Raw genomic sequence first — 57,214 nt, 5'->3', positions numbered from 1 at the left:
CCCAGGTCGAAAGGCGGTGACAAGCGCAATGGCGCCCCCGGACGCGTCCTGCCGACAGGACGTTTTGCCTCGGTGGGGTGAAAATGCGCTGCCACACACCGGCGCTCGGGCGCGCCTCGGCGACCGGGGTGCGAGCCCCATCCAGGCAGGTCGCTCCGTTGGCCGATGCTTCCCGGTGCTCCCCGGCGCCTCCGGGGGCGCTCACGTGGGATCACGGCCGCTGGCCGCGCGGGCCGCCCACCGGGCGCCGGGCACGCAGCGCGCGCCGCGACGAAGACGAACGATGTCAGTCAGCCCACACCCCGGCCACGGTCGCGCCCGCCGGGGCACCGCCGCGCCCGGCCGCTGTGGGCGTAGTCGTCGCTGGCGATCGGGGCCGGTTTCGTTTACTCCGTTGTAAGCAGGCTCATGCGGGGTCTCAGGTAAGACGGGGAGCCGGGATGCGCGTGGGAGACGTCATCGACCGTCGCTTCCGGATCGAGCGCCTCGCCAGCTCCGGCGGGATGGGGGACGTCTACCGCGCCTGCGACCTGGTCACGAACGAGCCGGTGGCGCTGAAGGTCCTGCAGCGACGGGGGCTCCAGGAGGCGATCCGGTTCGCGCGCGAGGTCGAGGCGCTCGAGGCGCTCACCGCGCTGCGGCACCCGGGCATCGTGCGCTACATCGCGCACGGCGCGACCGACGCGGGGCAGCCCTACCTCGCGATGGAATGGCTCGCCGGCGAGACGCTGACCGAGCGGCTCGCCCGGAGCTCGCTCACGATCGCCGAGAGCATCGCGCTCGCGTCGCGCATCGCGTCGACGCTCGGCGTCGTGCACCGCGCCGGCATCGTCCACCGCGACCTCAAGCCGAGCAACCTGCTCCTCGTGGGCGGCGCCGTCGAGGGGGTCACCCTCATCGACTTCGGCGTGGTGCGCCTCGGCGCCATGGACCGGCACCTCACCATGCCCGGCACGATGCTCGGTACCCCGGGCTACATGGCGCCGGAGCAGGCCCGCAGCGAGCCGAACATCGACCCCCGCGCCGACGTCTTCTCGCTCGGCTGCGTGCTCTTCAAGTGCCTCACCGGGCGCTCGGCGTTCCAGGGCGCCGACGGGCTCTCGGTGCTCATCAAGGTCATCCTCGAGGATCCGCCCCGGCTCCGGGAGCTGCGCGGGGACATCCCCGAGGCGCTCGACGATCTCGTCGCGCGCATGCTCGCGAAGCCGCCGAAGGACCGGCCCAGCGACGGCGACGCGGTCGCGGCGGAGCTCGTCGCGCTCGACGACGCGGGCGTCGGCGCGGTGAGCAGCCGGCCGTCGAACACCCTGCGCGGGGGCGAGATCACCACGAACGAGCGCAAGATGATGTGCCTCGTGCTCGCGCGCGACGTGACCGGCGACGCCGAGGCGACGCGCTCGCAGGAGGAAGACCTGGAGCGCAGCAAGGCGCTCATCGCCGTCGCGGAGCGCTACCAGGGCGAGCTCGAGATCCTGGAGTCCCGCTCCCCGCTCATCGTGCTCACCGCCGGCGGCGCCCCGACCGACCTCGCGGCGCAGTCCGCTCGCTGCGCGCTCGCGCTGAACGCGCTGCTCGGCTGCGTGCCGGTCGCGCTCGTCACGGGCCGCGCGGAGATGTCCGCGCGGCTGCCGATCGGCGAGCTCATCGACCGCGCGGTCCACCTGCTGCCGCCTTCGCACGCGCCGGTCGGCGTGGACGCCGTCCGGATGGACGAGGTGACCGCGGGGCTGCTCGGCGCCCGGTTCGACGTGACCCGCGACGCGGGCGCCCTCCGCCTGCACGGCGAGCGCGAGGAGCTCGCCTCCACGCCGCCCCTGCTCGGCAAGCCGACGCCGTGCGTCGGGCGCGACCGCGAGCTCGCGCTCCTGGAGGCGGCGTTCTCGCACTGCGTCGATGAGTCCACGCCGAGCGCCGTGCTCGTGACCGCGCCCGCGGGCGCGGGGAAATCCCGCCTGCGCTCCGAGCTGATCCGGCGGCTCCGCGACCGCGGCGAGGAGGTCGAGGTGTGGATCGGGCGCGGCGACCCGATGAGCGCCGGCTCGGCCTTCGCGCTGCTCGCCCCGGCGCTCCGGCGCGCGATCGGCCTCTTCGAGGGCGAGCCCATCGAGGCGCGGCAGCGCAGGCTCCGCGCGCGCGTCGCGCGGTACGGGCAGGGCGACTCCGCGCGCACCGCGGCGTTCCTCGGGGAGCTCATCGGGGTGCCGTTCCCCGACGGGGACAGCGTGCAGCTGATGGCGGCGCGGCGCAGCCCCGTGCTGATGAGCGACCAGATCCGCGTCGCCTGGGAGGAGCTCCTCAGGGGCGAGTGCTCGGCGAGGCCCGTGCTGCTCGTGCTCGAGGACCTGCACTGGGGCGACCTGCCGAGCGTGATGCTCGTCGACTCGGCGCTCCGCAACCTCGGCGATCAGCGGCTGATGGTGCTCGCGCTCGGCCGGCCGGAGGTGCGCGAGCTCTTCCCGAAGCTCTGGGCGGGGCGCGGCGTCCACGAGGTGCAGCTCTCGGGGCTGCCGCGCCGCGCGAGCGAGCGGCTGGTGCGCCAGGTGCTCGGCGAGGACGTCGCGCCGGAGCTCCTCGCGATGATCGTCGACCGCGCCGACGGCAACGCGTTCTACCTCGAAGAGCAGCTCCGCGCGGTGGCCGACGGCAAGGGCGCCGACCTGCCCGAGACGGTGGTGGCGATGGTGCAGGCGCGCATCGAGGCGCTCGACGTGGAGGCGCGGCGCGCGCTCCGGGCGGCGAGCATCTTCGGGCAGACGTTCTGGCAGGGCGGGGTGTCGGCGCTCGTGGGCGGGGCGCAGGTGGCGCCGAAGCTGATCGAGCTGGAGCAGCGCGAGGTGATCTCCCGGCGCGGCGAGGGCAGCCTCCCCGGCGAGGTGGAGTACAGCTTCCAGCACGCGATCGTGCGGGAGGCGGCCTACGGGATGCTGACGGACGGCGACCGGCGGCTCGGGCACCGGCTCGCCGGCGAGTGGCTGTCGCGCGCGGGCGCGGGCGCCGCGGACGCGATGGCGCTCGGCGAGCACTTCGAGCGCGGCGGGGAGCTCTCGCGGGCCGCGGCCGCGTACTGCCGCGCGGCCGAGCAGGCGCTCCGGGCGCAGGACCTCGCCGCCGCGATCGAGCGCGCCGAGCGCGGCGTCGCGTGCGGCCCGAGCGCCCAGGCGCTGGGGGCGCTGCGCCTCGTGGAGGCCGAGGCGCACATGTGGCGCGGGGAGCTCGCGCTCGCGGAGCAGCGCGGGACGGAGGCCGTGGACCGGCTTCCCCCCGGCTCCGCGGCGTGGTTCTCGGCGATAAAGCAGGTCGCGGTCGCCGCGGGCAAGCTGGGCGGCATCGAGCGGCTGGAGCGCTGGCTGGGCGTGGCGCAGGCCGCCGAGCCGGAGGCGGAGGGCGCGCTCGTGGCGAAGCACATGTGCCTCGGCGAGGGCGCGCTGCTGCTCGTGTTCGGGGGGCGCTACGCGTTCGCGGACGCGCTGATCGAGGCGATCGAGGGCGACGGGACGGACCTGGCGGAGCGGGAGGCCGAGGTGGTGGCGCGGCTGCACGAGGCGCGGTCGGTCCGGGCGCTCGTGAACGGCGACCCCGCCGCGTGCCTCGCGGGGCTCTCGGCGGCGCTCGTCGCGTTCGAGCGCGCGGGCGATCGCGGCAACGCGTGCGCGGTGCGCATGAACGTGGGCTACATGCACGCGGAGCTCGGCGATTTCGCGGGCGCGGAGGACGTGCTGCGCAGCGCGCTCTCGGGCGCGGAGCGGATGGGGCTGCACGAGCTGGCGGCGGCGACGCTGAGCAACCTGGGGCACGTCCTCGGCTACCGGGGGAGGATCGAGGAGGCGGAGCGGACCGAGCGGGAGGCGATCGCGCTGCTGCAGCGGCTCGGCGATCCGCGCACGGAGGGGAGCGCGCGGACGTACCTCGCGCGGATCGCGCTGCTCGCGCGGGATTTCGAGGGGGCGGAGCGGGAGGCGACGGCGGCGGCGGAGATCCTGCAGAGCGCGCCGCCGCTGCGCGCGGCGGCGGTGGCGGCGAGGGCGAGGGCGCTGCTCGGGCTGGGGAGGCTCGACGAGGCGCTGTCGGCGGCCGGGGAGGCGTTCTCGATGCTGAACGCGATCGGGGCGATCGAGGAGGGGGAGTCCACGGTCAGGAACGTCTACGCCGAGGCGCTGGCCGCGAACGGGATGGAGGCGGACTGCGCGGCGGCGATCGCGGCGGCGAGGGAGCGGCTGATGGAGAGGGCGGGGAAGATCAGCGACCCGGTGTGGAGGGAGCGGTTCCTCACGATGCCGGAGCACCAGAGGACGCTGGAGATGGCGGCGAGGTGGGGCGGGTAGGGGGCGGTGCGGAGCACCGCGAGAGAGGTGATGCTTACTATGAAGACGACGTTCGCCAAGTCGGCCCGCCCTCGCCACCTCGTGGCGAGGCTGCTCGAGCAGCCGGATCTCGTGCGCCTCGTGCGGGGGCTGGGGGGCCCGGTCCTCCTCCGGCTGATCCGCCACATCGGCCTGGAGGACGCCGGAGAGATCGTCGCGCTCGCGACGACCGAGCAGCTCAAGGGGATCTTCGACGAGGATCTGTGGCGCAGCGAGCGTCCGGGCAAGGACGAGGCGTTCGACCCGGAGCGGTTTGCCCTCTGGCTCGAGGTGATGCTCGAGGCCGGCGAGGCGTTCGCTGCGCAGAAGATCGCCGAGCTCGACGAGGATTTCGTCACGATGGCCCTGTGCAAGCAGGTCCTGGTGATCGACGTCGACGGGCTCAGCGTGCAGATGTCGAGCGGGGAGCACTCGGACGACGACGATCTCCTGGAGAAGGCGCTCGAGGGCTGCCAGTACCAAGAGTTCGAGGAGTTCCGCGTCATCGCGAAGGACCCGCGGAGCTGGGACGCGATCCTCCTGGTCCTGGTCGAGCTCGACAGGGAGCACCACGCGCTCCTGCGAGCGCTGCTCGAGCGCTGCTGCGCCATCTCCACCGAGTACATCGAGGAGTCCGGCGGCCTCTACGACGTCCTCACCTCCGAGGAGATGCTGGAGTCCGACGTGGCCGCGGAGCGGGAAGAGCGGCGCGAGCGAGAGGGGTTCGTCGCCCCGTCCGCGGCCCTGAGCTTCCTTGAGCTGTCGAGGGTCACGCCGCTGGAAGAGACCCTGAGATCCCGGACGTACGATGCCGTCACGCGCGCGCATTTCCGGGCGGAGGCGAGGGCACGACCCGCCGCCGCGCCGACCCGGCGGCCGGCCTCCCGCGAGGACGAGGACGCGCCGGCCGCGGAGGACCTTGAGAGCTTCCTCGAGGTGCTGCGCGAGGCGGACGTCCTGCCGCCCGCCACCGAGCAGCGGCTCCTCGCGGCCGGCGCGGAGCGCGGGGAAGATCTGCTGTTCACGCAGGCGATCCGCGAGGTGATGGCCCGCGACGCGGCGCTCTACGGGAAGCGGCTGATGGAGCTGAGCTACCTCGTGAACGTGCTCATCTCCGGGTGCAGCCACGACGGCCGCGCGCTCCGACCGTTCGAGGCGGTCGAGGCCGCGCTCTGCACCTGCAATCTCGGGCTCGAGCGCCTCCTCGGCGCGGGCGCGGAGCGCAGGAGGCCGAGCACGGACGAGCTCGTCTCGTCGGTGGCCGAGCACGACGCGGTGAAGGCGTTCATGGCCGGGTGGAACATCCTGCACCACGAGGTGGTGCTCTTCGCTGCAGGCGCGCTGCGGAAGGCGCTGGCTGCGCTGGTCGCGAGCCAGCCCGACGCGCAGGCGGCCCGTGAGATCGATCGCGTGGCTGCAGGGCTCGGGTCGGACGCCGGCGCGGGCAAGCCGTGGCGCTCGCGGGGCAAGCTCGATCGGATCGAGCGCGCGCTCGGGGCGGAGGCGACGTCGGCCTATCGAGCGCTCCTGGACGAGCTCCCGGCGCTGCCCCCCGGCCTGGGCGACGGGGCGCGGGCGCGGGGGGCGCGCTTCTTCTCGAGCGCCGCGCAGGTCCGGGCCCTCCAGGCGATGCTGGCGCGACCGGAGAGGAGCGGGGCGAAGGGCGCAGCGGCGCAGGCCGCGCCCTCTGCGCCCGCCAAGCCTCGGGGCAAGCGCCCTCCGCCTGGAGCCGGCCGCCGGAAGTAGCAGCTCGGCCCGCGGCGCCGGCGTCGCCTCCCGGGAGGCGGCGCGGCGCGCGCTCAGCCCTCGCGCGGCGGCGCCTCGGGCAAGCCGGCGTTCTTGCGGAGGGTCGCGATCAGACGATCCATCGCCTCGCGGTAGCTCTTCTGCGCCGCGGCGATGCGCTCCTCCATGGTCTCGTCGATCTGCTTCGCCTGCGTCGCGGATGCGTCGAGCATCGCCTTGCTGCGCCCGAGCTCCTCGATGCGCGCTTCCGACGCCTTCTTCTCCTCGTCGGTGCGCTTGCCCGAGGACTGGAACGCGCGCTCCGCTGCGACGGCCTCGTCGATCGACTTCTTGATCGTCTCGATCTCCTCGAGCATCCGGCGGAGCCGGAGCTTGTGCTCGACCATGTCGATGTGGACGACGTAGCTCACGAAGCTCACGGCGTCGGCCTGCTTCTCGAGCGCCGCGGCGTTCTCCTTGCCGAGCGAGGCGCGGTAGCGATCGAGGCGACGGTGCGCCTCGCTGCGCTCGCGGACGTACTTCTCGAGCTGGCGCTCGACGCCCTCCTCGAGCGCGTGCGCCGTGGCTCCCGTGACGTCGACGTCGCACCCCTTCTGCTTGACGACGTACTGCGCGGCTCCGCTCACCTTGCGGGTGAGGTCCTCCTTGTTGTCGTTGAAGAACGCCACCGCGCCGTCCACGGCGCGCACGCGCTCCACGTAGTCGTAGCTCCGGCCGGCCGCGTCCGCCTGCTCGATGACGTCGAGGACCTCCTTCCAGTCCGGCTTCTTGAGCTGGTCCGGGTAGCCCGCGAACTGGCCGGCGGCGCGCTTCGCGAGGTCCTCGCGCTCGCCGAACGACGTGGCCGTCGCCTGCAGCTCGGCCGGGTAGCGCTCCGCGTAGCCGCTCTGCGCGGCCGAGGACGCGATCTCGGGCTCCGGCTTGGGGGCGCTGCAGCCGAGCGCGAAGAGCTGGCCGGCCAGAAAGAGCGCGCCGGCGACAAGGTAGGGGCGGTTCATGGACGCTGGCCTATAGCCCAACTCCGCGCCGGCCGCGCGCGCTCCGCGCGGGCTCCGCCCGGGGCAGGTGCGAGCCAGGAGGCTTGTCCCGCCCTCCTGCCAGGTGACGGGGCGAAAAGCAGAGGTCGCAGGGGTCGAGGGGACCGAGGTCACGCGACCCACCTCCGTGCAGCCGGCGCGAGCAGCGCGACGCGGCGAGTGGAGAACGGCGAACGGTGAACGGGGAGTGGAGAACGGCGAACGGCGCTGCGCGTCGAGCGGCGGAGGACGTCGGAATCGCTTCCTTTTCGCTCCCGCCCTTGGCATCGTCATGGCTCCGTTCTGCGCGCCTGGCTCGCGATCCAGGCGGCCGAAGACGGTTGTTCCTTACTCGGCATTTCACATGCGCCGGCGCCGGTCACGGAGGCGTCGGCCACCTTTGCGAGGATGTGAAGCATGGGAGCTCTGAAAGACAAGGTCGTCATCGTCACGGGCGCGAGCTCGGGCATCGGCAGGGCGACGGCCGTCGCGCTGGCCCGCGACGGCGCCAGGGTCGTCGCGAGCGCGCGGCGCGAGGCGCAGGGGCGCGAGCTCGTCGCAGCCGTCAAGGATCGCGGCGGGGAGATCACCTGGGTCACCGCCGACATGCGGGTCGAGCGCGACGTCGAGGCGCTCGTGAAGGCCGCGGTGTCGACCTACGGGCGCCTCGATTGCAGCTTCAACAACGCCGGGACCGGCGTCATGGCGCCGCTCGCCGAGATGTCCAACGCCGACTACGACCATGTCATGGACACGAACCTCCGCGGCGTCTTCTGGTGCATGAAGTACCAGATCAGGGCCATGCTCGCGGGCGGCGGGGGCTCGATCGTCAACTGCGCCTCGGTGGCCGTGTCGCGGTTCTTCCCCGGGCTCTCGGTTTACGCCGCCTCCAAGGGCGGCCTCGTCGCGCTCACGCGCACCGCCGCGGTCGAGTATGCGCAGAAGGGTATCCGCATCAACGCGCTGAGCCCCGGGATCGTCGAGTCGGAGATGTCCACCGCGGGCTTCCGCCTCGACCAGCCCGAGGGCCGCGCCTTCGCTGCGTCGCTCCACGCCATGAACCGCGTCGGCGGGCCCGAGGAGGTCGCCGCGCTCGTCGCCTTCCTGTTCAGCGACAAGGCCTCGTTCATCACCGGTCAGGACATCGCCGTCGACGGGGGGCTGCTCTCGGCGGCGTGGCCCGCCAACTACGCGGGCGGGGGCTGAGCTGCGCTCCACGGCGGAGCCCGGCCGCGGCCCCGCGGCGGAGCCTGGCCGCGGCCCCGCGGCGGAGCCGGCGGACGGCCACGCCTGACCCCGCAGCGCTCGGGTTCTTCGAATCTCGGGTTCCCCAGCGTCCGGCGACCCATACTCCTGCCATGGGTCAGCCTGACGCGGCGCCGCCCCCTGCGGCCGGTCGTGGTGAGCGTCCCTTGGCCGCCAGGCCCTCGCTGGTGCGCGCGCTCCGCCACCGCAACTACCAGCTCTTCTTCGCCGGCCAGCTCGTCTCGCTGATCGGCACCTGGATGCAGTCGGTCGCTCAGTCGTGGCTCGTCTACCGCCTGACAGGCTCGTCGCTGCTGCTCGGCACCGTCGGGTTCGCCACGCAGATCCCGGTCTTCCTGCTCGCCCCGGTCGGCGGCGCCGTGGCCGACCGGCGGAGCCGCCACCGCATCCTGCTCGCCACGCAGTCCGCCGCGATGGCGCTCGCCTTCGGCCTCGGCGCGCTCACCATGAGCGGGCGCGTCCAGGTCCCGCACATCCTCGCGTTCAGCGTGCTCCTCGGCGTCGTGAACGCGTTCGACATCCCGACGCGGCAGGCGTTCGTGGTCGAGATGGTGGGCAGGGAGGACCTCGCCAACGCCATCGCCCTGAACTCCTCGATGTTCAACGGCGCGCGGATCATCGGCCCGGCGGTGGCGGGCATCCTGGTCGGCGCGATCGGCGAGGCGTGGTGCTTCCTCGCGAACGGGGTGAGCTTCCTTGCCGTCCTCGGGAGCCTCCTGGCGATGCGCGTGGTGCCCCGCCCGGCGGCAGGGCGGCGCGGCTCCGCGCTCGCCGAGACGGCCCTGGGCTTCCGGTTCGTGGCGCGCAACAGGGCGATCCGCGCGCTCCTCCTCTTGCTCGGGGTCGTGAGCATCACCGCGACGCCCTATGCGGTGCTGATGCCGATCTTCGCCGATGAGATCCTTCGCGGGGGGGCGCGGGGGCTCGGCATCCTGATGGGCGCGTCGGGCGTCGGGGCGCTGCTCGGCGCGCTCGTCCTCGCGGGCCGAAGGCAGCTCGGCGGCCTCGGCCGCTGGGTCGCCTCGGCCTGCGCGGGGTTCGGGGTGGCGCTCGGGCTGTTCGCGCTGTCGCGGTCGTTCTGGATCTCGGCGCTGCTGCTCGTGCCCATCGGCTTCTCGATGATGGTGCAGATGGCGGGATCGAACACGCTCGTGCAGGCGATGGTGCCGGACGCGCTCCGAGGGCGCGTGATGGCGGTCTACGCGATGATGTTCATGGGGATGGCCCCGCTCGGCGCGCTGCTCGCCGGCTGGCTCGCGGGCAAGATCGGCGCGCCCGCGACCGTCGCCTCGGGCGGCGCGTGCTGCGTCGTGGCGGCGGCGGTGTTCGCGGCGAGGCTCCCCGTGTTGCGGCAGCAGGCGCGGCAGCTGATCCTCGCCCAGCAGATGGCCGCCGGGACGCCACCGGAGCAGCTCACCCAGCCCGTCGCGGTAAAGACGGCCTCGGAGGAGCCAGGCGCGGCGCGGCCGGCGTGAGCGGTGAGCGGCCTGGGCCGGAGCGCTCCGGCACCTCGCATGCACGCAGCGGGTCGAGGCGTGCCTGTGTGCGGTGGACGCACTTCGCGCGTCGGGCGAGGGAGGGATCATGGGGCGAAAGGACAAGCAGCGGTCCGAGGCGCAGCCGCAGGCGAACGGGCGTATCGACGAGGTCGATCAATCGAAGGGGATCTTCCGGCTCGACGGGCCACACCCGAAGGACGCCGAGCTCCGCGCGCCGGGCTCGCTCGGCGGCGGGCCCTACGAGGAGTCGGGCCGCGGCGGTCCTGCAGGCTCGCTCGAGCCACGGGAGTCCGGCGCCGCGGCCACGGTCGCGGGCGCGGCGGCCCCGCCCGAGGAGGCGCCGCCGGAGAGCGGCACGATCGCGACCGACGAGACGCGGCCGGTGGGCGCGCTGCCCCAGCACGAGGAGCCGAAGGCGCCGGCCGCGCCAAACGCAGCGGAGCGAAAGGCTGCCGGGCAGAGGTAGCGGGGCGCGGCGCCACGGCGGCGCTCGCGCCGGCGGCGTGGTCGCGCGCGGACGCGCCGTGCCCGAAAAGCTGACACCGTGGCGGCGCCCCGACCGAAGGCGATCGCGTCGGCGCCTCGCGCGATCACCGCGGGGCCGCGGCGCTCGCGACCCCGAGGGCGACGTACTTGCCGACGGTGCCGAGCACGCCCATCTTGTCGCGGAAGCCCTTCATGAGCCGGTCGGGCATCACCAGATCGTCGAGCAGGAAGCCGCCGATCGCCGACAGGGTGCCCGTGAGCGCGCTGCTGCGCCGCCCCGCTGCGTCGAGCGCCTTCTCGTAGCCGATGCCCCACACGAGCATGCCCCCGGCGAGCGCCGCGATCCCGGCCGGCGTCGTGACCGGGTCGAACCGGTCCTTCACGCGGCGACCCCCGAGGCCGACCGCCGCCCCCATGGCGTTCATGGCGGCCCAGGGCGAGCCGCGCTTGAGGGTGGACGCTGCCATCATCGTGCACATCGTCGCTGCCGTCAGCACGGCGCCGGTCCGCAGCCCGCGCGTGACGATCTCGCTCATCCGGATCGCCTGCTGAGGGCGCTGCGCCGCTGCGCGAGGCGTCGCCTCGGGCGGCGGGGCGGTCGCCTCGGGCGGCGAGGTGATCACCTCGGCGGCCACCGACGCCGCTCCGGGCGGCAGGGCCGTCGCATGGACAGGTGAATTCACCCGCTCGGAAGGCGGGACCAGCGCCTCGGGCTGATCCGACTCCGTGCCCTCACGGCGGCCGACATGGAGGTAATCCTCGCGGCCGTCATGGTACGTGTAGGGGACCGGCTTGGGACCCTGGTGCTCCGGCTCCGCCGTTCCTGCGGCGCGTTCCGGGTTCATTCGATTGTCCATCTGACACCTTTCAGCGATTTCTGCGGATACGTAGGATCCTGCCGTGTGCCAACTCCGTGCCAGCTCCGATCTGGCGAGTCCCAGGAGCCGGGACGTCGCCAGAGGGTGGCGGCGAAGGCACCGTGGTCCGACGGCGGCGGTCGCTCCGCCGGCCTGAGCGATCCGTCCTCCGACGCCCGACGGCTGTGGTTTGCCGCTCGCATGGGCGCCCTCAGGAGGACTTCATGAGCACAGCTCGCCCGCTCGAGATCTCCGCCGCCACGAGGACATCACGCGCCGTGAAGACGGCGGGTGTGATCTTCGGTATGGGCGCCGGCGGCCTGATCGACGGCATCCTGTTTCATCAGCTTCTGCAGTGGCATCACCTGATCTGCTTCAGCTGCCATCCGGGCGCGACCATCGACGATGTGAGGCGGAACATCTTCGCAGACGGTCTATTCGGCCTCGTCGCATTGAGCCTCACCGTGGCAGGTGTCACCAGGCTCTGGAGCGCCCTGCGCGCGGGCGGAGCCCAGCTCCCCGGACGGATCTTCCCGGGCGCCGCTGCCATGGGCTGGGGGGTGTTCAACCTGGTCGAGGGGGTGATCGATCATCACATCCTCCAGATTCACCACGTCCGTCCAGGCCCGGGTCAGCTCGGCTGGGATCTGGCCTTCCTCGCGTCCGGCGCCCTGCTGGTGCTTGGCGGTCGGCACCTGATGCGCGAGGCGCGCCCCTCGGCGGCCGTTCCGGCTCCGACCTGACCCTCCCCGGCCCTCTGCGCCCCGGACGCGGGTCGCTCGCGGAGGGGTGTGCGTCGCTGCACGCCGCGCGGGAGATGGCTGGCGGCGCCGCGGCGCTCCCGACCGGGGCGCGCTGCGGCGTCACGGCTCAGCCCGCGGCCGGGCTGCCCTCGCCCCCGCGCCAGGCCATCTGGACGAGGCGGTGCAGCAGCGACAGCGTAGGCGCCTGAATGGCTGCCGCGCGCGACGGAAACGCGCTCGTCAGCTGGGCCGCGGCGAACGGCGTCCTCCTGGCGATGAGCAGCTCGCAGCGGCCGTTGAACACGTCGGGATCCCGGGGCGAAGCCGGGGTGTCCAGCGAGAGCGCCTCCGGGAGGTCCGCGAGCGCCCGCTGCAGATCATCGAGCTCCTCGGGCGCGAGGCGCCTCTCGTGCAGCGCTCCTGCGCCGTCGCCGCCCGGGTGCAGCAGCGCGTGCCCGCTGGTCTGTGAGCGGAACGGGCCGTCCGAGGAGGGCGACAGCGAGAGCTCGACCTTGATCCAGCGGCGCCCTCCGCCGGCCGGCGCGATGCCTTCGAGGACGAGCAGCCAGTCGGGCGCCGCGGGCCGGCGCGCCAGCGCGCGCCGCGCCCAGCGACGCTGCGCTGCCGGCCCGACCCACGGCGAGAGCCCCGCGTGCCACGCGCGGAACGCGAGCTCCTCGCGGTACGCCGCGCCCGGGAGCCACCCCCTCGCCACCCCGATCGACTCCCAGACCGCGAGCCCCGCCGCGAGCGCCGGACCGACGCTGATGCACTGGACCAGCCCCGGGATGCAAGCGCCGGCCGCCGCGAGCACGGCGCCTCCGGCCGCCGCCGAAGCGGCCAGCTGGACCGCCCCGAGCCCGAGCTCCCACGGCTTGCAGCCCCGGCACCGCTGCCTCAGCTCGGCGGTGCTCAGCTCGCTCGGATCGTGCACGTCGCAGGCCGCTCTGGTCATATCCCTCGTCGCCGTCCGGCGCTCGGACCGGAGGCGAGCTCTGCCAGCATACCGCGATCCGGCGGCGCGCGCCTTCAATCCGCGTCGCCGCCCGGCTCGCGTTCAATCCGCGTCGCCGCCCGGCGCGCGTTCAATCCGCGTCGCCGCCCGGCTCGCGTTCAATCCGCGTCGCCGCCCGGCGCGCGTTCAATCCGCGTCGCCGCCCGGCTCGCGTTCAATCCGCGTCGCCGCCCGGCTCCGCGATGGCGCCGACTCTCGCCCTGGTCGCGCGCAGATAGTCGCCGGGAGAGACGAGGATCTGCGTACCGCGCACTCCGGCCGAGATGGAGACGACCTCGAAGAGCTCGATCGTCTCATCGGCATAGACGGGATAGGCCTTCTTCGCGCCGAGCGCCGTGACCCCGCCGCGCACGTAACCGGTGAGCGGCTGGACCTCCTTCAGAGGCACGGTCTCGACCTTCCGGTCGCCCGTGAGCCTCGCCATGGCCTTGAGGTCGAGCTGGGCGTTGCCCGGCACCACCGCGAAGCAGACGCCGTGGCGGTCGCCGCGCGCTACCAGCGTCTTCCACACCTGCTCCGGCGGCAGGCCGATCTTCCTGGCCACGGTGCCCGCGGTCAGGTCGCTCGGGTCGACCTCGTAGGTGCGCAGCTCGTACTGGATGCCGAGGTTGTCGAGGATGCGCGCGGCGTTCGTCTTCATGGGGGGCGCCGGGCGATGCTATACGCGCCGGCTGCGCCGATGACGACCGAGAAAAGGCCCCGCGGGGCCGGCTGAACCGCTTCGTCCGCTTCGTCCACCTCGCGGCCTCGGGGCGGCTCGGGTAGGCGGGGCCGGCGCGTGGCGGCGGTCAGCGCGGGCGGCGGTCGTGGAAGAGGAGCATCTCGATCGTGCCGGCCTCGCGGAGCCAGGGCTGGTCGTGCGGGCCCGGCAGGACGCGGAGGGTGTGGGGGATGGACCGCTTCGCGAGCTGCGCGGCGAGGGCTGTGTTCGCGTCGCGGAACGGGTCGCCCTCGCTGGTGAGCAGGTGGAGGTCGCGCGGGCCGGCCGCGGCGATCGCCCTGGCGAGCCGGTCGGCATAGACAGCGGCGCGGTGGGCGCTGATGGCGGACTGCACGCCGCCCAGGGCGCCGAAGAGCTCGGGCCTGCGGAGGAACACCTCGACGCCGACGTAACCGCCGAGGGAGCAGCCGTCGAGCGAGGTGCGGGCCGCGTCGTCGAACACGGGCGCCTCGGCGCGGGCGCGGGGCACGACCACCTCCGCGAGCCAGCGCGCGTAGCCGTCGAGCGCCGCGGAGGGGTTCGGGGCCTTGTGGACGTTGGGCGTGAAGGGGCACGCGATCGCGAGGCCCCGGAACGGCCGCGCCGCCAGCGCGGCGTTGACCTCGGCGAGCCGCGCGTCGGTCCAGTCCTTCCGGCGCGAGGTGCGGCCGAGCGGCGGGCGGCGCAGCCGCTCGTAGGCCGACCCGAGGCCGTACCGCGTGAGCCACGCGAAGGCGCCGAGGCGCTCGTCGCCGGTCTCGCCGAGGCCGTGGAGGAGCACGAGCAGCGGCGCGCGCTCGCCAGGGGCGAGGTGCTTCGGGACGAGCAGCGTGAACCGCCGCCCGAGGGCGCGTTCGCCGGGGACCTGCAGGTCGCGGACGTCGAAGGCGGGAGGGGGAGCGGCGGGAGGCGACGAGGGCGGCGCGGCGCCGGCCGAGTCGGCGAGGGCGGCGCGCGGGGCGAGCGCCGCGGCGCAGAGGGCCAGGAAGGGGCGCCGGTGGAGGAGCACCCGCCGAGTGTCGCAGCTCCGCGGCCGTCAGCCAGCCCGCGCCGGCGATCCGCGGCCGCCCGAATCAGCCGTCGTGCTTGAACGACGCTCTTATCGTGTTGTTGCCCCCTGCTTCGCATCCTGCCAGTCGGCGACGAGCGCCGCCCATGAGGCGTGACCCGGGCTCGACTTTGTGAAAGGATTCGGTGGGGCGAGAGCCTCGCGTCACGATGGGGTTGGGTCAGGCGTGTGGATGGACGCTCTGAGGAGGCATCATCCCGATGACGATCGGTTCGTGGCGGATCGACGGAGATCACGAGGGCATCCGGCTCTTGCTGCGAAGTGGGGCCGTTCGACTGGATGTCCCCCGGGGTAGCGAAGCGCTCAGCGGCGAAGCGGCTGCGCGGCAAGTCGACGCATGGTTCCCGGACGGCCTCTATGGAGAGGAAGGGGCTTCGACTCTGGCCGAGATCGGCGCGGCCTTTCACGAGGTCGTACGCTGGGGGTACGACGAGCAGACGCGCGGCCGCCTGAAGGGCGTGATCCGCCGGGCGTTGCGCGACGGTCGTCTCGTGGCGGTGCGTCTCAACGTGCCCGCGCCACCGGGGAGCATCGGCGACGAGGAGGAGGAGGCGGTACAGGTCAGGGCCGAAGTCAGGAAGGAGGAGGACGAGACGCTCACCAACCCGCGCTGGAGCGTGCCGCGGATCGAGGTCGGTGTGGATCTCTTCGCTATCGTCACCTACCGGGACATCAAGGCTCCTGTGGACGCGACCATCGTGATCTCCGAGGTGGACAACGGCACGGGGAGGCAAGAGGTCGCCAAGATTCGCACGACGGTGCCCACCGGGAGCGGCGACCACAAGGTAAAGTGGAAGCGCAAGCCCGAAGAGGCGCTGGCAGATCTGAAGGAAGACGAAGCGTCGGGCGACACAGGACCTCTCGAGTATCGTTTCAAGGTCGAGGCCAGCTCCCCGAGGTGCACCGCTGAGTCTGGACCGCTCTGGCTGACCAACACCGTGACGGTCAATCTGGTCAAGGAAGCGGACGGAAAGAAGCACGAGAGGCCCCGGGTGGTCGTGCTCAAGGACGCGCTCGGCGACGAGCTTCGCGTGAAATCGCGCAACGGTGCCGCGAAGTTCGAGAAGGTGCTCGTCGGGCCCATCCAGGTCAGGCTCGCGGAGCCGCGCTTCACCGATCTCTCCTGGAGCATGCCCCAGGTGGCCGTGGGCAAGCCCGTGGACGCCGTCTTCACGTACGAGGACGCGATCGCTGGGATGAAGGTGGATGTGGTGATCGACGAGGTCAACCGCGACGGCTCGTCGGCAGAGATCACGCGCTTGAACGTGGAGCTCGCGGCGGCGAGCGGCGAGGCGAAGGTCTCATTCACTCGAACCGAAGACGAAGCTCAGGGGGATATCGACGCGGACGAGCGCGAGGGAGACACGGGCCCGCTCGAGTACCGCTACCGAGTCAAACCGGAAGGCGGCCGAGAGAGCGACCCGTCCGAGCCGCTCTGGCTGACCCACACCGTGTCCCTACGGCTCGAGAACACGAAGGACGGCACGTCTTTCCCCGACGGCCAGGAGCTTGCGCTCATCGCGGCTGACGGCACCGAGCACCGCGCCGCGCTCGCGGGTGGCCAGGCCAAGTTCGAGGACGTCGTCTGCGGTCCGATGACCATCAAGCTCGCGCCGCGAAGCGAGGGAGCCCGTACGCCATGACGATGAAGTTTTCCGTGTCGGAGCTGGAGAAAGGCGTCACGCTGCGGCCGACGACCGTCTCGAAGGAGCTGGACCTCAAGCTGGCCGTCTGTCCAGCGTGTCAGAATAAGTGTACGACCTACCAGCTGAGCAAGCCGTTCTTGATCGCTGTCGCCAAAGACACGTACATCCAGAAGAGGGTCTCCCTGGCGGTCAACGACGACGCGCTGAAGGGGATGAGCATCGATCTGGGGCAGGACATCACGCACTCGTCGGGCAGAGCCGCGCCGCGCAAACAATCGGTCGGCGACGACGAGGCGACGCTGAGAGCGAAGATGCTCGTCCTGCTGAAGGTCTTCGCCAGCGGAGACGCGGATGGAATGGCAAAGCGGCTGTTCGACGCATTTTTGACGAAGAACAGCAAACCAGAGGTGTTCACGGACGCCGCGCTCGACAGGGCGGCCGGAGCGCATGAGAACATCACCGTATTCTCCGCGAGGGTGTTGGCAGCCCCGGGGACGGCGGGCACCGACCCGAAAAAGACCAGGATTCACCAGGCGTTGAAGAAGGCCGGCTGGGATATTGGCAAAGTAAAGCAGATCACCGATCTCGGTGTCCCGGCCTTCAACAACGGAGATAAATTTTTCAGAACAGGTGACTTCAACAACGGTCTTGGTGTGATGATCAACGGCGTGCAGTATGTGTTCGTGTACGCCGAGAAATACGATTACAGCTCCTGCGAGAAGCGGTATGAGATCGGGCTGAAGTTCGTCCTCTACGACGTGTTCGGTCTGGATGACGATGATCTGGACGAGTACGGGGCCAAGAACACCTGGGGGACGGACGCCCAGCAAGGGATCACCGCCTGGTGGCAGCTGCAGCACCAGTTCGATTATGCCCCTGTGCTGACGAGGGCCGTCGTGCGAAAGACGTTCAGTGTCTCGACGGACGGTGAGTAGGCGATGGCGGCGTTCAACAACTACACCAACCCGGTCGTCCCGCAGGCCAATCTTGCGCTCCAGGTGCCTGGGACGAAGAGGAAGGTCACCTATGTCGTCAACACGGCTGCCACAAAAGAGAGCCTGAAGCTGCCGTACGCCGTTGCCATAGATGACGTCGTCCTGGACGAGTTCAAGAGCAAGCCCAAATCGGTCAGCGGCAACGACGGGAAGATCGAGGTCGAGGTCGATGTGGGCGCGAAGGTGAGCCTGTACCTGAACAGCGATGCCCACCCATCGTATCGCAAGAATCCGGTCTATTCGGTGAACGTGAGCGAGCACGACGTTCATGTCAAGATCAAGGAAAAGAAGGGCAAGCACCCTGATGCCGACACGCCGAGCCTCTCTTCCAGTGACGCGGCGAAGGAGTTGGATACGTACACCGCCCCGCTCACCGGCGATATCTGGATGAAGGTAACCCACAAATACTCTGTTGGCGAGGTCGCGGACCTCCTGCCCGCCGGCACGGGCCCCGCGGTGAAGGCCGCGATCATGCGCATCTACGAGGTGCTGACGAGCAAGGAGCTGACGATCTCCGTCGAGGCAACGGCTGACAAGCCAGCGGCGAGCCTCGTGGTGACCTTCAGCGATTCTAACAACCCCATCAACAACATCGTCACGTATGGTCTCCTCTCGGACGGATTGCCGCGCGTCCACCCCGGCGGCTACGCCGCTGTCTTCAACGCCGCCCTCGCCGCCGGCGCCCCCAGCCTCACGCTGAGCTCGGCATGGCGCCCCTGCCTTGGATCCATCGCTCATCGCGCAGGACTCGGCCTGGACGTGAGCAATCTCGGCGATATTTCGCTGAACCGCGAGGAGCTGCGCAATGCTTCCGCCGAGAATACTGCCAATGTCAGCGAGGAGGAGAAAAAGCTATATAAGGAGTTCGAGGCGGCGAAGGGTGAGCAGGCCACGGCGACAAAGGCTGCGAGCGCGAAGAAGAAGACCTTCGGCAGCGCGAAGCTGGACGCGGAGAAGGCGAGCAAGGCTGCTGACAAGGCGCGCAAGGACTACGAGAAGGTCAAGGATCACGCGGTAAAGGGGCCCGTGGCGAAGGGGGCCTCGGACAAGGCGAAGAAGGCCAGCGACGAGGCCAGCAAGGCGCGCGACGACGCGAAGAAGGCGTGGCAGGAGGCAGAGGAGAGCGCCAAGAAGGCCACCGAGAAGTGCGAGAAGGCCAACAAGGCGTGGAGCGACGAGCGCGACAAGAATCAACCCGAGCTCGTCCGAAAATTCCGAGAGGCCCTTGCAGCGAGTCCCGCCGTCATCGAGCTATTCGACCCCTGGTTCATGGATAACAACACAAGTGATAACGTAGCGGCCAAGGCGAACCTGCAGGAAGGAAATGAGACGTCGAATGAGAGAATCCACGACGATCACCTGCACATCACCGTCAGAGAGCCGAAGATCCGTTAACCTCCCTGGGGCGAGCTTGATCGCGAGCACGCAGGGACCTTTTCGCGCGGACGCGGAGGAGGCGTGGCGTCGGATGGGGTGAGCTGCTCGGAGGAGCCCACGGCCGATCCCGTGATGAGCGTGGCAAGCCGATGGGAGATCAAACCTCCGATCGTGAGTCAGGACGCCTTCGTTGGCATGTGCAAGGCGTCGAGCACGTCGGATGAGCCTGCTTGTCCCCATGGATGGGAGCAGGTGCACGCAGAGAACTCGCGGACAGGCGCAGACGGCCTCGGCCCCCGCGATTCCCGGCGCTCAGCCCGGGTGGATCGGCGTCCAGGCGGGAGGGTCGCTCGCCGGGAACGACTCGTCCGACGCCTCATCCACCGGTTCTAACGGCTCCGACGCGTCGCGCGACGAGGGCGCGCCGCTGGGATCGGGCGGTGTCTCAGGGAGCCGCTCCTTGCGCGCCTTCTCCCGGCTCGTCGCCGATCCTTCCCCTGCGCCTTCAGGCGTTCCGGGTTGTCGCTCCGCCGCCGCGATCTCGTGCGTTTCCATGTCTCCTCCTCCAGCGCTCCCGGGCTCTAACGACAGGTGGAGCCAAGGACGCGTGCCGCAAGGGGATCCCGATCTTGAGCGAGCACGAAACCGTGAGATCGCTGCGCGTCGACGCGGCGCCCGAGCCTCGGAGAGCCAGCGTGCTCCGGCCAGACCCGGTGGGCTCGTCCGTCGTCCGTCGTTCGCCGCTCAGCTTGCGTCAGCTTGCGCCGCTCAGCTGTGCTCGAGCGGAAGCCCCGCCTTGACCCAGCCGCTCGTGCCGCCATCCAGGTTGTAGAGCTGGTTGAACCCGAGGCGCTCCGCGAGCTTCGCGGCCGTCAGGCTGCGGGCGCCCTTCGCGCAGACGAACACCACCCGATCGCGCGGCAGCGCACGCTGGGGATCCGCCCTCAGCTGGTCGAGAGGCACCAGCCGCGCGTGCGGCACGTGCCCGACCGACCACTCCCGTGGCTCGCGCACATCCACAACGTCCACCTCTCCGCTCTTGATCAGCTCGTCCGCGTCCCTAGGCGATATCGTCTGGATCATGCGTCCATTATAACGGACGCATACGACAGTGGCAACCCAGGGGACACAAGTTCGCCGTCGAGACGAAATCCTGCGAAATCCCGCGTGTTCAGCCTATTTTGACCGTCCAGCCAGGGGGTTGAGCAACGAGGGCGGTCGGCAGGGAGCCCGGCGGTGTCCGCCTCAGCGGACAGCCGCCGGCAGGGAGCCCGGCGATGTCCGTCTCAGCGGACAGCCGCCGGGCGGCCGGATCAGCGTGACCTGCCGATCTGGATCCGACGCAACGCGTCGACCAGCGCGTCGATGTCCTCGCAGGTGTTGTAGGGCGCGAGCGACGCGCGCACGGTGCTCTCCAGGCCGAAGCGGCGCAGGATGGGCTGCGCGCAGTGGTGGCCGGAGCGCACCGCGATGCCCTCCCGGTCGAGCGCCCCGCCCACGTCCTCGGTGCGCTGCCCATCGAGCACGAACGAGAGCACGCCCGCCTTGTCGGCCGCGGTGCCGATGAGCCGCAGCCCGGGGACGGTCGCGAGGGCGTGGGTGGCGTAGTGGAGCAGCTCGTGCTCGTAGCGGCTGATGTTCTCGATCCCGATCCGCGTCACGTAGTCGAGCGCGGCGCCGAGGCCGACCGCGTCCGCGATGTTGCCGGTGCCGGCCTCGAAGCGCGCGGGCGGCGGTTGATAGACCGTCCGCTCGAAGGTGACGTCCGCGATCATGTTACCGCCGCCCTGCCAGGGCGGCATCGCGTCGAGCACCTCGCCCTTGCCGAAGACGACTCCGATGCCCGTGGGGCCGAACACCTTGTGCCCCGAGAACACGTAGAAGTCGCAATCGAGGAGCTGCACGTCCGCGCGCATGTGGGACACCGCCTGGGCGCCGTCCACGACCACGCGCGCGCCGTGCCTGTGCGCCATCGCCACCATCTCGCGGGCGGGCGTGATGGTGCCGAGCGCGTTCGACACCTGCGTGATCGAGACGAGGCGCGTCCGCGGGCCGAGCAGCTTCTCGTACTCCTCGAGGATCACCTGCCCCCGGTCGTCCACCGGAGCGACGCGGAGCCTGGCGCCCTTCTCGGAGCAGAGCTGCTGCCACGGCACGATGTTGGCGTGGTGCTCCAGCCACGAGATGACGATCTCGTCGCCCGGGCCCACGTTCCGCCGGCCCCAGCTCTGGGCGATCAGGTTGATCCCCTCGGTGGTGCCGCGCACGAACACGATCTCGCGCGTGGACGGGGCGTTGAGGAAGCGGCGCGCCGCCTCGCGCGCCGCCTCGTACGCGTCCGTGGAGCGGGCCGCGAGCGCGTGCGCCGCGCGGTGGATGTTGGAGTTCTCGTGCTCGTAGAAGTACGAGAGGCGATCGATGACGGCCCGGGGCTTCTGGGTCGTCGCCGCGTTGTCGAGCCAGACGAGCCGCTTGTTGTGGACCCGCTCCTCGAGGATCGGAAAATCACGGCGGATCGCGTGGGGGTCGATGAGGCCCGCGGAGGTGCTCAGGCTGCGGACCAGCGCCGGATCCACGGCGCGGATCTCGTGCGCTTCGACCTGGGGAGCGCCGACGGGCGACTCGATGCCCAGCGCGGGCGCGCCGGGCACGAAGTAGGGGTCGGCGTCGCGATCCGCGAGATCGCCCAGCATCGGGATGCGGAGCACGTCATCGACCGCGCCCAGGCTCACCGGCTCCGAGCCCGCGAGCGGGACCCGGACGAACCCGGCGTGCACCGCCGAGTCGGGCAGCAACGCTTCGCCCGGCAAGGCGGGCGTCGCACCGGAATAAGCGGGGACCGACCCGGGAGCCGACGGCGCCGAGGCGGGGGCCGACGGCGCCGAGACGGGGGCCGACGGCGCCGAGGCGGGGGCCGACGGCGCCGAGCCGGAATGGGCGGGGACCGACCCGGGATAGACGGGGGCCGCCGCCGCGGACGGCCCCGCAGCAGGCGACGGCGTCCCGCCGACCGCCGGCACGGGCGGGGCGGGCGACAGCGACGGTGCGATGCCAGGCAGCGACAGCTCGCCGGGGAGGGCGGGCGTCGCGCCGGAATACGCGGCGACCGAGCCGGGCGCCGGCAGCGCCGAGCCGGAATAAGCGGGAGACGAGCCGGGAACCGGCGGCGCCGAGCCGGAATAGGCGGGGGCCGACCCGGGATAGACGGGGGCCGTGGCCGCCAACGGCCCCGCAGCAGGTGACGGCGTCCCGCCAACCGCCGGCACGGGCGGGGCGGGCGACAGAGACGGCGCGGCGCCGGGCAGGGGCGCCGCCGCCGCCCCCTGCTTCAACGGCGCGCCGAGCATCTCGTTCGCGAGCTGCGCGATCACCGAAGCCATGGCGGCGGCGTCGAAGCCGAGGGCGTCGGGCGCCGCCGACGCGTGCGCGACGCCCGGCGCGGAGAGAGGCACGACGAAGGACGTGCCCTCAGAGCTCCCCACGGTCCGGGTCACCTGCGCCAGAGCGCCCTGGAGATCCGTCGTGTGGAGCTCACTTGTACTCATAGTAGCTGTCCACCTGGACGCCCTCGAGCACGCCGAGCGCATCCTCGGTCAGAACGGCCGCCGAGCAGTAGAGGGACGCGAGGTACGAGGCAGCCCCGAGCTGGTTGATGCCCATGAAGCGAATCGACAGGCTCGGGCTCACCTCGCCGGGGATCCCCGGCTGGAACAGGCCCACGACGCCGCGCTTCTTCTCGCCGGTGCGGACCAGCAGGATATCGGTCTTGTTGCCCGCGAGGTGCAGCTTGTTTGTGGGGATGAGCGGGAGGCCGCGCCACGTGAGGAACGGCGAGCCAAACAGGGTCACCGTCGGCGGCGGAACGCCGCGCTTCGTGCATTCGCGACCGAACGCCGCGATGGCCCTCGGGTGGGCCAGGAAGAAGGCCGGCTCCTTCCACACGCGCGCGATCAGCTCGTCGAGATCGTCCGGCGTGGGGCCGGCGCCGCGCGGCTTGACCCGCATGCTTTCATGCACGGTGTTGAGCAGGCCGTAGGTGCCGTTGTTGATGAGCTCGTCCTCTTGCTTCTCCTTGAGCTTCTCGACGAGGACGGTGAGCTGCTCCTTCACCTGATCCATGGGGCTGCGGAACAGGTCGGAGATCCGGGTGTGTACCTGGATCGTCGTGGTCACCGTGTTCAGCACGTACTCCCGCGGCTGCTCCTCATAGTGGATGCTCGCCATGGGCAGCTCGGCAGCGTCATCCGGGCTGCAATCGACCGCAAAGTCGTTCTCGACGACCCGGTTGAGCCGGTACACGCCCGCCTCGACCGGCGTCCAGGGGAGCAGCTGGACGAGCCAGCGCGGGGTAGCGCCGACCCACTGCGGCGGCGTCTTGCTGGTGTTGGCGTGTTGCCTTGCGGCGCGCTCGCCAAGCAAATGGCTTTCATGGTTCGTCATGGCAGGGCTCTTCCTCGAGCTTTGGGGCGTGGGGGGATTGTCTCCGCCAAAGCTGCTTCATTACTACAACTGCTCCTCGGGATACAGCAACATCGCTCGTGACGCCCTGGACGCTTTTCCTCCTGTAAAGCAGATGTATTTTCCACCATGCTGGACTCCTATAAAACGGAATTTCCTTCGTGATGATGGAGCGCCGCCGCACGCCCCGTGGTTGATGGTGACACCGACGGACGTCCGCTGAGGGCGAGGCCCGAGGTCGTTGCGGCATCGTTGCGGTGTCGTTGCGGCGTTGTTGCGGCGTCGTCGGACATGAAAGGGAGGAGTCAGGTGATTGAGCGCCCGGCCCCGAGCCACCGACGCGCCTCCGACCCCTGAGCGGGTGAGCGGTGAGCGGCCTCGGTGGGGTACAAAGTTGCTTGGCGGATTTCGTCCGTTATGTTAGACGAACATCCGTTGGTAATCCAGCGCGGCGTGCGCTGCCCGCTCGAGGTCCTCCGACCTCGAGGATGCGGAGGCATGCCGTCGCACCCAGAGGCCCCATGTCGAACGTCACACGCGGCTGGTTCGAAGACAACGCAGAATCCATCGGCCGCACGCCGCTCGTGCGCCTCCGTCGCGTCGTCGACGGCGCGAGCGCGCTCGTGCTCGCGAAGATAGAGGGACGCAACCCGGCGTATTCGGTGAAGTGCCGCCTCGGCGCGGCGCTCGTGTGGGACGCCGAGAAGCGGGGGCTCCTCGGTCCGGGGAAGGAGATCGTCGAGCCGACGAGCGGCAACACGGGGATCGCGCTGGCCTTCGTCGCGGCGGCGCGCGGCTATCCGCTCACGCTGACCATGCCCGAGACGATGAGCGTCGAGCGCCGCAAGCTCCTCGTGGCCTACGGCGCGAAGCTTGTGCTCACCGAGGGGCCGAGGGGCATGAGCGGCGCCATCGCGAAGGCGGAGGAGATCGCCGCGTCGGACCCGAGCCGGTACGTGCTCCTGCAGCAGTTCAAGAACCCGGCGAACGCCGCGATCCACGAGCGGACGACGGGCCCCGAGATCTGGGACGACACGGCCGGGAAGGTCGATATCCTTGTGTCCGGGGTCGGGACCGGCGGCACGATCACCGGCGTGTCGCGCTTCATCAAGCACCAGAAGGGCAAGGCGATCACCTCCGTCGCGGTGGAGCCCACGCACAGCCCGGTGCTCACCCAGACCCGCGCCGGCGAGCCGCTCAGGCCGGGGCCGCACAAAATCCAAGGGATCGGCGCGGGCTTCGTGCCCGACGTGCTCGATCTGTCGATCGTCGATCAGGTCGAGCAGGTGACAAACGAGGAGGCGATCGCCTATGCGCGGCGGCTGACGCGCGAGGAGGGCATCCTCTCGGGGATCTCGTCCGGCGCGGCGGCGGCGGCCGCGGCGCGGATCGCGAAGCGCAAGGAGAACGAGGGCAAGACGATCGTGGTCGTCCTCCCCGACTCGGGCGAGCGTTACCTGAGCACGGCGCTCTTCGAGGGGCTCTTCGACGAGAAGGGGCTCGCGACATGAGCGAGGCCGATCACGGGATTTACCGCGCGCCCTCCGTGTCCGGCGCGTCCTGGGCGCTCGGCTCGGTGGTGGCGGAGCTGCGCGCGGCCGGCCGGGGAATCGACGGCGCGCGCCACAAGCCCGGGCGGCAGGCGCTGCCGTCGCGCGAGGTGCTCGTCGGCATCGCGCGCGATCTGCGCGCGGTGTTCTTCCCGGCGCACTTCGGGCCCGCGGATCTCACCGAGGAGGGGACAGACTACTTCGTCGGGCACACGCTCGACGCGGCGCTGCTCGCGCTCCACGAGCAGGTCCGGAGGGGCCTTGGCTTCCCGAGGGATCTCGACGGCCGCGAGGCCGCCCGCCGCGAGGGCCGCGCGGCCGAGATCGTGCGCGCGTTCGCCGCGGGCCTCCCCGTGGTGCAGGCGCTGCTCGAGACCGACGTGCGCGCGGCGTTCGAGGGCGACCCGGCGGCGACGAGCATCGATGAAGCGGTGTTCTGCTATCCGGGCATCACGGCGATCATGCACCACCGGATCGCGCACCTGCTCTACACGCTCGGCGTGCCGCTCATCCCGCGCATCCTCTCCGAGATCGCGCACGCCGACACCGGCATCGACATCCACCCCGGCGCCGAGATCGGGGCGAGCTTCTTCATCGATCACGGGACGGGCGTCGTCATCGGGGAGACGTGCCGTATCGGCGAGCGCGTGCGCCTGTACCAGGGCGTGACGCTCGGCGCGAAGAGCTTTCCGCGCGACGCGAGCGGGAACCCCATCAAGGGGATCGACCGCCACCCCATCGTCGAGGACAGCGTGGTGGTCTATGCCGGCGCGACGATCCTCGGGCGAATCACCATCGGCCGCGGATCGAGCATCGGCGGCAACGTGTGGCTCACGCGCAGCGTCCCGCCGAACAGCCGGATCAGCCAGGCCCAGGTGCGGAGCGACGTCTTCGAGGACGGCGGCGGCATCTGACGGGGCCGAGCCCCCGTCGCGAGCGCGCCACGGGCCGTCACCCGCGCGCGCCACGGGCCGTCACCCGCGCGCGCCACGCGCCGCCACACCGCGCTCGGCGCGGGTGAGATCCGCCTCGTCCCCGGCGTCGACGCGGTGTATGGCCCCCGGACGTCCGCCGGTGAGCGCCGGGCGGACGCCGAGGTCGCCCCGCGATGATCCCCCGCCGCCGCCTGCACCGCGCCGTCTTCGCGCTGGCTGCCCTCTACAACGCTTGCTGGGGGCTCTACGCCGCCATCGACCCGCAATGGCTCTTTCGCTTCGCGGGCATGGAACCCCTCAATCACCCGCCGATCTTCGCCTGCCTGGGGATGGTCGTCGGGGTGTACGCCATCCTCTACGCGGAGGTCGCGCGGGCGCCCGAGCGCGGCTTCCTCCTCGCGGGCGTCGGTCTGCTCGGCAAGGTGCTGGGGCCGATCGGCCTCGCGGCGCTGGTCGCGACCGGGCAGTGGCCGCCTCGATCCGCCGTCCTCTGCTTGACGAACGATCTCGTCTGGTGGATCCCCTTCGGCCTGTACCTCCACGACGCCTGGCCGTTCTTCGTGCGGCAGTGGAGGGCCGCGCCGGGAGCCGCGTAGTCCCTCCGAGGGGCTGACCGGCGGGACGGGCCGTGGACGATCTCGACGAGCGTGTGTCGTCCACGGCGCAGGACGGGCTACGCTGCCGCCGTTCGCCGGATCGAGGGCCGGCGGGAGGGAGTCCTCATGAGCTCGAGCAAGGCAGCGATCGTCGTCGGTGTCGGCCCCGGACTCGGAGCCGCCGTGTCGAGGCGCTTCGCGCGCGAGGGGTTCTCCGTGGGCCTCATGGCCCGGACGGCCGCGGCCTGCGAGGCCGTGCAGCGGGAGATCGAGGGAGCCGGAGGGCGCGCCCTGAGCGTCCCGGGGGACGCCACCGACGCGGCCTCTGTCTCGGCGGCCTTCGCGCGCGTGGAGGAGTCGCTCGGGCCGGTGGAGGTGCTGATCTACAACGCCAGCGTCTTCCGCGTGGCCGGCGCCCTGGAGCTCACGCCGCGAGAGCTCGAGGATGACTGGAAGGTCAACTGCCTCGGCGGCTTCCTGAGCGCGCAGGCCGCGCTGCCCGGCATGCTCGAGCGCGGGCGGGGGACGATCCTCTTCACGGGCGCCACCGCCTCGCTCCGGGGCGGAGCCCGCTTCGCGACCCTCGCCGTCGGCAAGGCCGGCCTCCGCGCCCTCGCGCAGTCGCTCGCGCGCGAGCTCGGCCCGCGCGGCATCCACGTGGCGCACGTCGTCATCGACGGGCTGATCGACACCCCGCGGGTGCGCGCCATGGTGCCCGGGAGAAAGGCCGACACCCTGCTCTCGCCGGAGGCGCTGGCAGAGACCTACTTCCAGCTCCACGCGCAGCCGCCGAGCGCCTGGACCCTCGAGCTCGACGTGCGCCCGTCGGTCGAGAAGTTCTGACCTCGCCCCGGGAGGCGTGTTCACCGACAAGCGCGCGATGAGGTAGAGTCTCGGCGAGCTGGCCGTGGCGCCCGTCGGCGAGCGTGCATCCGCGAACGCGGGCGCGGCGGGGTAAGGCCGCCGCCCGCTCGCAAGGAACGAAGGATGACAGAGAGAGACAGGCGATCGACTCCCGCGGCGGCGGAGCCGTGGGGACACGGGCGCGGCTACGGCCCGATCACGCCGCGGCACCCGCTCGGCGGCGAGATGACGGACGTGGTGCGCGGCATCTTCGCGCGCTTCAGGCTTCCGTGGCTGCTCCAGCGGTACTCCAAGGTGCCGGTGCTCGCGGTCTTCAGCTGCGTGAACGGGTTCATCAGCATCGGTCTGATGGCGACCCTCGCCTTGGTGACGAAGTCGCCCTTCGTCTTTCCGTCGCTCGGGCCAACAGCCTTCCTGTTCTTTTACACTCCCACGGCGGCGTCGGCCGCGCCGCGCACCACGATCCTCGGGCACAGCATCGGCATCGCGGTCGCGTATATGAGCCTCCTCGTCACCGGGCTCACGCACGCAGGTCCGGCGACCGCGACCGGCGTCACCCTCCCGCGCGCCATCGCCGCGGCGCTCTCGCTGGGGCTCACGGCTGGCCTCATGGTGCTCGCCCGCGCGCCGCACCCTCCCGCGGGCGCGACGACGCTCATCGTCTCGCTGGGCATCCTGTCCCGGCCACCGATGCTCCTCGTGCTCCTCGGCGGGGTCGTCCTGCTCACGCTGCAGGCCATCCTCATCAATCGCCTCGCCGGCGTCGACTACCCGCTGTGGGCCCCGCGACGGGCGCCCGCGGAGCAGGATCCGCAGGCCGCGCCCCTGACGCGCCCTTCACAACACCCCGCGCCGTGAACCTGCGGGCGGGACGCGTCGAGCACAGGTGACGAGCCAGGAGCCGCGCACAGCAGCGGTCCCTCGAGCAAGGGCCCAGTCGATTGACAAGGGCGTGAGTCGACAGCACCGGTGAATGGGTGAGGGGCATCGGTCGACGGTGACAGGGTGATGCCCGACGCGACGAGCCGGAGCGGATGTCGCCACGTGTCATGGGCCGCGGGGGAATGGGGGCGAGTGTGCGGCTTTTGTGTCGGTTTCGGCGTTGGTAACCGTGTTGGTCTCCGTTCTGGCCTCCTGCGAGCGCGCCGAGGGCACGGACTGCGGTTGACGGAAGTGGGGGCGCGCACGCCTTGACGCCGACGCGCGGGCGCGCGCCTTGACGCGCGCCGAGCGCTCGTGTGCTCTCATTCTGCCTCGCATCGCGCGACGTCGAGCGGCTCGGCGAGGAAAGGGAGGATCATGCTCACCCACGGCTACACCTACGAGGCGACCCTGGCGGATTCACACAAGATCACCTGGCGCGTCGAGGACATCATCGGCGGTGACAAGCAGCTCGACTTCTCGAAGCCCTTCCTGCCCGACTCGCTCGCGGGCACGGCGCCGATCCGCTGTCTGAGCGCGCGAGAGAAGCTCCTTCTCAACCAGATTCGCGGAAATAGCTATCTTTACCTCTTCGGCTTCGTCGAGGAGTTCATCCTGCCGTTCGTGCTCGAGCAGGCGCGCGCCGCGGTCCACGGCCCGGACGCGGTCGAGGTGCGCGCGCTCGTCACGTTCGCCGACGAGGAGGCGAAGCACATCCACCTCTTCCGCCGGTTCTCGGCGGAGTTCGCGCGCGGGTTCGGTGTCGAGTGCGGCGCCATCGGCCCCGCGAAGGACGTCGCGGCGGCGATCTTGAAACACGGCGCGCTCGGCGTCGCCATGGTGACTTTGCACCTCGAGTGGATGACGCAGCGCCACTACCTCGACAGCGTCAAGGAGGGTGACGCCGAGGGACTCGACCCGCAGTTCTCGAGCCTGCTCCGCCACCACTGGATGGAGGAGGCCCAGCACGCCAAGCTCGACACGCTGCTCGTCGCCAAGCTCGCCCGCGAGGCCGGGCCCGAGGGCATCACCCAGGCCTTCGACGACTACGTATCCATCGGCACGATGCTCGACGGCGGCCTCGCCGCGCAGGCCAAGCTCGACATCGACGCCCTGGAGCGCGCCGCCGGCCGCACCCTCGCCGAGGCCGAGAAGGCTGAGATTTTCGAGGTGCAGCAGCGCTCCTACCGCTGGACGTTCCTCGGCTCGGGAATGAGCCACCCGAATTTCGTCCGCGCGCTCGGCGAGCTCAGCCCCGCCGGCGCCGAGCGCATCGCCGCGATGGCGAAGGCGCTCTCCTGAGCGCCTCCCGTTCCCGGCGCTATCCCCGATGTGCCGGGGTGGCCGGCGTGCAGGATGCTGCCCAATCCGTTCGGCCCGGAAGCGCCACGAGGCAGGGAGGCTCAGTGTCCTGTCATCGCCCGTGTAATCCCCCATAACCGAGCGAACGATTGATTGAGTGATCGAGCGCTCGCGTGATCGCGTGATCAGCGCTCGCCATCCGGATGTCTACGGGAGCACTTATGCAGTGGCCCCGTCTGGGGGAAAGAACTTGACTTCCACGGACCGCTTGGATGTCCTGCCGAGTGGAGCGGCTGCGCCGCTGTGAGCTTGACATGGAAACCGAGATCGCCCCGAGCCCCTCGCCCGAGCACGTCGACCTCTCCGCTCCCTCGGTGATCGCCGATCCATACCCCGCCTACGGCGCGCTGCGGGATCGATCGCCGGTGCTCTATGCGCGCGTGCCCGCGGGCGGCGCCGCGGGGCTCGACGAGCCAATCCGTTCCTACGCGCTCCTGCGCCACGGGGAGGTGCTCGCCGCGCTGCGCGATCCACAGACGTTCTCGTCGAGCGTCACGGACAAGATCCGTGTCTTGCCGCGGATTACGCTGCTGCACGACGACCCACCTCGCCATACCCACCTCCGCCGGCTCGTCAGCCGGGCGTTCACGCCCCGGCGCATCGCAGAGCTCGAGCCGTGGATTGGCCGTCTCGCCGCCTCGCTGCTCGACGCGACGGGCGACGGGCCTTCAGAGCTCATGAGCACCTACGCGATCCCCCTTCCGATGATGGTGATCGCCACCCTGCTCGGCATCCCGGCGGAGCGCTACGCGCAATTTCGGAGCTGGTCCGAGTCCGTGGTGTCGTACAGCGGCATACCGGCCGAGGAGCGCGCGAGCCGCGGCAAGGCGATGATCGCTTTCTTCGGGGAGGAGCTCGCGGCGCGACGGCGCGCGCCGTCAGGCGACCTCATCTCGGCGCTCGTCGAGGCCGAGATCGACGGCGCGCGCCTCGATACACCCGAGGCGGTCGGCTTCTGCGTCGGCCTGCTCGTGGCCGGGAACGACACGACGACGAACCTCATCGGCAACATGCTGCACATCCTGTCCGAGCGGCCCGAGCTCTACCGGCGCGCCCAGCAGGACCGGAGCCTGGTGGAGCCCATCATCGAGGAGACGCTGCGCCACTCGAGCCCGGTGCAGCGCCTCCTGCGGCTCACGACGCGGCCGGTGGACGTGAGCGGCGTCGTGATCCCGGCTGGGCACCTCGTCGACGTCATGTTCGGCGCGGCGAACCGGGATCCGGCCGTCTTCGAGGAGCCGGACGTGTTCCGGATCGATCGGCCTCCCGCCGAGCACCTGGCGTTCGGGCAGGGGATCCATTTCTGCATCGGCGCGTCGCTCGCGCGGGCGGAGGCGCGGATCGCCCTGAACGAGATCCTCGACCGCTACGCGGCGATCGCGCCCGGGCAGGCGCCTCCTCTGCGACAGACGCGAGCGATGATGCCACTCGGATTCGAGTCGCTCCCGCTCGTGCTGCGCCAGAGGGCCTAGGACGCCAAACGGGTTGAAGGTCGACTAAATTCAATGGGTCGCAAAACCTAGCGATCCGCCGGGGAGCAAGCTCCAAGGGCAAGGGAATACGGGAAAGAGAACAACCGCAAGGGCGCAAGGGGCGCAAGAGGTGAGAGATGACAGATGGGAGATGAGATAGTTTCCTGTCTTCCTTGCGTCCTCGCGCCCTTGCGGTTGTTCTTCTCTTCTGTTGATTTCCCCCCAACTCTAATGTGAACGGTGTTCTAGCACCGAGTCGACTCGCCGAAAAAGCTCGGCTCGCGCGCGTCACGCGTGCGAGAGGAACGTCACCTTGCCGGTCTCCAGGGCGTACTCCGCGCCCACGATCAGCATGCCTTCCTCGGCGCACAGCCGCTCGAGCAGCCGGCTGCCGTGCCGGAGGTGATCGCACGAGTTGCGCACGTTGGCGCGCACCGCCTCGCGCATAAGGAAGCTCCTGTCGGCGTCGCGGCCTGCGGCGCTCACCACGGTCTCGACGGGGGAGCGGCAGCGCTCGACGATATCGCGGATGTTGTCGGTGAGGGGGCCGCCATGGTCCTCGTTGAGCAGCTCGCTCAGCGTGGCGTCGATGGCGCCGCAACGGGAGTGGCCCATCACCACGGCGAGGCGGGTCCCGAAGGCGGCGGCGGCGAACTCCACGCTGCCCACGAGCGAGGGCGCCACGACGTTGCCGGCGACGCGGATGACGAACAGATCCCCGAGCCCCTGGTCGAAGATGAGCTCCGCCGGCGCCCGCGAGTCCGAGCAGCTGAGGATGATGGCGAAGGGCTGCTGCCCCTCCACGAGCGCGGCCCGAGCCCGCGGTCCCATCACGACGTGCTCGCCGCGGATGTTGTCGACGAAGCGCCGGTTGCCCTCGATCAGGCGCTCCAGCGCCTGATCGGCCGGCACGTTGGGGAGGGCGGGCGGAGCGTTGCTGTATCCCATGCTGACCGGCCACGGTGGGGGACCTGGCCGCGGGCGTCAATGGGTGAATATTCCGTCACGCGTGTATTCAGGCTCACGGTTCACGGCTCACGCTGCCGCGCCGCCGCCTCCGCCGCGCCGCCGCCGCGTCGCGAGCGCCGCGAGCGCCGCGGCGGCCCCGAGCGCGCTCAGCAGCCCGCGCCCGCGCCCGCGCGGCGAGCTCCCCGGGGTCGCGCACCCGCACGCCTCGTCGGGCGCCGGCGGCTCCTTCGCCGGATCGACCACCACGCTGACCTTGTCGGTCGCCTCCAGGATCCCGTCGCTGACCTTCACCTCGAACGCCAGCGTCGTCGCCGCGGCGACCTCGGGCGCGACGAAGATCGCCCGCGCGCCCTCGCCGGTCAGCTCGACCGCCGGCCCCGCGGTCTGCACCCAGGAGAACGTCAGCTCGTCCTCCTCGGGGTCGGAGCTCCCCGAGGCGTCGAGCGTCACGAGCTCGCCGATCGCGACCGCCTGGTCCGCCCCGGCGTCCGCCACGGGCCCGCCCTGGCAGGAGGCGGAGTCCTCGACCAGCGTCGCGAACGGCTTGTTCTTCAGGCCAGCGAACCCGAGGTCGTCGAGCTCCCAGCCCGTGTCGCCCGCGGCCGCGTCGGTGCCCACGCGGAACCGCACCCGCACCGTCTTCCCGGCGAACGCCGTCCCCAGGTCGATCGCGACGTGGTCGGCCTCGGGCCACGAGGGGCTCTGGCCGACGAACGCCGTCCGCCTGCCCAGCGGGTTGCCCGACTCGGCGGTGATCCTCCCGTTGTAGCCCGGCTCGGCGCGCCGCCCGATGTCCTGCCACGTCTCGCCGCCGTCGGCGCTGAGCTCGACCACCGCGCCATCCCAGAACGTCTCGTCGCTCGTCTCGAACTGGTGCCGGTGCGCGAACGTCAGCACGAAGCGCTCGGTGTCGCTGACCTCCAGGGGCGGCGAGACGAGCGCCGTGTCGGACAGGCTCCCGAGGTTGACGCCGCGCCACACGCGGTTCGGCGCCGTCCCCTCGGCGCGCGACCAGACGAGCTCGCCGGAGGGCCCCTCGACGGTCCAGGTCGTGCTCTGCGTCTCCACGTCGTCGACCGACGAGGACCCCGGCACCTCGTCGTAGTTCACCCGGCGCACAAGGGTCTCCACCCGCGTCGGCGTGCACGCCTCGGCGCTCTTCAGCGTCAGGCTGAGCTTGAGATCCTCGGCGGGCGCCACGGTCCGGTCGAGCTTCACCGCCACGGTCGCGGTCCCGGTCGCGAACGGCGCGATGTCGCCGAACGACGCGCGCGCCCCGTCCGGGAACGTCACCCCGGCGGAAGGCACCTCGATGGACGCCACCGTCCCGGTCAGGGGCGCCGTGCCGCGATTGACGATCTCGATCGCGATCGTGCCGGACTCCTCCGCGTCGAGCAGCCCGTCGCGGTCGCAGGAGCCGGCGCTGTCGTCGAGCTCCGCGCGGACCAGCGAGATCTCGGGCTGGACGCGGAAGCTCTCGACGACGCCCGAGAAATCGTGCGAGTCGGCGCGCGGGGACACGGCGCACGTGCCGGCGCCGCGCCGGGCGAACGCCTCCGCCAGCGCGAGGAAGTCGCCCTGATCGCTGGCGAGCGCGGCGGCGAGGAGCGCGTCGCGCTGCTCGGTGTACGTCGGGCTCGCCGGCGCGAGCTTCATGCCGGCCACCACGTAATCGCTCATCCGCCGCCGGGTCTGCTCGAACGCGCGCGGCGGGGTCAGGCCGCCGCCGTGCCGGATCAGCCCGACGTAGGCCTCGAACAGCATGCTCGCCCAGACCTCTCCCGCGTTGTGCTCCTCGGAGTTGTCGGAGAGCCCGCCGTTGATGGGGTGGTCGGGGAGGCGGGCGCCCTCGGAGATGTGCTTGAACGTCAGCCCGTTCTTGCTGAAATCGACGGAGTAAGGGGCGCGGCGGATGCCGAAGTAGCTGTCGCCGAGCGCCGCGCTCCCGTAGCTCGAGAGCGGGAAAGCGCCGTCGAGGTCGTCCCCCTCGCGCAGCGCCATGTGCAGGGCGATGAAATCCCCCCATCCCTCGCTCTGCGCGCCGCACATCTTCGTGCCGCACGCGACCTGACGGAGGTGGATGTAATGGCCCCACTCGTGCGCCACGATGGTGTTGTCGATGGTGCCGTCGCGCTCGACGCTGGGCTCGCGGGTCATGGTGACCGTGAGCGGCGCGTCCGCGGCGGCGAGCGCCGCCTTGAGCGCGCTGCCGTCCTCCTGCGAGACGCTCTGCGCGGGGGTCATCACCTCGGGGGCCTCGCCGAAAAGCCGCGGGGCCCCGTCGCTCTCGCGGTTGTTGGCGATGAGCACGCCGATGGCGCCCGCCGCCTGGGCGCTCGCCGCCTTCTCGCCGAAGGTGCACCCGCCCCGGTCGACGAGGGCGATCTTGCCGGCCACGTCGCTCCTGATCGGCCCGCACGCGTCGCCGCGGGGCTCGGCGTCGTCCAGGCCGAGGGCGAGCTCGCCGCTGATCTCGTAGCGCTGGGGCCCGAACAGCGCGGTGTTCGACGCGTAGCTCGCGTTCTGCGGCGTGACGCTCAGCGAGCGCACATCGGGCCCGGACCACAGGTACATCTGCATCCGGGGCGACGCGCCGTCGTACGTCGCGTCCATGTTCGCGTTGTCGCGGCTGCCGCCGGGCGCGTCGTCCTGCGCCTCCGCGAGCAGCGGATCGCCGTCGAGGCCGCCTCGACCGAGGTTGTCGCCCTGCGCGTTGCCGGCGGCCTCGGTGAAGCCGGAGTCGTAGTACCAGTCATGGAGCCAGTTCGTGACGTAGAAGACCTGGGTGACGGCCGCCATGATCTGCCCGGGTGAGGCGAGCGGCTCGGCGAGCGGGTCATAGGTGTGGTCGAACGAGCGTGGCCCCGAGAGCGCCGCGCGCGTATCGCCGCTGGAGAACCCGTCGGGCGCGTTGTGGTCCGCGTAGGCGTCGACGTTGTTGCCGCGGGTCGAGGTCGCGTCGGCCGGCAGCCACGGATCGGCCCCGCCGTCGGGGTTCGTGTTGAAGCCATCGATGGAGATGAGGCTCGGCGCGATGAACCGAGGGACGTGGCCGTCGGGCCGCCCGGTCGGGTGCGGCGAGAGATCCGTGACGGGGCCGTCGAGCGGCCTGTGATCGCCCCCTGCCTCCGCCCAGACCCGGTAATCGAACGCGGAATGGGAGAGGTTCTCCCGGTAGAGGAGCTGCCCGTCGCTGGCCCCGAACACCCAGGCATACGCCGCGGAGCTCGTGCCGCCGGCGTCGCCCGAGACGAGCTCGACGAAGTAGCCGGCGACGATCCGGTCGGGCAGCGGAAAGAGCACCTTCCTGACCCGCGCCGGCTGCGTGAAGCGCAGGCCCCCGGCGCCCTGGCGCGCGTGCTCGGTGTCCGCGAGATCGAAGAGCCGATATCCGCCCTTCGCCTCGCCGAGCTCGCGGAGGTCGGCCGTCTTCAGCTCGACGCGGTGCGCGTCGCGCACGGCGCGGACGACCGCCTGCGCCGGCGAGCCGGAGAACGCGCGGCCGCGGAGCGAGCCGGCCTGCGGCGAGGCGGCGCCGGGCGGCAGCGGCACGGCCGACGCGTGCAGGTTGCCCGCGATGGCGACGAGCGCGAGGTCGCGCTTCATGAGCACCTTGATCTCGCTCCGGAAGACCGGGACGCCGTCGACGTCCTGGCCCAGCGTCACGACGATGCCGCCGCGCCCGGTGTCGTGGACGTGCCGCACCACGGCCGTATCGAGCGCCGCCTGCGGGAGCCCGTAGAGGCGCGCGTACCGCTGCACGTACCATCGGGCCGCGGCCTCGGGCGTCGCGTGGGTCGCGGCCGGCGGGCGGTGGTCCGGGGACGTCGCCCACACGAAGGTGGGCACCCCGCGCTGCGGATCGGTCGACGCGACGACCGCGCGCGTCGCCGACGCACCCTCGTCGACGCGCGCCGCGCGGGCGGGCGGCGCGGGTGGGGCCTTGAAATATGCGTCGTAGTTCGGGCGCTCCCGCGCGTGGGCGAGGGGGCCTGTGAGCAGCGCGAGCGATAGCGCCGTGTACCGAACTGAGACCTTCATGTTCCTCGATTCTCCGACCGCGAGGGGACGACGCGTGACCGGCCGCGCGCTGCCTCCCCGGGCGCCCCGCGCCCACCCGTCGAATCCGCGACGCAATGCACCCTAGCCGCAGCCTGCGCCCAGGGAAAGCGCGACGGCTCTCGCTCTGTCCGGGGTCGTAAGGCGCCTCTCATGCGATTTCGTCCCGGCGCTCCTCAGAGCGCGAGTCAGGAGGAGCCGAGACGGGAATGGAATAGAGAGAGAACCCTTGTTGGCACATTGCACGAATCCATGAATTGCAGTGTCATGCCCCTTCGCGGGGCGAGCCGAGCTCGGCGTATGCCTCGGTCGCCGCGAGCTGGGCAGGAGGGCGGCTGTCGCGCCCGCGATCTCCTCCACGGTCTGGTCGGACGAAGCGTCCTGGCGCGGCGCGGGGTCATGCGGCGCGTCGTGCAGCACGGGCTGATGCAGCATCACTTGGCGCGGCGCGGGGTCATGCAGCGCGTCGTGAGGTGCGGGCTCATGCGGAGCGAGCTCCGCGATCCAGCCCACGCGCGGGGTGCCGGTATGACGAAGCGCTGACATGGCGCGCGACCCCCGGCGATTATCTTCGCAAAACCCAACGTGATTCACGCTTTGCACATCGAGACCAAGCTCGTCTCCGAAGAGCTCTGCGCGCTGTTGCGTCAGGTCGATCCAGCGGTCTTCGTCTTCCACGACGAGCCCGAGGTCCGCGCCCGGGTCGAGCGGGTGGCGTCGCGGCTCCGAGAGCTCGTCGTGGCGGCCGAGCGCGACGATGCCGGAGGCAGGCTCGAGCGGCTCCGCGAGCGCCTTCGCGCGCTGCTCGCGGCGGTCGAGCGGGCGACCCCGACAGGTACACCTTCGCCCAAGGCGGCGTGGATCGCATTCCAGCGGGAGGTGCAGCCTGCCTACGAGTCGCTGCTGCTGACGCTGCGCGGCGTGGTCGCCGCGCCGCCGAGCGTCAGGCCGACGAACCACGCGCGCAGCCTGTGGCACGTGGGCACTGGGCTCCTCGTGCTCGGGCTGGTCCAGCTCCTGCCCCAGCGCGGCTGGCTCGTGGCGGTGAGCGGGGCGTTCGCGGCGGCGGCGTGGTCGATGGAGATCGCCCGTCGGGTCAGCGAGCGGGTCAACGATCGGCTGATGCGGGTCTTCCGGCTCGTGGCGCACCCGCACGAGCGCTACCGGGTGAACTCGTCGACCTGGTACGTGACGGCGCTCTTCCTGCTGGCGCTGTTCGGGACGAGGCTGAGCCAGTCGCTCGCCGTGGTGGTGCTGGCGGTGGCCGATCCGGCGGCGGCCCTCATCGGCCGTCGCTTCGGCCGCACGCGGCTGCGCGACGGCCGCTCCCTGGAGGGCACGCTCGCCTTCTTCGCGGCGGGCGCGCTGAGCGCCCTGGCCGTGATGTGGGCGCTCGGCCCGGCGTCGCTCTCCTCGCGGCTCCTCCTGGCCGCCGTCGCCGGCCTGGCCGGGGCGGCGACCGAGCTGTTCTCTTCGCGGATGGACGACAACTTCACCATCCCGGTCGCCGTCGCGGCCGCGCTGACGGTCGCCGGCGCGGGTTGACGTCAGTTGACGTCAGCCAACGCCAGTTGACGCCGAAGGCGCCATCTCGCCGCCGATCTCCAGCGCGAGGCGAGCGAGGTACTGTCTCATGAACTCCGCCCGTCGCGCGCCCTCGCGGCGCCCTGCGGCCGTCGTGAGGCTCTCGGCGGTCTTGAACAGCTTCACGTGGAAGTGGTCGATCGCGTTCACTCGGTCGTCCCACGGCCTCCGCTCGGCGAACGGATCCTCGGGATCGTAGAACCGCACGCCGAGCAGGCCGCCCACAGCGAAGCAGCGGGCGATCCCGATCGCCCCCAGGCCGTCGAGGCGGTCGGCGTCCTGAACCACCCTGGCCTCGACGGTCCTCGGCGCGATCCCCGCGCTGTAGCTGTGGCTCTCGATGGCATGGGCGATGTCCGGGAGGAAGGCCTCGGGGTACTCCACGCCCCGGAGGAAGCGCAGCGCCTCCTCCGCGGAGAGCCGCGACGCCTGGGAGCGCCTTGGGTCGTTCTTGGGGACGTTGACGAGATCGTGAAGCCACGCCGCTGGGACGACGATCTCGAGCCTCGCCCCTTCATCCGCCGCGAGGGCCTTGGCCGTGGCGACCACTCTCGTGAAATGCGCCAGATCGTGGGCCGGATCATCGCCGAGATCGGTCTCTTTGAGCTTCTTCGTAAAAAGCGTTTCCCAGTGCTTCATGGACGAGCTCCCGCAGGGGTGTGAAGGGCGCTGTGGCGTGGGCGTGAGCCCTCAGATGCATGGATGAGCTGTCGAGCCAGTACCGCGGCTCAGGAATCCTGCCAGGGAACTATCTCGCGAACGGAGAGAGAGTTTAACGCAAAGACGCCAGGAGCGCAAAGGCGCAAAAATGCACGAGTTTGTTGTTTATGCGACTTTGCGACTTTGCGACTTTGCGACTTTGCGTTGAAATCTCTCACCGGCACACATCGAATTGCCCGAGGGGGTGCGCCACCCCGTTGACCATCACGTCGATGCTGTGGCGACCGGGATAGTGACGGCGGGTCGTCATCTCCTCGAAGGAGACCTTGCCCGCTATCTCGGCTCGACCCGACGGCGGCAGGACGACTTTCCGCAGCTTGAAGACCTTCGGCCGCGTCGAGCCGTTCGCCTTCACGAAGTGCACGGCGCAGTCGACGAGCAGCTCCTGCTCTCGCGGGGCCGTCGACGTGAGCTCGAACGAGAAGCGGAGCTCTCCGCCGATCTTCACCGATCGCGGGGACAGCGACGCCGAAGCGATCTCGACCCTCGGCGCCGCGCCGAAGCCGAGCGCGCCGAGCGCGCCGCGATCCCCCTTCTTGACGAGCGAGCGCAGCGCGTGGCTCACGATCCATCGCCGCCCGGGCGGCGCGCCGTCGAGCCACCGCCGGCACAGGTCCGCCGCGATCGTCGGGTGATCCTTGCTGATGTCATTGATGTTGTTGGCGACGGAGCGCTGCACGTACCGCTCGGGATCGTCCTTCAGGAGCTCGAGCAACGCGATGACCGGGCTTGGGTCCTGCTGGAAGGCGCGCAGCCGCGGGGCCCACGGCAGCCGTGGACGCGTCGCCTCGGAGACCAGCCGCCTGACGTGGACGTTCGGGTCGGCGGCCCACGCGCGGAGCCGGCGGAGCGTCGCGTCGGGGTATTTCATCAGGAACGCGCGGACGCTGAACTCTGCAGAGAACCGCTTCGTCAGCTCGTATTGCGCGGTCATCGCGTCCTCGAAGTGATCGAGCCCGCGCTTCGCCACGTAGAACACGTGCGGCATGTACTGGAGCGGCTCGAGGCCGAACGTGTCGCTCCGGGCCAGCTCGGGCCCGAGGGAGGCGACGAGCACCCGCGCCGCTGCCGGAAAGGGCTGCGGCAGGTGCTCGTGCATGACGTCGGCGATGCGGGAGGCGCGGCCCGTGAGCTCCAGGTCGGAGAGGCCGGCCAGGCAGTCGCGGGCGAAGCCTCGCTCGTCGAGGCCAGGCTGCGCCGCGCGGAGATCGCGGGCGATCGCGCGGACGCACCGCTCGTCGAAGAGGTCTTTCAGCCTGTCACCCATGGGCATCCGTCGGTGAGAAGACGCCGAGGCCGATCGGCCAGGTCTTCGCTAGGTTGGACATGGGCGTTGACTAGCGTGAGACCCTGACAGATTCTGTCACCATATGTCGCGCGCCGTCCGCGTCATGGAGCTCTCCGACCTGCTTCGCGCGCGGGGGGCGACGACCGTCGGCGAGCTGGCCGCCACGCTCGGGGTCAGCGCCCGCACCGTGCGCAGGGACCTCGCGACGCTGAGGGAGCGCGGCGTCAACATCGAGGGCGAGGCCGGCCCCGGCGGGGGGATCCGGCTCGACGCGGGCCGGGGCGTCACCGCGGTGCACCTCTCGGTGGCCGAGATCGTGACGCTCTGGCTCTCCGCGCGCCTCTCGCAGGCCGCGAGCGATCTCCCGTGGAGCAGCGGCGCCAGCTCCGCGCTGGCCAAGCTGCTCAGCAGCCTTCCTCCTGAACGAGCGCGAGAGCTGCGCGCCCTGTGCCGGCGGGTCATCGTGGGGGATCCGGCGAGCGGGCCTGTGCGCGCCGGAGCCGGCGCGCCTCCCGCAGAGCTGGTGAGGCTCTTCGAGGAGTCGTTCTCCTCCCGCGTCGGCCTCGGGTTCGACTACCACGATCGCGAGGGGAAGACGTCGAGGCGACGCGTGGAGCCGCACGGTCTCCTGGTCCAGAGCCCTGTCTGGTACGTGCTCGCCCTGGACACGGGGAAGAACGAGCCACGAATGTTCAGGATGGATCGCATCTCGACGCCCCGCGTCCTGCGGGAGATCGGGTTTCGTCCCAACGCGGACGTCATCTGGTCGCTCTTGCCGAAGGAGTGCGCGTGGCGACCGCTCCTCGGCGACCGTCCATGAACGTCGTCTGGCTGTGACCACCACATATCGACCTCGAGGGGGCCTGGGACCCACCATGTCGTCTGGTTGCGCGCAGCGGCTCCGGCTGATAGCCTAGGTTTGATACAACACACGACATCTTGGCGAGTGGACAGAACGAAGGACGACGTCCGGTAGACGGGACGCGTGCTCGATTCAATGCGCCAGCGGAGATGCATCTCCCGCCGAGGAGAGAACAGCGATCGATGGCGCACGGCCCACACGCCCCCTGAGGCCGTGCTCGCCTGCGTGCGGTAGCAGGCGCCGCTCGGACAGATACGGTCTCGAGCTCGCCGAGGTCGTTTGCCCGTGGCTCTCGTCCTTGGGCGCCATCCGTCCAGCTGATGAACAAGGGGGCCAATCGTCTGTGGTGGTCATTCTCGAGGACGCGATCAAAGGAGCTTTGATGAACTGTTCAGTCGCGAGATGGGCATCCGTCTCCTTCGTTACCCTGGCCGTCTCTCTGCTCGGAAGTCGCGCGTCCGCGCACGCGCCGGAGGGGGAGGGAGATCCGCCGGACAGGGACGCGGTCCTCGATTGGAACGCCGTCGCTCTGGACGCGGCTGCGGAAGACACCACCGGCGCGTTCGGGCCGCCGAATCAGCGCGGGCCGACGCGCCTCTCACGGGCTCTCGCGATCGTCCACGCGGCGATGTTCGACGCCGTGAACTCGATTGTCCCGGAGTACAAGCCGTACTCCGTCTGCCTCGACGCGCCGGGTGCATCGATCGACGCGGCGGTGGCCACGGCAGCCCAACTTACGCTGACGGCGTTGTTCCCGAGCCAGGCAGCCCTGTTCGAAGAGACGCTCGAGGAGTACCTGGCGGAGATCCCCGAGAGCGACGCCAAGGAGGACGGCGTTGCGCTGGGCACCGCCGTGGCCGACGAGATCCTCGCGGAGCGGGAGAACGACAGGTCAGATGCCCCGATGCATTATACTCCGAGCTACGCCCCCGGCCGGCATCGCGTCGATCCGCTCTATCCAGATCAGGGGTACTTGACCCCCCAATGGGGGAGGGTCCGGCCGTTCGCCATCAGGAGCGGCGCCGAGTTCCGTTCTCGGCCGCCGCCGCCGCTGTGGAGCCTGGAGTATGCGGTGAGCTTCTACGAGGTCTTTTTGCTGGGCGGCGATGGCAAGAAAACCCCGACGGTGCGCACGCCCGAGCAGACCGTCATCGGGACCTTCTGGTCGTATGACGGTGCCCCGGGCATCGGGGATCCGCCGCGGCTCTACAACCAGATCGCTCGGGTCATTGCGGAGCAGCAGTGCAACTCGGAGATCGAGAACGCCCGCTACTTCGCGCTGGTCAACATCGCGCTGGCCGACGCCGCCATCGCCACATGGGAGACGAAATACCATTACGATTTCTGGCGGCCGATCGTCGCCATTCGTCAGGGCGACAGGGATGGGAACGCGCTCACGATCGCTGACGGGCGGTGGACACCCCTCGGATCGCCCGGCAGCAACGAGAGCCCGCCGCACATGACCCCCAACTTCCCGGCGTACACCTCCGGGCACGCGAGCTTCGGGGCTGCCATGTTCCAGGTGCTCACCCGTTATTATGGCACAGATAGCATCCCCTTCTGCTTCATGTCCGACGAGTTCAACGGGGTAACGACGGATAAGCGGGGCTGTGTCCGCCCCGAGATCACGCGCTGCTATTCCGGCTTCCAGGAGGCAACTTGGGAGAACGCGCTGAGCCGCATCTACCTGGGCGTCCACTGGAGGTTCGATGGAGTGGAAGGGATCCGTCAGGGCACGCGCGTCGGAAACGCCGTCTTCAACAGGGTCCTCCGGCCGATCCGTCGGCGGCGCCATTGAGGAGCCGCCAGAGCCATCAGGAGGAGATGGGTCGCCGCATGGCGGAGCGTAGCGGCTTCTCGGGGACCTGTGGCCACGGCGAGCTCGCGGGCCTCGTCAGGACTTCGGCACGAGCCTGGGGCGATCACGTCGGCGTTGCTTCCGTTCAGTTCAGTCCAGCGTTCCTTGCGCGTGAGAGTTCTGTTAGAACCGAGCGACCATGCGAGGGCAGAGGGGGAAATGGACATGCGGCGCCGCGCTGTGCGGCGCGGCGGGGCTGCTGTTTCTCGGCGTGGCGGGCTGTGGCACCACGCCCGACGCCCCGAGCCGAGCGACAGGAGCTTCGAGCGTCGGCGCGGGGGGTGGAGGCGGCGAGACGGCCGGCTCCGGCGGCTCCGGGGGCGCTGAGCCATCCGGGGGCGGGCAAGGCGGATCTCCCGAGGGCCGCGATTGCGGGACGGCGGGAGAGGTGATCGCGGTGGGCACGAACTTCCTTCCTGACGCGACCGGACCGGCCCCCGAGCTGGAGCGCCTGCGCGGCTGTACGCGCTTTCTCGGCACGCTCCATCTGCTGGGGCTCGGCGGACCCGAGGCCATCGACGCGCTCGCGGATCTCAGGGAGATCGCGGGGTCCTTGCTGCTCGTCTCGCCTCCTCCGGACCTCGGGCCCCTGTCCAACCTGACGCGGGTCGAAGGTCGATTGGTGGTCGTGGCCGCGCCGGAAGCCTCGCGCGGCCTGCCGTCGATCCGATACGTCTCCGAGCTGTGGCTCTATGAGGGCAGCTTTGCCGACATGTCGTGGCTTCCTGAGCTCGAGGAGATCAGCTCCGCCATGATCGCCCGGCGCAACTCGCAATTGAGCGTCGAAGCGCTGGAGGCTTTCGCGACGCTGCGCGTGCGCAGCGGCGCGCTTGTGTCCATCACGGACGGCGTTCCTGCGGACCCGCCGGACCCCGATGCCGAGGCGGTCGTGTGCGGCGAGCCGAGCGATCTCGTGATCGCGCCCTACGAAGGCCTCGCCGGATGCACGCGTTTCCGTGGCTCGATCCACCTGAGCGACACGGGGTCAGGCAGGTTGGAGGCGCTTTCCTCTCTCGTCCATGTCGATGGCTCGCTGACCCTCTTCCGCAACGCCACGGACGACTTCACCGCGCTGCGCAACCTGCGCCGCGTCGGTGCGAAGTTCCAGCTGCATTTGTTGGAAACGCCGAGCCTCTCCGGCTTCGAAGCCCTCGAGGAGGTGGGTGAGCTCAACCTCGCGAGCGCGGGCCAGCTCACGAGCTTCGACTGGCTCCCAGCGCTCGCCAGGGTTCGTGAGGTGGCGCGGCTCGCGAGGTCGTCTCCCCTGTCCAGAGCGGCCGTCGAATCATTTCTTTCTCGCCTGGATGTCGGGGGCGAGACCGCGGTGATCAACCTCGACTGAGGCTTCCTCTTCGCGTCGAGAGCCGAGATCTTCGAACGTCTGGCGGATGTCTCGGCCCCAGCCGTGGCGCGCCTCTGCTCGGCTCACCGCGCGGGGCGCGCCGACTCGCGGCGCGGAGCGCGCGCTCAGTTCACGTCGACGTAGAAGTCGAGGCTCTTCAGGTTCGTGATCGGGCCTTCCCAGATCTCGAACCCGACGGCGACCGCGTTCACCGTGTTGCCGGGCACGCTGAGGCCGCGCGTCGCCGCGTCGCGGACGAAGTCCATCACGTCGAACTCGATCTCGTAGCTGTCGGTCCCTTCGGCGCGCACCCAGTTCACGATCGGCAGGCCGTTCACCATGCCGTTCCAGATGTTCCACGTGCCGGGGACGTTCGCGACCGTCACGCCCTGGTGCTCGCGGTTCGGCTGCCCGGCGGGCTGATATTTCGTCGGATCGTGCAGCCACACCATGAGGTAGCCCTGGAGCTGCGTGCCGTTGCCCATCCAGATGTCGTATGCGGCGTTGTACTGGCCCTCGTTGTTCGTTTTGGCCCAGCGCCAGCCGGTGCGCAGGCTCTTGATGGATGCGCTCGGCGCGGGCAAGCCGCAGTCCGGCACCTCCTTCACCGAGTAGCGGCCGCAAAACACGGACGGGTACGAAGCGGGCTGCCCCATCGAGCCGGCCGAGCCGCTCATGCTCTCGACCGTGAACGACGTGCCTTCCCACGAGACGGTATGGCTGCCGAAGCCGGGGCCCCAGCCGTTGGTGATGAGCACGTACGGCGTGCCGTCGCGCGAGACGAGGCCCGTTTCGTACCGCTCGCTCGATTTGCCGGAGCCCTCCATCGCGCCGTTGCCGAGCTCGGAGCCCGGGGTCGTCGTGCCCGTGCTGCTGCTGCTGCTGCTGCTGCTGCTGCTGTTGCTGCTGCTGCTGCTGCTGCCCGCGCCGCCGCTGCCTCCCGCGCCGGCGCCGCTCGTCGCTGCCGTGGTGTCGTCGCCGCCGCCCGTTGTTGCCGCGGCGCCGCCGCCGGTCGCACCGGCGCCGCTCGTGCTCGAGCTGCCGCTGCCGCCCGTGCCGCCGCTCGTCGAGGCGCCCGAGGTCGTGGGACCGCCGGAGCCCGACGCTCCGCCGGTCTCCCCGTCGTCAGAAGTGTCGCCGCAGCCGGCGGCGAGGGTCGCTGTCAGCGTGAGCAGTGCGAAAGAATTGGTTAAGGAACGTGTGCGCATGGGTAGGGAACATACCACCTGGACACCGGCGCACGGCGGTGGGCGGCGCGACGTTAGGCGAAAAAGCAGCGCGTGACATGAACAATTGCAGCAGAAGCGATGGCGCCGCCGCTCAGCTCGAAAAGTGTGGTGTGCGTCGAACGGGGAGCTTCACTGCTCGACGAACCTCTCAACATCGGGTTGCGAGGCGCGACCGAACTGCCGAGAAGCAAGCTCCAAGGGCAAGGAATGCGGGATAGAGAGAAACCGCAAGGGCGCAAGGGGCGCAAGGGATTAGAGATGAGAAATGTTCTTGCCTTTCCCTTGCGCCCCTCGCGCCCTTGCGGTTTCTCTCCCCTTCTGTTGATTCCTCGGAGCTCCAACGTGATAGATGCTCTAGGACGTGCCCTTGCTCCGCTGATGAAGGACGAGCTGCGTCCGGTTCATCAGCTTGACGCCGGCCGCGTCGAGCTCCTCGAGCGCCGCGACGCGGAGGTTGTGCATGCTCCCGTCCTCTTCCACGGCGCTGTACCAGGCCGTCAACGTGAGGTCGAGGGAGCCGTCCTCCATGTCCGTGAGGAACACGGTGGGGGCGGGGTCCTGCGCCACGCCGCCGGCGCGCTTGCCCGCGCGCACCAGGGCCTCCATCGCTGGCCCGAGATCGCGAAGCCGGCCTTCCACGGTGAGCGTGACGGCGCCGCGCAGCAGCCCTCGATCCGAGTAGTTCACGATCGGCCCGTTTGTCACCGCGGCGTTCGGGATCACGATCTTCTCGTTGTCCGTCGACACCAGCGTGGTGTTGAAGAGCCCGATGTCCTCGACGATGCCCTTGTGGCTCCCGATGGCGACCTTGTCCCCGAGCTGAAAGTGCTTGAAGAAGAGGATGAGCACGCCGCTCGCGAAGTTGCTCAAGCTCCCTTGGAGCGCCAGCCCCACCGCGAGGCCCGCAGAGGCGATCACGGCCACGAGGCTCGTCGTGTGGATGCCCACCGTCTCCATCGACGCGATGAACGTCGCCGCGAGCACGGTGTAGCGGAGCATCGACGCCAGGAACCGCGCGAGCGCCGGATCCAGGTGAGTCCTGCACAGAGCGTTGACGGCGATCCGGTACGCCCACTTGCTCGCGAGCCCACCAGCGGAGAGGATGATGAGCGCGGTGGCGATCGACCGGAGCGTGTCGGCGGAAGGTACCAATTCCTGGAGCTGCATGGTGCGATGGCGCGCAGGCGGCATGCGCGCCGCACGGGCGTAGAGGATCTGCCCGCCGGCCTCAAGTCCTGGCGAGCAGCGCGCTGCGTGCGGGTGGATGGGTGGGCCGCGCATGCGCGCGGTCGCGTGGGCGGGCCGCGTATGCGCGCGGTCGCGTGGGTGGGCCGCGCGTGCGCGCGGTCGCGTGGGTGGGCCGCGCATGCGCGCGGCCCGAGCGCAGTCGACCGGCGGAGCGTCAGGCCGTCGGGTGGTTCTCCGAGGCCGCGGTGCGGTGCGGGGGCGGCGCCGCGAGCTGGTTGATGTGCACGTGCTGGCTCGGGACGGGGAGCCCCATCTTGCCGAGCTCCTCACGGATGATCTTGGTCGTGGCGAAGTAAACGTCCCAGTAGTGATCGGTATGGCAGAAGGGCCGGACGGCCAGCACGGGCCCGGCGAGGGTGAAGTCCAGGATCTGGACGCTGGGCGCCGGGTCCTTCGCCACGTTCGGGATGAGCGCGAGGTGCGTCTTGAGCCGCGTGATCGCCGCCTCGTGATCCGCGCCGTGCGCGAGCTGCGCGGTGCAGTCGACGCGACGGACCGGGTTCGTGCTGAAGTTCTGGATCGTGTCGCTGAAGATCTTGTTGTTGCCGATGATGGTGCGGACGTTGTCGGGCGTGTCGAGCGTGGTCGCGAACAGGCCGATCGAGTGGACGGTGCCCGTCACGCCGCCGGCTGTCACGTAGTCCCCGGTCTTGAAGGGGCGCAGGAGGATCATGAAGATGCCGGCCGCGAGGTTCGACAGGAGGCCGGACCACGCCATGCCGACGGCGATGCCGATCGCGGCGAGCAGGCTGGCGAAGGTGGTCGTCTCGACGCCGAAGACGCTGAGCACGGCGATGACGAGCAGGATGTTCAGCAGCACGGACGCCGCCGACTCCAGGTAATGCGCCAGCGTCGTGTCGAGCTTCTTCAGCGCGGAGCTGCGCTGCATCATCGACAGGATGCCCCGGACGATCATGCGGCCGATGACCCAGACGAGGATCGCGCCCACGATCTTCCCGCCGACGCTCACCCCGAGCGCTACCCCCATGTCCACGTACCGCTGAACTCTCTCGTCCATCTCAAGCCTCCTGGCGACGTGCCCGCCGCTCGCGGGGGCCCCTGTGCAAGGCGCGTGCGCGACGCGCCTCGCTGGATGCCCCCGGCGGCCAGCTCTATCACGGCGGAGGGGCGGTCCGCGAGAGGCGTGTACCGAGATCTTCGAGCATCAACCCTGCGGCCTTGGCACATCAGGTGGACACGGAGCGGATACCTCGTTGTCGCGAGGGAGCAACGGGCGGCGGGGCCGCTCGCGGCGTCGACCGGCCGACGCGGGCGCGCTGGTCCGGCGGAGGAGGGAGGCGGAGGGGGCGGCGTGAGGGCTCACCTGCGCTCGCGAGCCGAGCCCGCCGGCCCGGCTCGTCGCCAGGACGGTGCGCCGCGGATCGAGGGACGAGCGCCGGGGGCGCCGTGATAGGCTCCCCGATGCGCCGGGAGCCCCAGCACGACGGGCAGCGCCGCCGAATCGGCGTCCGCGACCCACGGATGCGACGGACGATCTGATGACCTCGTTCGAGGGCGTCGTCCCGCGCGTCAGGCCGCGGGAGCCACCGCTTCGCTGCGTCCCGCGCTCGCGCACCGCACCAGCCAGTCGGCGGACAGCAGCGCATCCCGCGACTGGATGGCCGTCATGGCCATCACCGCCGCTGGCCCAAGGAACCCTACCCAGAGATCCGGGGTGATGATGACCGGCTCTTCGGCTCCCCAGAAGTCCCCGACGGGGCTCGACGATCTCAGGACATCGAGCAGCCCCGAGATCCTGTCGATGAGCTCCTCTGCCCGCGCGCGATAGCGCTCGATCTGCGCCGCCATGCGCAGCATCTCGAGCTGCCCGGAGAGCCCATGGCAAAACGTCGGGTTCTCGAGGCGCACCGACCCAGCGAGGCAATTGAACGCCCAGTCCATGGGCTCGCGGAGGCGCTCCAGGTCTCCGACGCTGAGCAGGATGGACCAGAGATAACCGGCGGGGCCGTGGCACCACGCGCCCAGGGGGGCCGCCAGCATCTCGGCGCCGAGGTGCCGCCGCAGCGTCCTGCCGTCGGGCGTGCGGCACTCGCGATAGACACGCTCGAACAGGTGGACGGCGAAGTCGACGAGCTCGGTCGCGCCCGCGTCTCGCCCCCAGAGCGCGAGCGCCGCGGCGATACCGCTCGTGCCGTGCGAGGCGCCGGTGAAGCACTCGACGTCCGGATCCAGCTTGCCCGAGCTCCGCCAGCCGAAGTCGCCAGGCTTGGTCTCGAACTGGTCGAGCAGCGCGAGGACCATCGGCTCGGACCGGACGAGCAGCTCGTCCGAGCCGGTGATCCGGGCGATCAGGTGCGCCGCGTAGGCGACGCCGGCCATGCCGACGAAGAGGTCGCGCTCCTGGCACCGGGTGATGGCGTGCTCCATCCGCGCGACGCCTGCCTCGATGAGCCGAGGCTCCCCGAGGCGAGCGCCCGCGAGCGAGAGCGCCAGCGCGGCCCCGGCAGATCCGGTGAAGAGCCCGCATGAGGCGCTGGGCTCCCGCAGCGAGAGCCACCTCGCCGCGCGGTGGATCTCGTCGTCGAAGCGCCGGCTGCCCTGAGCCTCCGCGATCGACGCGAGCCCGACGATGATCCCGGCGGCGCCGAGGTTGATGCCCTCGCATGCATAATCGGGATACAGGTGCTCGTTGCGCCACCACCCCACGTCGTTCATCGTCTCGAAGAAGGCCCTCGTCGAGGAGGCGACGGAGAGCGAGGCCTCGAGCATCCGGTCAGGCGGGGGCGCGCAGTGAGGGCGCGCTGGCACGGCGCCGTGCGGCGAGGACGAGCAGGCCTCCAGTCGGGCTTTCACCTCCTGGGCTGAGGGGCGATCACCGGGAGAGTCCGAGAGGCACGCCCGGATCAGGTCGAGGTAGCGCTCATGAGGTGAGCCCTCGACCAGGCGGAGCAGCTTGTCCTTCCCCGCGGGGAGCATCGCGGGATCGTAGTCGAGCGCGGCGTACGCGAGGCAGCAGCCCAGGCCATAGATGTCATAGGATGGCTGAGGGGCGACGCGGACCCCCTCCGGCGCGGCGTAGATCCGGGTGCCCACCGCGGCGAAATCCTGCGCCCCGATCGGGGCGGCGATCTCCAGGTCGAGCAGGACCACGCCGCGCTCGCACCGCAGAGCGTTCGAGAGCTTCACGTCGCGATGGACGACCCCGCGCGCGTGCAGCTCGGCGAGCTGCCCGGCGAGCTCGGCGAGCGCCCCGAAGCGCGCCGCGGTGTCGAGCTCGTCCAGCGATGTCCCGGCGAGGTGCTCCAGCACGAGATACGCATGCGCAGCGGAGCCGTAGCCGAGCGCCGCCGGCCCGGTGAGCCCGCGCGCGCGCAGCGACGTCCAGAGCTCGTATTCGTTGCGCAGTCGCCTCGCGTGATCCCAGCCGGAAGCGTCGCCGCCGACGCCACGGGTCGCGTGCTTGATGATCACCGTCCCACCAGAGTCCTTATCGAGCCCCAGGTAGAGCCTCTTGATCCCGCCGCGCAGGAGCTTGATTGGCACGAAGCGTCCCAGCCCTGCGCGCGCCATGTCCTCCTCCATGGGCTCCTCGACCTCTTCGACGACGGGGAGGGACAGGGGGAGATCACACGAGGCGTCGAGCCGATCGGGCACAGGGGCTCCGGCGGGGTTCAGGATGATCCGATCGTGCCTCCCGAACTCGTCTTCCTGGCTCTGCAGGGTGAAGCTGCCATAGCGCAAGCTCACCGCGCCGCCCGGCCGGAGGTGGCGCTCGTTCTTGACGACCGGCCCGGAGGAGTGGGGCATGAGGCGGTCCAGCTCGACGGCGGTCGACGCCGCCTCCTCTGCGTCCTTGCAGTAGACGGTCACGATCTTTCCGATCTGCGTGACCCCGCCCTGTCCCACGTTCAGGCGCAGGATCCCCTCGAGCTCGGAGGGCAGCTTGAAGCACCGCCGCGCCTCGATGAGCCACGGGAGGAGCGCTTGGGTCAGGTGGACGAGATCGAGCGCGCCGGCGGAGACGTGGATCTTCCAGCCTTGAGGAGGCAGGGACAGGCCACCCGGGTCGAATCCAAGCCACGAGAAGCCGCTGGTTCGGCGCCGCGAGACGCGAAACCCCGCCGCCGTCGCGCGCCGCTCCAGCGCCTCGAGGGCCGCGGCGACGCCTTCGTGAGTGACCTGTTGGTGATTGGAGCACGTGGTGGACATGGGAGTGGTCCCCCCGGGGCCATCGTGCGGATGCGCGTGGTCGATCATGGCGAGAAGCGCTTTGCTTCAGCGGCCGACGAAGCGGAGGGACGATGTGAGGGCCATGCGGACGCCTCTCGCGGAGTCGGGCGTCCCGAGGTAATTGAGCACGGAGATCCCATCGACGGAGCCTGTCAGCGTGCCGCACTCGCCGAGGGTGACCACGGACGTCCCTGAGATGACGACCTCCGCTACCTCCGCGGTGAAGGACTTCGCGGTGGCCTGCGACGTCCCCGAGACGTGGAGCGTCAGGCGATCCGCGTGCCCAGCGAGCTGGAGAGAGGATGTCCCCGCCACCCCGACGGAGAGCTGCGTGTACTGCGCGTCTTCCACGCTCATGCTGGAGGTGCCGCGCTGCTCCAGCCGGAGCGCGCTGCCGGCGAAGCCGCTGACGTGCGCAGCGATGACGCCGCCGATCGACGCCGACTCCAGATTTGGCATCTGGACCGTGACCACGGTGGGGATATCCGACGAGATCGACGATGACTGGGAAATGACGAGCGTCCCCCCCTCGACCCTGGTCTCGATACGAGGCACGTTGTAGCTGTCGCCGCTAACGACGACGCGGAAGGCCGCGCTCTCGCTGATATCGAGGCGGTACACGCCCTCCGCGCGGATCGCCTCGAATCCACTGACGCTCCTGGTCTCCTCGGCGCGCTCGCCGTTGTTCACATCCGCCGCGGCCGTCGACGCGGAGCACGCCCCTGCCGACACGGCCATCATGATAGTCATCATCGCGCTGGACGTCGTGGTTCTCATCGGATCCTCGCGTTTCTGTGACGGGACAAACTCATATGAAGGGCCGACTAACCAAAGCGGGTGTACGCGCAGTTCGTGATCGTAAAGACGCAGCTTGTGACGGCGCAGCCCGTCACCGAGCAACCCGTGCGGATGCAGTTCGTGACGGTACAGCCAAGCTTCGCTAGTGTGTGCGACCCAGCAAGGAGGCTCGGCTGCGCCAGCGGCGCATCGGCCGGCTCGACGGGCGCATAGAGGGCGGCGGAGGCGGTGGACGCGCTCAGCATCGCGGCCGCGACCATCGAAACTCGACTCATTCTGTCTTTCATGAGCATCTCCCGGGTGAGCACGCGATCGTCCGACACACCGCTCGGCCCGCCGCCGCGCTACACACAAGCCATGGGGCCGTCTAGTCGCACCGTCGAGCCCACTCAACGCGGCCCAATGCGGAGAAAGAGGGAAAACGGGCATGAAGGTGGAGAGGGAGAGGCGAGGAGCAGAGAGCGGCCGCACCGCTCCTTGCGCCCAGCCTACACGGTGGCGCAGCAGCCCGTAAAACAGACGCAGCCGCCGCCGGTACTGGTGCAGACGGTCGTGGTGCAGGTGGTCGTGGTGCAGCTCGTGGACGTGCAGCTCGTCTCCGTGCAGTTGGTCACGGTGCACCCCTGCGCGAGGAGGAAGCGCGAAACAGGCAAGTTGAGGCGCCCATCGAGCAACCTCTGCTGGAGGCTCCGGGAGATGCCGCGATCCGAGATGGCCTGGCGCGGATCCGCGGCGAATTCGGAGCGAAACTGGGCGTCACGGGTGAGATCGTTCTTGATGTTCACAAAGATCGTCCGAAGGGCCTTCGCGCCCGCCGCCTGCTCGCCGGCCATGGGCGGGGGTTCGGCGGCGAGCGGGCGCTCCACCGTGGCGGCGGACGCGCTGGACGCGCTGAGCAGCGCGGACGCGACGAGCGAGATGCGCGTGGCCCCATCTTTCACGGATTTCATGGACGTTCCTCCTGTTCAGCGTGGCAGCCTGTATCCCACGCTTGCCAGGAACATGGTGCCTGGGTGAGTTCCGTCCATCCCATATCTCTTGCCCCCATGTGGTTTGCCTTAAGGATTCGCTCTTCGCTCTCCAAGGCGATTCCCGGCGTCCCGTGGGCTCCAGGACGGCGGTTGTCCATGCATTGCGACCAGGCGAGGCCGCGGCGAGCACGGCGCACCGGGCCGCATGGCTCCCAAGGAGGCGCGCGCGGGCGGGGAGAATGTTGCTCAGGTCATGCCGCGGCGTGTGCAGGAGGATCCCTGTTCTGCGCCTGAGGGCGCTGAGGCGGCGCAGCAGGGGTGCGGAGGCTGCGCAGGCGTCGAACCGGCGACGCATCGGTCGGCTCGACGGGCGCATAGAGGGCGGCAGAGGCGGTGGACGCGCTCAGCATCGCGGCCGCGACCAGCGAGACTCGACTCATTCTGTCTTTTATGAGTACCTTCCGGGTGAGCACGCGATCGCGGTACACCGCTCGGCCGCGACCGCGCTGCACACAAGCCATGGGGCCGCCTCGTCGCACCATCGGGCCGACTCGACGCAGCCCAACGCGGAGGGAGAGGGAACGGGCATGGAGGTGCAGAGGGAGAGGTGAAGAGCAGAGAGAGGCTGCACCGCTCCCTGCGCCCAGCCTACGCCGTGACGCAGCAGCCTGTAAAACAGCCGCCGCCGTCGGTATTGGTGCAGGAAGTCGTGGTGCAGGTGGTCGTCGTGCAGCTTGTGGACGTGCAGCTCGTGGACGTGCACGTGCTCACGGTGCACCCCTGCGCGATGAGGAAGCGCGAAACAGGCAAGTTGAGGCGCCCATCGAGCAACCCCTGCTGGAGGCTCCGGGAGATGCCGCGATCCGAGATGGCCTGGCGCGGATCCGCGGCGAATTCGGAGCGAAACTGGGCGTCACGGGTGAGATCGTTCTTGATGTTCACAAAGATCGTCCGAAGGGCCTTCGCGCCCGCCGCCTGCTCGCCGGCCATGGGCGGGGGTTCGGCGGCGAGCGGGCGCTCCACCGTGGCGGCGGACGCGCTGGACGCGCTGAGCAGCGCGGACGCGACGAGCGAGATGCGCGTGGCCCCATCTTTCACGGATTTCATGGACGTTCCTCCTGTTCAGCGTGGCAGCCTGTATCCCACGCTTGCCAGGAACATGGTGCCTGGGTGAGTTCCGTCCATCCTATATGTTTTGCCCCCATGGGCCTGCAGGAGAGCGCCGGGCCTGTGCTTGGAGCAGGGGGTGCACATGCGAGCGGTTCCCCGGAGCCATTCTGCGGATGAGCGTGGTCGATCTTGGCGAGATGCGCTGTGCTTCAGCGGCCGCCGAAGCGAAGGGACGCGCTGTAGGCCACGCGGACGCCTGTCGCGCAGTCGGGCGGCGCGAGGGGCCGACGAGCACGGCGTTGTGGCCGGTGGCGAGGAAGCCGAGGCCGAAGAGGTCGTTGACGGCCTCGCGGTCGATCTTCTCGGGCCAGGACCAGTCGAAGTCGGTTATGCAGCCGCTGGAATGCCTCTGCCGGCTTCTTGGCGCGGAGACGGCCGATCGCCCGGCGCAGAGGACTGGGACCGCCCGGATAGCCGCGCTCCTCGGCGGGGGACTCCGACAGGGCGGAGCTCCAGAAGGCCGGAGGGCGGCAGCCCTCGGAGCTTCGACTTGCAGCGAGCGTAACGTCTACGCCGCGGACGCGAGCGCGGCCCAGATCCGAGTGCGGGCCGGCGGTGAACGGTGAACTCCGGCGATCACGGGGCCGCGATCCTCACCAACCCGACGGGGGACGCGATGATCACCGACAGCCCGTAACACAGACGCAGCCGCCGCCGGTCGTTGTGCAGGAGGTCGTCGTGCAGACGGTCGTGGTGCAGCTCGTGGACGTGCAGCTCGTGGCCACGCACGAGCTCACGGTGCACCCCTGCGCGATGAGGAAGCGCGAATCAGGCAAGTTGAGGCTCCCATCGAGCAACCCCTGCTGGAGGCTCCGGGAGACGCCGCGATCCGAGAGAGCTTTGCGCGGATCCGCGGCGAATTCAGAGCGAAATTGGGTATCACGGGTAAGATCGTTCTTGATGTTCACGAAGATCGTTCGAAGGGCCTTCGCGCTCGCCGCCTGCTCGCCGGCCATGGGCGGGGGTTCAGCGACGAGCGGCGCCTCCGTCGTGGCGGCGGACGCGCTGGATGCGCTGAGCAGCGCGGACGCGACGAGCGAGATTCGGGTGGCTCCATCTTTCATGGATTTCATGGACGTACCTCCTGTTCAGCGTGGCAGCCTGTATCCCACGCTTACGAGGAACATGGCGCCGTGGTGAGGTTTCGTCCATCCCATGTGATTTGCCTTTGGGCTTCTCTCTTCACTCTCCGAGGCGATTCCCGGCGTCCCATGCGCTCCATGAAGGGGCTTGTCCGTGCATTGCGACCAGGCGAGGCCGCGGCGCTCACGTCGCACCGGCTACGTTGCTCCCAGCGAGGCGTCCGCAGGTGGGGAAAATGGTGCGCACGTCATGCTGCGGCGTGTGCCGGAGGATCCCCTGTTCCGTGCCTGAGGGCGCTGAGGCGGCGCAGCAGGGGTGCCGAGGTTGCGCAGACGTCGAACCCTCGTTGCGCGGGACGCCCACGGGGGCGCGCAGGACGTCGCCTGGGCGGCGCAGGAGCCGTGCGATCGTGACACAGGACACCGAAGGGGGTGCGCAGGAGGGGAGCGGAGGGCGCGCAGTAGAGCTCCGGGAGCGCTGTGGTAGGCTCTCCGTCGATGGTTCAGCTCTCCCGCGCGGAGCAGGTGGCGGCGCTCGCGCGCATGATCGCGGTCCTCGACGCCCGGCCGGCGCCGCGCTTCGACGCCTTCGCCTCCTTGTTCCATGGAAAGAGCCTGCGCAAGGGCGAGACGTTCGTGCGGGCGGGCGAGGCGAGCGACTCGGTGGCGCTTGTCAACTCCGGCATCGCGAGGATGTTCTACACGCGGCGCGATGGGAAGGAGTTCAACAAGGGGTTCATCTCCGCGCCCGACTTCATGTCGGTGCTGGAGGCGCTGATCACCAAGGAACCTGCCCGCCTGACGATTCAGGCGCTGACCCCGATGCAGCTCTTCGTCGCGCCGTACTCGCGGCTGAGCGAGCTCTGTGAGCGCGATATCCACTGGGAGCGGGTGAGCCGCCGGATCGTCGAGCGGGTGTACCTGAAGAAGGTGCGTCGCGAGGCGTCGCTGCTGATGGAACCGGCCGCCGAGCGTTATCGCGCGTTCCTCGCAGAGCACGGCGCCGTGGCGCGCCGCGTGCCCGACTACCACATCGCCGCGTATCTCGGCATCACACCCGAGGCCCTGAGCCGCCTGAAGCGCGCCGCGACAAGGGCCGCTGCTCCTTGACCTAGGTCAAGGTGCGCCCGCGCTCCGCTGGTCATGTTCTCTCGCATGACGACGGAACGAACGAAGCGAGACAGCGACCGCCCAGCAACGAAACCCGCGCGTGACCCGAGGGGACGCGGATTGCCGGGGGGCGCGGCCCGAACGACGGCGCTCTTCGCGGGCCTCGCGGTCCTGCTCACCGGCTGGGCGCTCGTCGCGTGCGGCGCCGCGGCGCCGACGCTCCACCCGGTGTTCCCCGAGCGCCCGGTGGCAGAGAAACCCAAAGGGAAGATCCTCTTCGTCCTCAGCGCCGCGCGAGAGCAGACGCTCGCCGACAGCTCGAAGCGCGCGACAGGCACGTTCCTCGGCGAGCTCTACGAGCCGTACCTGGCCCTCACCGGCGCGGGGCACGAGGTCGTGTTCGCGACCGACGCAGGAGCCGCCCCGGCGATCGACCCGGAGAGCCTCGATGAGCGGTATTGGCAAGACGAAGCGCGGCGCGCGCAAGCGCGACGTTTCATCGAGCGCGCCCCGCAGGTCCGCGCGCCGCTCAGCCTCAAAGAGGCCCGCGCCGCGGCCGACTCGTTCGATGGCATCGTCGTCCCTGGCGGACAGGGCGTGATGGTCGACCTGCTCGACAACGCGGATCTGCACGCGCTGCTCGCTCACTTTGGCGCGAAACACCAGCCCGTGGGGCTCATCTGCCATGCGCCGGCGGTGCTCACGCGCATGCGGCAGCCGAACCCGCTCAGCGGTCGAACTGTGACGTCGGTCTCGTCGCTCGAAGAGCTCTACATCGAGACCTTCGTCATGGGGGCCGAGGCGCAGGTCCGGGACATCGGCGAGCAGCTCGAGGACCACGGCTACGAGCACGAGGCCGCATTCCCGGGGGGCGCCCACGCGCAGCGGGATTGCAACCTCGTGACAAGCCAGAATCCCTTCTCCACCGATCGGTTCAGCGCGCTTTACCTGGAGGCCCTGGCCGACTATCGGCGCGGCGCCCGCTGCGTCGAGGATGCCCGAGATGGCCATCGATAGACCTGCTCGGGGGAGCGCGGGCCATGGGAGCTCCATGGCCCGTCCGGCCCGCGACGCGGCGGCGTGGTTCGGCCTCAGGGCGACGTTCCCATCTCGCGCGGGGCGAACCGGTAGGATTTGGCCTTGCTGGGCGAGGGTTTACCGGCAAATTCTTGCCGAGGGCGCGTGCGCTCTTCGCTACGGCGTGAGCGACAGGCCCCGCACGTAGTCGGCGAGCGCCCGCTCCGCGCTGGCCATCGCCTCACGCGCTCCCGGCAGCTTCGCCGACACCGCCGCGATCCGGTCTTCCTGTTCGGTCAGCGTCCTGAGGTAGCGCTCGTGGAGCGCGCTCCCCGCGGGCACGACCTTGAGGTTGTTGCGCACGCGCTCCTGCTCGGCGCGCAGCGCCGCGAGCTCGGACTCGAGGGCCGAGAGCGCGCGCTGCCCCTCGGCGACCGCGGCCCGGAGCTCCGCGAGCCGCGCGAGCGCCGCGCGCAGCGCCTCGGGGATCTCGCCCGACGAGAGGTACACCTCGATCTCCTCGCTGGAGAGGCTCGTGAGCGCGACCGTGTGCGAGATGGGCTGCTCCAGCACCACCGTCACGCGCGCCGTCTCGCCCGCGGCGACCTCGCGCCGTATGCGGTAGCGGTCGCTGGTCGTCTCGACGCCCTCCGTCGGCTCGGCGAGCTCCCAGCCGGCGAGGCGCGGGTGCTCGATGAGCACGACGCGCGGCTCGCGCGCCGCGCCCACGATCGTGTAGACCGTCACCCTGCGGGCGGTCCTGACGATCTCGAGCATGCCGCCCTGGATCTTGGCGCGCGAGA

The 57,214-nt window shown here is 70.4% G+C and carries 45 protein-coding genes (1 of these 45 only partly in view); 22 read left to right on the top strand and 23 right to left on the bottom strand.

What is annotated here, in order from left to right:
• Positions 1-440: 440 nt before the first annotated feature.
• Together WME90_RS24315 and WME90_RS24310 are read left to right on the top strand one after the other, a co-directional pair.
• A complete protein-coding gene (locus WME90_RS24315) occupies positions 441-4,322 on the top strand; it encodes a protein kinase domain-containing protein (RefSeq protein ID WP_437274361.1) in 3,882 nt (1,293 codons plus the stop codon).
• Between the two features lie 39 nt (positions 4,323-4,361).
• The gene (locus tag WME90_RS24310; protein ID WP_437274360.1) at positions 4,362-6,086 is read left to right on the top strand and encodes a DUF6178 family protein; all 1,725 of its coding nucleotides are present in this window, start codon (positions 4,362-4,364) and stop codon (positions 6,084-6,086) included.
• Positions 6,087-6,139: 53 nt separating this feature from the next.
• On the opposite strand, the gene WME90_RS24305 is transcribed toward WME90_RS24310, so the two are convergent.
• Positions 6,140-7,084, bottom strand: a complete 945-nt coding sequence (locus WME90_RS24305) for a hypothetical protein (protein WP_437274359.1) — start codon at positions 7,082-7,084, stop codon at positions 6,140-6,142.
• Between the two features lie 435 nt (positions 7,085-7,519).
• Here WME90_RS24305 and WME90_RS24300 point away from each other — a divergent pair, with 435 nt between their 5' ends.
• The 3 genes from WME90_RS24300 (at position 7,520) to WME90_RS24290 (ending at position 10,333) form a co-directional block, all read left to right on the top strand.
• Positions 7,520-8,308, top strand: coding sequence for an SDR family NAD(P)-dependent oxidoreductase (locus WME90_RS24300; RefSeq protein WP_437274358.1), 789 nt, complete (start codon positions 7,520-7,522; stop codon positions 8,306-8,308).
• A gap of 152 nt (positions 8,309-8,460) precedes the next feature.
• On the top strand, positions 8,461-9,843 hold the full coding sequence (locus tag WME90_RS24295; RefSeq protein WP_437274357.1) for an MFS transporter: 1,383 nt from the start codon (positions 8,461-8,463) through the stop codon (positions 9,841-9,843).
• Positions 9,844-9,952: 109 nt separating this feature from the next.
• Positions 9,953-10,333 carry a hypothetical protein gene (locus WME90_RS24290; RefSeq protein ID WP_437274356.1) on the top strand — a complete coding sequence of 127 codons (381 nt, stop codon included), beginning with the start codon at positions 9,953-9,955 and terminating at the stop codon, positions 10,331-10,333.
• Between the two features lie 124 nt (positions 10,334-10,457).
• On the opposite strand, the gene WME90_RS24285 is transcribed toward WME90_RS24290, so the two are convergent.
• Positions 10,458-11,198: a hypothetical protein gene (locus WME90_RS24285; protein WP_437274355.1), complete on the bottom strand. Its 741-nt coding sequence runs from the start codon at positions 11,196-11,198 to the stop codon at positions 10,458-10,460.
• 290 nt (positions 11,199-11,488) lie between these two features.
• Here WME90_RS24285 and WME90_RS24280 point away from each other — a divergent pair, with 290 nt between their 5' ends.
• The gene (locus tag WME90_RS24280) at positions 11,489-11,953 is read left to right on the top strand and encodes a DUF2243 domain-containing protein (protein WP_437274354.1); all 465 of its coding nucleotides are present in this window, start codon (positions 11,489-11,491) and stop codon (positions 11,951-11,953) included.
• A gap of 127 nt (positions 11,954-12,080) precedes the next feature.
• Here the strand turns inward: WME90_RS24280 and WME90_RS24275 are convergent, their stop codons facing one another.
• From WME90_RS24275 to WME90_RS24265, 3 genes are all read right to left on the bottom strand, one after another.
• Complete coding sequence (locus tag WME90_RS24275; RefSeq protein ID WP_437274353.1) at positions 12,081-12,908, bottom strand: hypothetical protein; 828 nt, start codon at positions 12,906-12,908, stop codon at positions 12,081-12,083.
• A gap of 214 nt (positions 12,909-13,122) precedes the next feature.
• Complete coding sequence (ybaK, locus tag WME90_RS24270) at positions 13,123-13,608, bottom strand: Cys-tRNA(Pro) deacylase (RefSeq protein WP_437274352.1); 486 nt, start codon at positions 13,606-13,608, stop codon at positions 13,123-13,125.
• A 148-nt stretch (positions 13,609-13,756) separates the two neighbouring features.
• Positions 13,757-14,677 (bottom strand): alpha/beta hydrolase, encoded by a 921-nt coding sequence (locus tag WME90_RS24265; RefSeq protein ID WP_437274351.1) that lies wholly within the window; start codon positions 14,675-14,677, stop codon positions 13,757-13,759.
• Positions 14,678-14,937: 260 nt separating this feature from the next.
• Here WME90_RS24265 and WME90_RS24260 point away from each other — a divergent pair, with 260 nt between their 5' ends.
• From WME90_RS24260 to WME90_RS24250, 3 genes are read left to right on the top strand one after another with little or no spacing between them, the layout of a single operon-like run.
• Positions 14,938-16,380, top strand: coding sequence for a hypothetical protein (locus tag WME90_RS24260; RefSeq protein ID WP_437274350.1), 1,443 nt, complete (start codon positions 14,938-14,940; stop codon positions 16,378-16,380).
• Positions 16,377-17,318 (top strand): hypothetical protein, encoded by a 942-nt coding sequence (locus tag WME90_RS24255; RefSeq protein ID WP_437274349.1) that lies wholly within the window; start codon positions 16,377-16,379, stop codon positions 17,316-17,318. The genes WME90_RS24260 and WME90_RS24255 overlap by 4 nt, the downstream gene beginning before the upstream one ends.
• A gap of 3 nt (positions 17,319-17,321) precedes the next feature.
• Complete coding sequence (locus WME90_RS24250; RefSeq protein ID WP_437274348.1) at positions 17,322-18,773, top strand: hypothetical protein; 1,452 nt, start codon at positions 17,322-17,324, stop codon at positions 18,771-18,773.
• Between the two features lie 294 nt (positions 18,774-19,067).
• On the opposite strand, the gene WME90_RS24245 is transcribed toward WME90_RS24250, so the two are convergent.
• From WME90_RS24245 to WME90_RS24230, 4 genes are all read right to left on the bottom strand, one after another.
• Positions 19,068-19,310, bottom strand: a complete 243-nt coding sequence (locus tag WME90_RS24245; protein ID WP_437274347.1) for a hypothetical protein — start codon at positions 19,308-19,310, stop codon at positions 19,068-19,070.
• 213 nt (positions 19,311-19,523) lie between these two features.
• Positions 19,524-19,838, bottom strand: a complete 315-nt coding sequence (locus tag WME90_RS24240) for a rhodanese-like domain-containing protein (protein WP_272093559.1) — start codon at positions 19,836-19,838, stop codon at positions 19,524-19,526.
• Between the two features lie 230 nt (positions 19,839-20,068).
• On the bottom strand, positions 20,069-22,300 hold the full coding sequence (locus tag WME90_RS24235) for a family 2A encapsulin nanocompartment cargo protein cysteine desulfurase (protein WP_437274346.1): 2,232 nt from the start codon (positions 22,298-22,300) through the stop codon (positions 20,069-20,071).
• Positions 22,287-23,195 carry a family 2A encapsulin nanocompartment shell protein gene (locus WME90_RS24230; RefSeq protein ID WP_437274345.1) on the bottom strand — a complete coding sequence of 303 codons (909 nt, stop codon included), beginning with the start codon at positions 23,193-23,195 and terminating at the stop codon, positions 22,287-22,289. The genes WME90_RS24235 and WME90_RS24230 overlap by 14 nt, the downstream gene beginning before the upstream one ends.
• Positions 23,196-23,734: 539 nt before the next feature.
• Between WME90_RS24230 and cysK the strand changes: the two genes are divergently transcribed.
• The 7 genes from cysK to WME90_RS24195 all read left to right on the top strand — a co-directional run bounded on the left by cysK (position 23,735) and on the right by WME90_RS24195 (position 30,913).
• Positions 23,735-24,724, top strand: a complete 990-nt coding sequence (cysK, locus tag WME90_RS24225; protein ID WP_437274344.1) for a cysteine synthase A — start codon at positions 23,735-23,737, stop codon at positions 24,722-24,724.
• Positions 24,721-25,677, top strand: a complete 957-nt coding sequence (epsC, locus tag WME90_RS24220) for a serine O-acetyltransferase EpsC (RefSeq protein ID WP_437274343.1) — start codon at positions 24,721-24,723, stop codon at positions 25,675-25,677. The genes cysK and epsC overlap by 4 nt, the downstream gene beginning before the upstream one ends.
• Before the next feature lie 194 nt (positions 25,678-25,871).
• Positions 25,872-26,294, top strand: coding sequence for a hypothetical protein (locus WME90_RS24215; RefSeq protein WP_437274342.1), 423 nt, complete (start codon positions 25,872-25,874; stop codon positions 26,292-26,294).
• A 126-nt stretch (positions 26,295-26,420) separates the two neighbouring features.
• Positions 26,421-27,137 carry an SDR family NAD(P)-dependent oxidoreductase gene (locus tag WME90_RS24210; protein ID WP_437274341.1) on the top strand — a complete coding sequence of 239 codons (717 nt, stop codon included), beginning with the start codon at positions 26,421-26,423 and terminating at the stop codon, positions 27,135-27,137.
• A 144-nt stretch (positions 27,138-27,281) separates the two neighbouring features.
• Complete coding sequence (locus WME90_RS24205) at positions 27,282-28,016, top strand: HPP family protein (RefSeq protein ID WP_437274340.1); 735 nt, start codon at positions 27,282-27,284, stop codon at positions 28,014-28,016.
• A 441-nt stretch (positions 28,017-28,457) separates the two neighbouring features.
• Positions 28,458-29,381, top strand: a complete 924-nt coding sequence (locus WME90_RS24200) for a hypothetical protein (protein WP_437274339.1) — start codon at positions 28,458-28,460, stop codon at positions 29,379-29,381.
• 314 nt (positions 29,382-29,695) lie between these two features.
• Positions 29,696-30,913, top strand: a complete 1,218-nt coding sequence (locus WME90_RS24195; RefSeq protein WP_437274338.1) for a cytochrome P450 — start codon at positions 29,696-29,698, stop codon at positions 30,911-30,913.
• A 288-nt stretch (positions 30,914-31,201) separates the two neighbouring features.
• On the opposite strand, the gene WME90_RS24190 is transcribed toward WME90_RS24195, so the two are convergent.
• Together WME90_RS24190 and WME90_RS24185 are read right to left on the bottom strand one after the other, a co-directional pair.
• The gene (locus tag WME90_RS24190) at positions 31,202-31,861 is read right to left on the bottom strand and encodes a carbonic anhydrase (RefSeq protein ID WP_437274337.1); all 660 of its coding nucleotides are present in this window, start codon (positions 31,859-31,861) and stop codon (positions 31,202-31,204) included.
• Positions 31,862-31,948: 87 nt separating this feature from the next.
• Positions 31,949-35,923 (bottom strand): M36 family metallopeptidase, encoded by a 3,975-nt coding sequence (locus WME90_RS24185; RefSeq protein WP_437274336.1) that lies wholly within the window; start codon positions 35,921-35,923, stop codon positions 31,949-31,951.
• Positions 35,924-36,538: 615 nt separating this feature from the next.
• Here WME90_RS24185 and WME90_RS24180 point away from each other — a divergent pair.
• Positions 36,539-37,486, top strand: a complete 948-nt coding sequence (locus WME90_RS24180; protein ID WP_437274335.1) for a diacylglycerol/polyprenol kinase family protein — start codon at positions 36,539-36,541, stop codon at positions 37,484-37,486.
• A 12-nt stretch (positions 37,487-37,498) separates the two neighbouring features.
• On the opposite strand, the gene WME90_RS24175 is transcribed toward WME90_RS24180, so the two are convergent.
• Together WME90_RS24175 and WME90_RS24170 are read right to left on the bottom strand one after the other, a co-directional pair.
• The gene (locus WME90_RS24175; protein WP_437283546.1) at positions 37,499-38,164 is read right to left on the bottom strand and encodes an HD domain-containing protein; all 666 of its coding nucleotides are present in this window, start codon (positions 38,162-38,164) and stop codon (positions 37,499-37,501) included.
• Positions 38,165-38,399: 235 nt separating this feature from the next.
• Positions 38,400-39,512: a DNA alkylation repair protein gene (locus WME90_RS24170; protein WP_437283545.1), complete on the bottom strand. Its 1,113-nt coding sequence runs from the start codon at positions 39,510-39,512 to the stop codon at positions 38,400-38,402.
• A gap of 103 nt (positions 39,513-39,615) precedes the next feature.
• Between WME90_RS24170 and WME90_RS24165 the strand changes: the two genes are divergently transcribed.
• The 3 genes from WME90_RS24165 to WME90_RS24155 all read left to right on the top strand — a co-directional run bounded on the left by WME90_RS24165 (position 39,616) and on the right by WME90_RS24155 (position 43,595).
• Entirely contained in the window at positions 39,616-40,353 is a 738-nt protein-coding gene (locus tag WME90_RS24165) for a helix-turn-helix transcriptional regulator (protein ID WP_437283544.1), read from the top strand.
• Positions 40,354-40,777: 424 nt separating this feature from the next.
• On the top strand, positions 40,778-42,193 hold the full coding sequence (locus WME90_RS24160) for a phosphatase PAP2 family protein (RefSeq protein ID WP_437283543.1): 1,416 nt from the start codon (positions 40,778-40,780) through the stop codon (positions 42,191-42,193).
• Between the two features lie 448 nt (positions 42,194-42,641).
• Positions 42,642-43,595, top strand: coding sequence for a hypothetical protein (locus WME90_RS24155; protein ID WP_437283542.1), 954 nt, complete (start codon positions 42,642-42,644; stop codon positions 43,593-43,595).
• 125 nt (positions 43,596-43,720) lie between these two features.
• Here WME90_RS24155 and WME90_RS24150 read toward each other — a convergent pair whose 3' ends face one another.
• From WME90_RS24150 to WME90_RS24110, 9 genes are all read right to left on the bottom strand, one after another.
• Positions 43,721-44,803: a GH12 family glycosyl hydrolase domain-containing protein gene (locus WME90_RS24150; RefSeq protein ID WP_437283541.1), complete on the bottom strand. Its 1,083-nt coding sequence runs from the start codon at positions 44,801-44,803 to the stop codon at positions 43,721-43,723.
• Positions 44,804-45,178: 375 nt separating this feature from the next.
• Positions 45,179-45,991: a mechanosensitive ion channel family protein gene (locus tag WME90_RS24145; protein WP_437283540.1), complete on the bottom strand. Its 813-nt coding sequence runs from the start codon at positions 45,989-45,991 to the stop codon at positions 45,179-45,181.
• A gap of 235 nt (positions 45,992-46,226) precedes the next feature.
• Entirely contained in the window at positions 46,227-47,090 is an 864-nt protein-coding gene (locus tag WME90_RS24140) for a mechanosensitive ion channel family protein (protein WP_437283539.1), read from the bottom strand.
• Between the two features lie 512 nt (positions 47,091-47,602).
• A complete protein-coding gene (locus tag WME90_RS24135) occupies positions 47,603-50,242 on the bottom strand; it encodes a lanthionine synthetase LanC family protein (protein WP_437283538.1) in 2,640 nt (879 codons plus the stop codon).
• 66 nt (positions 50,243-50,308) lie between these two features.
• Complete coding sequence (locus WME90_RS24130) at positions 50,309-51,004, bottom strand: GIN domain-containing protein (RefSeq protein ID WP_437283537.1); 696 nt, start codon at positions 51,002-51,004, stop codon at positions 50,309-50,311.
• 83 nt (positions 51,005-51,087) lie between these two features.
• On the bottom strand, positions 51,088-51,348 hold the full coding sequence (locus WME90_RS24125) for a hypothetical protein (protein ID WP_437283536.1): 261 nt from the start codon (positions 51,346-51,348) through the stop codon (positions 51,088-51,090).
• Positions 51,349-51,549: 201 nt separating this feature from the next.
• Positions 51,550-52,011 carry a hypothetical protein gene (locus tag WME90_RS24120; RefSeq protein ID WP_437283535.1) on the bottom strand — a complete coding sequence of 154 codons (462 nt, stop codon included), beginning with the start codon at positions 52,009-52,011 and terminating at the stop codon, positions 51,550-51,552.
• A gap of 669 nt (positions 52,012-52,680) precedes the next feature.
• Positions 52,681-53,139: a hypothetical protein gene (locus tag WME90_RS24115; protein WP_437283534.1), complete on the bottom strand. Its 459-nt coding sequence runs from the start codon at positions 53,137-53,139 to the stop codon at positions 52,681-52,683.
• A 683-nt stretch (positions 53,140-53,822) separates the two neighbouring features.
• Entirely contained in the window at positions 53,823-54,275 is a 453-nt protein-coding gene (locus tag WME90_RS24110; protein WP_437283533.1) for a hypothetical protein, read from the bottom strand.
• A gap of 507 nt (positions 54,276-54,782) precedes the next feature.
• On the opposite strand from WME90_RS24110, the gene WME90_RS24105 reads away from it, so the two are divergent.
• Positions 54,783-55,394, top strand: a complete 612-nt coding sequence (locus WME90_RS24105) for a Crp/Fnr family transcriptional regulator (protein WP_437283532.1) — start codon at positions 54,783-54,785, stop codon at positions 55,392-55,394.
• Positions 55,395-55,514: 120 nt separating this feature from the next.
• On the top strand, positions 55,515-56,411 hold the full coding sequence (locus tag WME90_RS24100) for a type 1 glutamine amidotransferase domain-containing protein (protein ID WP_437283531.1): 897 nt from the start codon (positions 55,515-55,517) through the stop codon (positions 56,409-56,411).
• A 177-nt stretch (positions 56,412-56,588) separates the two neighbouring features.
• Here the strand turns inward: WME90_RS24100 and WME90_RS24095 are convergent, their stop codons facing one another.
• On the bottom strand, positions 56,589-57,214 hold the end of the coding sequence (locus tag WME90_RS24095) for a DUF4139 domain-containing protein (RefSeq protein WP_437283530.1). Its footprint extends 1,384 nt past the window's final position; 626 of the gene's 2,010 nt are visible here — the last part of the coding sequence; its start codon lies beyond the right edge, outside the window; its stop codon occupies positions 56,589-56,591.

The sequence above is a fragment of the Sorangium sp. So ce375 genome, from assembly GCF_051473855.1.
Classification (GTDB): domain Bacteria; phylum Myxococcota_A; class Polyangia; order Polyangiales; family Polyangiaceae; genus Sorangium.
This window is presented reverse-complemented; position numbering and strand designations above follow the sequence as displayed.

Excerpts from the sequence above, each read along its gene's own strand:
- WME90_RS24315 (WP_437274361.1), top strand. The coding sequence starts at position 441 with ATGCGCGTGGGAGACGTCATCGACCGTCGCTTCCGGATCGAGCGCCTC.
- WME90_RS24310 (WP_437274360.1), top strand. The coding sequence starts at position 4,362 with ATGAAGACGACGTTCGCCAAGTCGGCCCGCCCTCGCCACCTCGTGGCG.
- WME90_RS24305 (WP_437274359.1), bottom strand. The coding sequence starts at position 7,084 with ATGAACCGCCCCTACCTTGTCGCCGGCGCGCTCTTTCTGGCCGGCCAG.
- WME90_RS24300 (WP_437274358.1), top strand. The coding sequence starts at position 7,520 with ATGGGAGCTCTGAAAGACAAGGTCGTCATCGTCACGGGCGCGAGCTCG.
- WME90_RS24295 (WP_437274357.1), top strand. The coding sequence starts at position 8,461 with ATGGGTCAGCCTGACGCGGCGCCGCCCCCTGCGGCCGGTCGTGGTGAG.
- WME90_RS24290 (WP_437274356.1), top strand. The coding sequence starts at position 9,953 with ATGGGGCGAAAGGACAAGCAGCGGTCCGAGGCGCAGCCGCAGGCGAAC.
- WME90_RS24285 (WP_437274355.1), bottom strand. The coding sequence starts at position 11,198 with ATGAACCCGGAACGCGCCGCAGGAACGGCGGAGCCGGAGCACCAGGGT.
- WME90_RS24275 (WP_437274353.1), bottom strand. The coding sequence starts at position 12,908 with ATGACCAGAGCGGCCTGCGACGTGCACGATCCGAGCGAGCTGAGCACC.
- ybaK (WP_437274352.1), bottom strand. The coding sequence starts at position 13,608 with ATGAAGACGAACGCCGCGCGCATCCTCGACAACCTCGGCATCCAGTAC.
- WME90_RS24260 (WP_437274350.1), top strand. The coding sequence starts at position 14,938 with ATGACGATCGGTTCGTGGCGGATCGACGGAGATCACGAGGGCATCCGG.
- WME90_RS24255 (WP_437274349.1), top strand. The coding sequence starts at position 16,377 with ATGACGATGAAGTTTTCCGTGTCGGAGCTGGAGAAAGGCGTCACGCTG.
- WME90_RS24250 (WP_437274348.1), top strand. The coding sequence starts at position 17,322 with ATGGCGGCGTTCAACAACTACACCAACCCGGTCGTCCCGCAGGCCAAT.
- WME90_RS24245 (WP_437274347.1), bottom strand. The coding sequence starts at position 19,310 with ATGGAAACGCACGAGATCGCGGCGGCGGAGCGACAACCCGGAACGCCT.
- WME90_RS24240 (WP_272093559.1), bottom strand. The coding sequence starts at position 19,838 with ATGATCCAGACGATATCGCCTAGGGACGCGGACGAGCTGATCAAGAGC.
- WME90_RS24235 (WP_437274346.1), bottom strand. The coding sequence starts at position 22,300 with ATGAGTACAAGTGAGCTCCACACGACGGATCTCCAGGGCGCTCTGGCG.
- WME90_RS24230 (WP_437274345.1), bottom strand. The coding sequence starts at position 23,195 with ATGACGAACCATGAAAGCCATTTGCTTGGCGAGCGCGCCGCAAGGCAA.
- cysK (WP_437274344.1), top strand. The coding sequence starts at position 23,735 with ATGTCGAACGTCACACGCGGCTGGTTCGAAGACAACGCAGAATCCATC.
- epsC (WP_437274343.1), top strand. The coding sequence starts at position 24,721 with ATGAGCGAGGCCGATCACGGGATTTACCGCGCGCCCTCCGTGTCCGGC.
- WME90_RS24215 (WP_437274342.1), top strand. The coding sequence starts at position 25,872 with ATGATCCCCCGCCGCCGCCTGCACCGCGCCGTCTTCGCGCTGGCTGCC.
- WME90_RS24210 (WP_437274341.1), top strand. The coding sequence starts at position 26,421 with ATGAGCTCGAGCAAGGCAGCGATCGTCGTCGGTGTCGGCCCCGGACTC.
- WME90_RS24205 (WP_437274340.1), top strand. The coding sequence starts at position 27,282 with ATGACAGAGAGAGACAGGCGATCGACTCCCGCGGCGGCGGAGCCGTGG.
- WME90_RS24200 (WP_437274339.1), top strand. The coding sequence starts at position 28,458 with ATGCTCACCCACGGCTACACCTACGAGGCGACCCTGGCGGATTCACAC.
- WME90_RS24195 (WP_437274338.1), top strand. The coding sequence starts at position 29,696 with ATGGAAACCGAGATCGCCCCGAGCCCCTCGCCCGAGCACGTCGACCTC.
- WME90_RS24190 (WP_437274337.1), bottom strand. The coding sequence starts at position 31,861 with ATGGGATACAGCAACGCTCCGCCCGCCCTCCCCAACGTGCCGGCCGAT.
- WME90_RS24185 (WP_437274336.1), bottom strand. The coding sequence starts at position 35,923 with ATGAAGGTCTCAGTTCGGTACACGGCGCTATCGCTCGCGCTGCTCACA.
- WME90_RS24175 (WP_437283546.1), bottom strand. The coding sequence starts at position 38,164 with ATGAAGCACTGGGAAACGCTTTTTACGAAGAAGCTCAAAGAGACCGAT.
- WME90_RS24170 (WP_437283545.1), bottom strand. The coding sequence starts at position 39,512 with ATGGGTGACAGGCTGAAAGACCTCTTCGACGAGCGGTGCGTCCGCGCG.
- WME90_RS24165 (WP_437283544.1), top strand. The coding sequence starts at position 39,616 with ATGTCGCGCGCCGTCCGCGTCATGGAGCTCTCCGACCTGCTTCGCGCG.
- WME90_RS24160 (WP_437283543.1), top strand. The coding sequence starts at position 40,778 with ATGAACTGTTCAGTCGCGAGATGGGCATCCGTCTCCTTCGTTACCCTG.
- WME90_RS24150 (WP_437283541.1), bottom strand. The coding sequence starts at position 44,803 with ATGCGCACACGTTCCTTAACCAATTCTTTCGCACTGCTCACGCTGACA.
- WME90_RS24145 (WP_437283540.1), bottom strand. The coding sequence starts at position 45,991 with ATGCAGCTCCAGGAATTGGTACCTTCCGCCGACACGCTCCGGTCGATC.
- WME90_RS24140 (WP_437283539.1), bottom strand. The coding sequence starts at position 47,090 with ATGGACGAGAGAGTTCAGCGGTACGTGGACATGGGGGTAGCGCTCGGG.
- WME90_RS24135 (WP_437283538.1), bottom strand. The coding sequence starts at position 50,242 with ATGTCCACCACGTGCTCCAATCACCAACAGGTCACTCACGAAGGCGTC.
- WME90_RS24130 (WP_437283537.1), bottom strand. The coding sequence starts at position 51,004 with ATGATGGCCGTGTCGGCAGGGGCGTGCTCCGCGTCGACGGCCGCGGCG.
- WME90_RS24125 (WP_437283536.1), bottom strand. The coding sequence starts at position 51,348 with ATGAAAGACAGAATGAGTCGAGTTTCGATGGTCGCGGCCGCGATGCTG.
- WME90_RS24120 (WP_437283535.1), bottom strand. The coding sequence starts at position 52,011 with ATGAAATCCGTGAAAGATGGGGCCACGCGCATCTCGCTCGTCGCGTCC.
- WME90_RS24115 (WP_437283534.1), bottom strand. The coding sequence starts at position 53,139 with ATGAAATCCGTGAAAGATGGGGCCACGCGCATCTCGCTCGTCGCGTCC.
- WME90_RS24110 (WP_437283533.1), bottom strand. The coding sequence starts at position 54,275 with ATGAAATCCATGAAAGATGGAGCCACCCGAATCTCGCTCGTCGCGTCC.
- WME90_RS24105 (WP_437283532.1), top strand. The coding sequence starts at position 54,783 with ATGGTTCAGCTCTCCCGCGCGGAGCAGGTGGCGGCGCTCGCGCGCATG.